Origin of the sequence: Methylibium rhizosphaerae (assembly GCF_006386545.1) — a bacterium.
Classification (GTDB): Bacteria; Pseudomonadota; Gammaproteobacteria; order Burkholderiales; family Burkholderiaceae_C; genus Pseudorivibacter; species Pseudorivibacter rhizosphaerae.
Map to the genome: position 1 here is coordinate 1 of NZ_SWAR01000028.1, position 55,525 is coordinate 55,525.

53 protein-coding genes and 1 riboswitch (1 of these 54 cut by a window edge) are annotated in these 55,525 nt (G+C 69.2%); of the genes, 24 read left to right on the forward strand and 29 right to left on the reverse strand.

The genetic code is table 11. The annotated features are described in order from the left end of the window. The 5 genes from E8D38_RS19085 to pcp all read left to right on the forward strand — a co-directional run. Positions 1-840: TRAP transporter large permease (locus E8D38_RS19085; protein ID WP_140634453.1), on the forward strand; the 840-nt coding region annotated here is incomplete at its 5' end. A 75-nt stretch (positions 841-915) separates the two neighbouring features. Beyond that, positions 916-1,902 carry a TRAP transporter substrate-binding protein gene (locus tag E8D38_RS19090; protein ID WP_140634455.1) on the forward strand — a complete coding sequence of 329 codons (987 nt, stop codon included), beginning with the start codon at positions 916-918 and terminating at the stop codon, positions 1,900-1,902. 61 nt (positions 1,903-1,963) lie between these two features. Next, complete coding sequence (locus E8D38_RS19095) at positions 1,964-5,647, forward strand: hydantoinase B/oxoprolinase family protein (RefSeq protein ID WP_140634457.1); 3,684 nt, start codon at positions 1,964-1,966, stop codon at positions 5,645-5,647. A 1-nt stretch (position 5,648) separates the two neighbouring features. Next, on the forward strand, positions 5,649-6,416 hold the full coding sequence (locus E8D38_RS19100) for a hypothetical protein (protein WP_140634459.1): 768 nt from the start codon (positions 5,649-5,651) through the stop codon (positions 6,414-6,416). Next, positions 6,413-7,066, forward strand: coding sequence for a pyroglutamyl-peptidase I (pcp, locus tag E8D38_RS19105; RefSeq protein ID WP_140634461.1), 654 nt, complete (start codon positions 6,413-6,415; stop codon positions 7,064-7,066). The genes E8D38_RS19100 and pcp overlap by 4 nt, the downstream gene beginning before the upstream one ends. Positions 7,067-7,069: 3 nt before the next feature. Here pcp and E8D38_RS19110 read toward each other — a convergent pair whose 3' ends face one another. Both E8D38_RS19110 and E8D38_RS19115 read right to left on the reverse strand, forming a co-directional pair. Beyond that, positions 7,070-7,270, reverse strand: coding sequence for a zf-HC2 domain-containing protein (locus E8D38_RS19110; RefSeq protein ID WP_140634463.1), 201 nt, complete (start codon positions 7,268-7,270; stop codon positions 7,070-7,072). Beyond that, positions 7,267-7,854, reverse strand: a complete 588-nt coding sequence (locus E8D38_RS19115) for a sigma-70 family RNA polymerase sigma factor (RefSeq protein WP_140634465.1) — start codon at positions 7,852-7,854, stop codon at positions 7,267-7,269. The genes E8D38_RS19110 and E8D38_RS19115 overlap by 4 nt, the downstream gene beginning before the upstream one ends. A 103-nt stretch (positions 7,855-7,957) precedes the next feature. On the opposite strand from E8D38_RS19115, the gene E8D38_RS19120 reads away from it, so the two are divergent. The 5 genes from E8D38_RS19120 to E8D38_RS19140 are packed head-to-tail and all read left to right on the forward strand — an operon-like array spanning position 7,958 to position 10,939. Beyond that, positions 7,958-8,245 carry a BufA1 family periplasmic bufferin-type metallophore gene (locus E8D38_RS19120; protein ID WP_140634467.1) on the forward strand — a complete coding sequence of 96 codons (288 nt, stop codon included), beginning with the start codon at positions 7,958-7,960 and terminating at the stop codon, positions 8,243-8,245. Positions 8,246-8,276: 31 nt separating this feature from the next. Further along, positions 8,277-9,137, forward strand: a complete 861-nt coding sequence (locus E8D38_RS19125) for an MbnB/TglH/ChrH family RiPP precursor modification enzyme (protein ID WP_140634578.1) — start codon at positions 8,277-8,279, stop codon at positions 9,135-9,137. After that, positions 9,134-9,931: an HvfC/BufC N-terminal domain-containing protein gene (locus E8D38_RS19130; RefSeq protein ID WP_140634469.1), complete on the forward strand. Its 798-nt coding sequence runs from the start codon at positions 9,134-9,136 to the stop codon at positions 9,929-9,931. Before E8D38_RS19125 ends, E8D38_RS19130 begins: the two co-directional genes overlap by 4 nt. Positions 9,932-9,933: 2 nt before the next feature. Then, positions 9,934-10,401: a DoxX family protein gene (locus E8D38_RS19135; protein ID WP_140634470.1), complete on the forward strand. Its 468-nt coding sequence runs from the start codon at positions 9,934-9,936 to the stop codon at positions 10,399-10,401. 13 nt (positions 10,402-10,414) lie between these two features. Continuing rightward, complete coding sequence (locus E8D38_RS19140) at positions 10,415-10,939, forward strand: DinB family protein (protein WP_140634473.1); 525 nt, start codon at positions 10,415-10,417, stop codon at positions 10,937-10,939. A 12-nt stretch (positions 10,940-10,951) separates the two neighbouring features. On the opposite strand, the gene tolA is transcribed toward E8D38_RS19140, so the two are convergent. From tolA to ribD, 11 genes are all read right to left on the reverse strand, one after another. Further along, a complete protein-coding gene (gene tolA, locus E8D38_RS19145; RefSeq protein ID WP_140634475.1) occupies positions 10,952-11,788 on the reverse strand; it encodes a cell envelope integrity protein TolA in 837 nt (278 codons plus the stop codon). 34 nt (positions 11,789-11,822) lie between these two features. Next, a complete protein-coding gene (gene tolR / locus E8D38_RS19150) occupies positions 11,823-12,251 on the reverse strand; it encodes a protein TolR (protein ID WP_140634477.1) in 429 nt (142 codons plus the stop codon). A 10-nt stretch (positions 12,252-12,261) separates the two neighbouring features. Then, complete coding sequence (gene tolQ / locus E8D38_RS19155) at positions 12,262-12,960, reverse strand: protein TolQ (RefSeq protein WP_140634479.1); 699 nt, start codon at positions 12,958-12,960, stop codon at positions 12,262-12,264. Further along, on the reverse strand, positions 12,957-13,370 hold the full coding sequence (gene ybgC, locus E8D38_RS19160) for a tol-pal system-associated acyl-CoA thioesterase (RefSeq protein WP_246099565.1): 414 nt from the start codon (positions 13,368-13,370) through the stop codon (positions 12,957-12,959). The genes tolQ and ybgC overlap by 4 nt, the downstream gene beginning before the upstream one ends. Before the next feature lie 33 nt (positions 13,371-13,403). After that, the gene (locus E8D38_RS19165; RefSeq protein ID WP_140634481.1) at positions 13,404-13,799 is read right to left on the reverse strand and encodes a TssQ family T6SS-associated lipoprotein; all 396 of its coding nucleotides are present in this window, start codon (positions 13,797-13,799) and stop codon (positions 13,404-13,406) included. Next, on the reverse strand, positions 13,796-15,442 hold the full coding sequence (locus E8D38_RS19170) for a serine/threonine-protein kinase (RefSeq protein ID WP_246099566.1): 1,647 nt from the start codon (positions 15,440-15,442) through the stop codon (positions 13,796-13,798). Before E8D38_RS19170 ends, E8D38_RS19165 begins: the two co-directional genes overlap by 4 nt. Positions 15,443-15,541: 99 nt before the next feature. Next, positions 15,542-16,723 (reverse strand): pyridoxal phosphate-dependent aminotransferase, encoded by a 1,182-nt coding sequence (locus tag E8D38_RS19175; RefSeq protein ID WP_140634485.1) that lies wholly within the window; start codon positions 16,721-16,723, stop codon positions 15,542-15,544. A 15-nt stretch (positions 16,724-16,738) separates the two neighbouring features. Next, positions 16,739-17,233 (reverse strand): transcription antitermination factor NusB, encoded by a 495-nt coding sequence (gene nusB, locus E8D38_RS19180; protein WP_140634487.1) that lies wholly within the window; start codon positions 17,231-17,233, stop codon positions 16,739-16,741. After that, positions 17,230-17,694, reverse strand: coding sequence for a 6,7-dimethyl-8-ribityllumazine synthase (ribH, locus tag E8D38_RS19185; protein ID WP_140634489.1), 465 nt, complete (start codon positions 17,692-17,694; stop codon positions 17,230-17,232). Before ribH ends, nusB begins: the two co-directional genes overlap by 4 nt. Positions 17,695-17,718: 24 nt before the next feature. Beyond that, complete coding sequence (gene ribBA / locus E8D38_RS19190; RefSeq protein WP_140634491.1) at positions 17,719-18,849, reverse strand: bifunctional 3,4-dihydroxy-2-butanone-4-phosphate synthase/GTP cyclohydrolase II; 1,131 nt, start codon at positions 18,847-18,849, stop codon at positions 17,719-17,721. A 48-nt stretch (positions 18,850-18,897) separates the two neighbouring features. Beyond that, positions 18,898-20,040, reverse strand: coding sequence for a bifunctional diaminohydroxyphosphoribosylaminopyrimidine deaminase/5-amino-6-(5-phosphoribosylamino)uracil reductase RibD (gene ribD / locus E8D38_RS19195; protein ID WP_140634493.1), 1,143 nt, complete (start codon positions 20,038-20,040; stop codon positions 18,898-18,900). 37 nt (positions 20,041-20,077) lie between these two features. Between ribD and E8D38_RS19200 the strand changes: the two genes are divergently transcribed. Further along, positions 20,078-20,623, forward strand: coding sequence for a GspH/FimT family pseudopilin (locus E8D38_RS19200; protein ID WP_181179254.1), 546 nt, complete (start codon positions 20,078-20,080; stop codon positions 20,621-20,623). Between the two features lie 17 nt (positions 20,624-20,640). On the opposite strand, the gene E8D38_RS19205 is transcribed toward E8D38_RS19200, so the two are convergent. The 9 genes from E8D38_RS19205 to E8D38_RS19245 form a co-directional block, all read right to left on the reverse strand. Next, positions 20,641-21,081 carry a type IV pilin protein gene (locus tag E8D38_RS19205; RefSeq protein ID WP_281286137.1) on the reverse strand — a complete coding sequence of 147 codons (441 nt, stop codon included), beginning with the start codon at positions 21,079-21,081 and terminating at the stop codon, positions 20,641-20,643. Between the two features lie 62 nt (positions 21,082-21,143). Beyond that, the gene (locus E8D38_RS19210) at positions 21,144-24,794 is read right to left on the reverse strand and encodes a pilus assembly protein (RefSeq protein ID WP_140634497.1); all 3,651 of its coding nucleotides are present in this window, start codon (positions 24,792-24,794) and stop codon (positions 21,144-21,146) included. Beyond that, positions 24,680-25,183, reverse strand: coding sequence for a pilus assembly PilX family protein (locus E8D38_RS19215; protein ID WP_140634499.1), 504 nt, complete (start codon positions 25,181-25,183; stop codon positions 24,680-24,682). Before E8D38_RS19215 ends, E8D38_RS19210 begins: the two co-directional genes overlap by 115 nt. Next, a complete protein-coding gene (locus tag E8D38_RS19220) occupies positions 25,180-26,151 on the reverse strand; it encodes a PilW family protein (RefSeq protein WP_140634501.1) in 972 nt (323 codons plus the stop codon). The genes E8D38_RS19215 and E8D38_RS19220 overlap by 4 nt, the downstream gene beginning before the upstream one ends. Next, positions 26,148-26,654 carry a type IV pilus modification protein PilV gene (gene pilV, locus E8D38_RS19225; RefSeq protein WP_140634503.1) on the reverse strand — a complete coding sequence of 169 codons (507 nt, stop codon included), beginning with the start codon at positions 26,652-26,654 and terminating at the stop codon, positions 26,148-26,150. Before pilV ends, E8D38_RS19220 begins: the two co-directional genes overlap by 4 nt. Beyond that, positions 26,644-27,114 (reverse strand): GspH/FimT family pseudopilin, encoded by a 471-nt coding sequence (locus tag E8D38_RS19230; RefSeq protein ID WP_181179257.1) that lies wholly within the window; start codon positions 27,112-27,114, stop codon positions 26,644-26,646. The genes pilV and E8D38_RS19230 overlap by 11 nt, the downstream gene beginning before the upstream one ends. Positions 27,115-27,265: 151 nt before the next feature. Next, positions 27,266-27,724 carry a transcriptional regulator NrdR gene (gene nrdR, locus E8D38_RS19235; RefSeq protein ID WP_140634507.1) on the reverse strand — a complete coding sequence of 153 codons (459 nt, stop codon included), beginning with the start codon at positions 27,722-27,724 and terminating at the stop codon, positions 27,266-27,268. Positions 27,725-27,772: 48 nt separating this feature from the next. Then, a complete protein-coding gene (glyA, locus tag E8D38_RS19240; protein WP_140634509.1) occupies positions 27,773-29,020 on the reverse strand; it encodes a serine hydroxymethyltransferase in 1,248 nt (415 codons plus the stop codon). 69 nt (positions 29,021-29,089) lie between these two features. Continuing rightward, a riboswitch (ZMP/ZTP riboswitch) is annotated at positions 29,090-29,198 on the reverse strand. Between the two features lie 45 nt (positions 29,199-29,243). Continuing rightward, the gene (locus tag E8D38_RS19245; RefSeq protein WP_140634511.1) at positions 29,244-30,143 is read right to left on the reverse strand and encodes a lytic transglycosylase domain-containing protein; all 900 of its coding nucleotides are present in this window, start codon (positions 30,141-30,143) and stop codon (positions 29,244-29,246) included. A 233-nt stretch (positions 30,144-30,376) separates the two neighbouring features. Here E8D38_RS19245 and E8D38_RS19250 point away from each other — a divergent pair, with 233 nt between their 5' ends. After that, positions 30,377-31,969 carry a UbiD family decarboxylase domain-containing protein gene (locus E8D38_RS19250; protein WP_140634513.1) on the forward strand — a complete coding sequence of 531 codons (1,593 nt, stop codon included), beginning with the start codon at positions 30,377-30,379 and terminating at the stop codon, positions 31,967-31,969. Positions 31,970-32,198: 229 nt separating this feature from the next. Here the strand turns inward: E8D38_RS19250 and E8D38_RS19255 are convergent, their stop codons facing one another. Further along, positions 32,199-32,999 (reverse strand): YdcF family protein, encoded by an 801-nt coding sequence (locus E8D38_RS19255; protein WP_140634515.1) that lies wholly within the window; start codon positions 32,997-32,999, stop codon positions 32,199-32,201. 92 nt (positions 33,000-33,091) lie between these two features. Here E8D38_RS19255 and E8D38_RS19260 point away from each other — a divergent pair, with 92 nt between their 5' ends. The 7 genes from E8D38_RS19260 to E8D38_RS19290 all read left to right on the forward strand — a co-directional run bounded on the left by E8D38_RS19260 (position 33,092) and on the right by E8D38_RS19290 (position 44,758). Beyond that, positions 33,092-35,314 (forward strand): prolyl oligopeptidase family serine peptidase, encoded by a 2,223-nt coding sequence (locus E8D38_RS19260; RefSeq protein WP_140634517.1) that lies wholly within the window; start codon positions 33,092-33,094, stop codon positions 35,312-35,314. Position 35,315: 1 nt separating this feature from the next. Further along, positions 35,316-35,825 (forward strand): cupin domain-containing protein, encoded by a 510-nt coding sequence (locus E8D38_RS19265; protein WP_140634519.1) that lies wholly within the window; start codon positions 35,316-35,318, stop codon positions 35,823-35,825. Between the two features lie 39 nt (positions 35,826-35,864). Then, the gene (gene msrA / locus E8D38_RS19270; RefSeq protein ID WP_140634521.1) at positions 35,865-36,401 is read left to right on the forward strand and encodes a peptide-methionine (S)-S-oxide reductase MsrA; all 537 of its coding nucleotides are present in this window, start codon (positions 35,865-35,867) and stop codon (positions 36,399-36,401) included. A gap of 37 nt (positions 36,402-36,438) precedes the next feature. Continuing rightward, positions 36,439-36,810, forward strand: a complete 372-nt coding sequence (locus tag E8D38_RS19275) for a hypothetical protein (protein WP_140634523.1) — start codon at positions 36,439-36,441, stop codon at positions 36,808-36,810. A 187-nt stretch (positions 36,811-36,997) separates the two neighbouring features. Then, on the forward strand, positions 36,998-38,974 hold the full coding sequence (locus E8D38_RS29370) for a TonB-dependent receptor (protein ID WP_281286138.1): 1,977 nt from the start codon (positions 36,998-37,000) through the stop codon (positions 38,972-38,974). A gap of 154 nt (positions 38,975-39,128) precedes the next feature. After that, a complete protein-coding gene (locus E8D38_RS19285) occupies positions 39,129-42,074 on the forward strand; it encodes a PAS domain-containing protein (protein WP_181179259.1) in 2,946 nt (981 codons plus the stop codon). Positions 42,075-42,082: 8 nt separating this feature from the next. Beyond that, a complete protein-coding gene (locus tag E8D38_RS19290) occupies positions 42,083-44,758 on the forward strand; it encodes a PAS domain-containing hybrid sensor histidine kinase/response regulator (RefSeq protein WP_140634529.1) in 2,676 nt (891 codons plus the stop codon). Positions 44,759-44,774: 16 nt separating this feature from the next. Here E8D38_RS19290 and pdxH read toward each other — a convergent pair whose 3' ends face one another. Both pdxH and E8D38_RS19300 read right to left on the reverse strand, forming a co-directional pair. Next, a complete protein-coding gene (gene pdxH, locus E8D38_RS19295) occupies positions 44,775-45,413 on the reverse strand; it encodes a pyridoxamine 5'-phosphate oxidase (RefSeq protein ID WP_140634531.1) in 639 nt (212 codons plus the stop codon). Positions 45,414-45,439: 26 nt separating this feature from the next. Further along, a complete protein-coding gene (locus E8D38_RS19300) occupies positions 45,440-46,444 on the reverse strand; it encodes an SDR family oxidoreductase (RefSeq protein ID WP_140634533.1) in 1,005 nt (334 codons plus the stop codon). Between the two features lie 156 nt (positions 46,445-46,600). Between E8D38_RS19300 and E8D38_RS19305 the strand changes: the two genes are divergently transcribed. The 3 genes from E8D38_RS19305 (at position 46,601) to E8D38_RS19315 (ending at position 50,214) form a co-directional block, all read left to right on the forward strand. Further along, the gene (locus E8D38_RS19305; RefSeq protein WP_140634535.1) at positions 46,601-47,062 is read left to right on the forward strand and encodes a (2Fe-2S)-binding protein; all 462 of its coding nucleotides are present in this window, start codon (positions 46,601-46,603) and stop codon (positions 47,060-47,062) included. Positions 47,063-47,079: 17 nt separating this feature from the next. After that, positions 47,080-49,320, forward strand: a complete 2,241-nt coding sequence (locus E8D38_RS19310; protein ID WP_425462795.1) for a xanthine dehydrogenase family protein molybdopterin-binding subunit — start codon at positions 47,080-47,082, stop codon at positions 49,318-49,320. 252 nt (positions 49,321-49,572) lie between these two features. Then, on the forward strand, positions 49,573-50,214 hold the full coding sequence (locus E8D38_RS19315) for a nucleotidyltransferase family protein (RefSeq protein WP_140634537.1): 642 nt from the start codon (positions 49,573-49,575) through the stop codon (positions 50,212-50,214). Positions 50,215-50,217: 3 nt separating this feature from the next. On the opposite strand, the gene E8D38_RS19320 is transcribed toward E8D38_RS19315, so the two are convergent. Then, the gene (locus tag E8D38_RS19320) at positions 50,218-50,850 is read right to left on the reverse strand and encodes a gamma-glutamylcyclotransferase (protein ID WP_140634539.1); all 633 of its coding nucleotides are present in this window, start codon (positions 50,848-50,850) and stop codon (positions 50,218-50,220) included. Positions 50,851-51,010: 160 nt separating this feature from the next. On the opposite strand from E8D38_RS19320, the gene edd reads away from it, so the two are divergent. Continuing rightward, a complete protein-coding gene (gene edd / locus E8D38_RS19325; RefSeq protein ID WP_140634541.1) occupies positions 51,011-52,834 on the forward strand; it encodes a phosphogluconate dehydratase in 1,824 nt (607 codons plus the stop codon). 29 nt (positions 52,835-52,863) lie between these two features. After that, entirely contained in the window at positions 52,864-53,487 is a 624-nt protein-coding gene (gene eda / locus E8D38_RS19330; RefSeq protein ID WP_140634543.1) for a bifunctional 4-hydroxy-2-oxoglutarate aldolase/2-dehydro-3-deoxy-phosphogluconate aldolase, read from the forward strand. Positions 53,488-53,532: 45 nt separating this feature from the next. Here eda and rbsD read toward each other — a convergent pair whose 3' ends face one another. The 3 genes in view from rbsD to E8D38_RS19345 are tightly spaced (each overlapping or abutting the next) and all read right to left on the reverse strand, a layout consistent with a single transcriptional unit that may run on beyond the window. After that, positions 53,533-53,928 (reverse strand): D-ribose pyranase, encoded by a 396-nt coding sequence (gene rbsD, locus E8D38_RS19335; RefSeq protein WP_140634545.1) that lies wholly within the window; start codon positions 53,926-53,928, stop codon positions 53,533-53,535. Next, positions 53,925-54,827 carry a ribokinase gene (rbsK, locus tag E8D38_RS19340; RefSeq protein WP_140634547.1) on the reverse strand — a complete coding sequence of 301 codons (903 nt, stop codon included), beginning with the start codon at positions 54,825-54,827 and terminating at the stop codon, positions 53,925-53,927. The genes rbsD and rbsK overlap by 4 nt, the downstream gene beginning before the upstream one ends. After that, positions 54,824-55,525 carry the 3' portion of a LacI family DNA-binding transcriptional regulator gene (locus E8D38_RS19345; protein ID WP_140634549.1) on the reverse strand. It continues 312 nt past the right edge of the window, so only the last 702 of its 1,014 coding nucleotides appear in the window; the start codon falls outside the window, past its right edge; the stop codon is at positions 54,824-54,826. Before E8D38_RS19345 ends, rbsK begins: the two co-directional genes overlap by 4 nt.

Here is a 55,525-nt window from a genome sequence, read left to right on the forward strand (position 1 = left end):
TCGATCACGATGGTGGTGTATGCGGTGGCGGCCGATGCGTCGATCATCCGCATCTTCCTGGCCGGCTTCCTGCCCGGCCTCCTGCTGATGCTGCTGTTCTCCGGCTACATCGCCTGGTGGAGCGTGCGCAACAAGCCCAAAATGCCGCCGGCCGAACCGGTCATGAGCTTCATGGAGAAGCTGCGCCGTTCGCGCAACCTCATTCCCTGCGGTGCGCTGATCGTCTTCATCGTCTGGGTGCTGATCGCCGGCTGGGCCACGGCCACCGAATGCGCAGCCTACGGCGTGGTGGGCGCGCTGGGCCTGGCCCTGTGGAGCCGGTCGCTCAGCTGGCAGAACCTCAAGGACAGCCTGTTCGGCGCCGCCCGCACCAGCTGCATGATCATGTTCATCCTTGCGGGGGCGGCCTTCCTCACCAAGACCATGGCCTTCACCGGCATCCCGCGCGAGCTGGCCGAGTGGGTGAATTCGATGCACCTGTCGCCCTATGCGCTGATCGCGGTGCTGGTGCTGGTGTACCTCGTGCTCGGCACCGCACTCGACGGCATCAGCATGATCGTGCTCACGGCAGCGGTGGTGCTGCCCATGGTGCAGAAGGCGGGCTTCGACCTGGTGTGGTTCGGCATCTTCGTGGTGCTGCTGGTCGAGATCGCCGAGGTCACGCCGCCGGTGGGCTTCAATCTGTTCGTGCTGCAGAACATGACCGGCAAGGACAGCAACACCATCGCCCGTGCCGCCATCCCGTTCTTCCTGTGCCTGGTGGCCTGCATCGCGCTCATCACGCTGTTCCCGGGCATCGTGACGTCGGTGCCCGACCTGGTGATGGGCAAGGAGCGATGACGCCGGAAACCGCACCGATCTCGCCTTCTGTGTAGCTGTTCGCACAACGAGCCCGAGGGCTCAGGAGGGTTCACCATGAATCGCAGGCAATGTGCCGGGCTCGTCGCCGGCCTGGCTCTCGTTCGCCCCGGCTTTGCGCAGGACAGGGCGGGGGTGCGGTGGAAGCTGGCCACCGGCTACCGGGCCGAGACCTTTCATGGGCGCAACCTGGCGCAGTTCGCCGCCGAGGCCGCGCAGGCCACCCAGGGCGTGCTGGCCATCGAGCTGCATGCGAACGGCGCGTTGTTCAAGCTGGCCGACATCTGGCCGGCCTGCGAGCAGGGCCAGCTCGATGCAGGCGAGACCATCATGACCAGCCTGGTGAAGACGCTGCCCATCGCAGGCGCCGACTCGGTGCCCTTCGCGGTGAGCAGCTACGAGGACGCACGGCGCATGTGGCGGCACCAGCGTCCGCTGATCGAGCGGCAGTTCGCGGCCCGCGGGCTCGAGGTGCTGTACGCCGTGCCGTGGCCGCCGCAGGGACTGTTCTCGACCCGGCCGGTCGCGGTGTCGGCCGACCTCAAGGGCAGCCGCATGCGCACCTACAACCAGACGACGGTGCGCATCGCGCAGCTGCTGGGCGCCGCGCCGGTGGATGTCCCCATGGTCGACGTGGCCCGGGCCTTGGCGGCCGGCCGCATCGACACGATGATCACCTCCGCGGTCACCGGCGTGGAGAACCAGGTCTGGAGCCATGTGAAGCACTACTACGAGATCAATGCCTGGTTCCCCAAGAACATCGTGTTCGTGCGGCAGGCGGCGATGCGATCACTCGACGCCGCGCAGCAGCAGGCGGTGCGACGCGCCGCACTGGCGGCCGAGGCGCGCGGCTGGCAGGCCAGCATGACCGCCGCGCTCGAGTCGGTCGACGAGCTCAGGCGCCGCGGCATGAAGGTCGAGCGGGTGAGCCCCGAGTTCGACAAGGAGATCAAGCGGCTGGGCGAGCGCTTCTCGCTCGAATGGATACGCGACGTCGGCCGAGAGGCCAATGAAATCTTCGTCCCCTACTACACACAACAGTGAATCCTTCGCGCGGGCCACGCCTACAGTCGTGCCGGCGCATCCAACTGAGTCAGATCGCAAGATGAGCAAGCAAGCAACGCACAAGACCCCGCAGCCGGCGCAGCAGCCTTCGCTTTGGCAGTTCTGGATCGACCGCGGCGGCACGTTCACCGACATCGTCGCGAAGAAACCGGACGGCTCGCTGGTCACCCACAAGCTGCTGAGTGAAAACCCCGAGCAGTACCGCGACGCTGCGGTCGCCGGCATCCGCCACCTGCTGGGCCTGGCACCCGGCGAGCCGATCACGCCCGACCGCGTGGCCTGCGTGAAGATGGGCACCACGGTGGCGACCAATGCGCTGCTCGAGCGCAAGGGCGAGCGCACGCTGTTGGTCACCACGCGGGGCTTCCGCGATGCGCTGCGCATCGCCTACCAGGACCGCCCGCGCATCTTCGACCGCAACATCGTGCTGCCCGAGCTGCTGTATTCGCAGGTCATCGAGGCGCGCGAACGGGTGGGTGCGTCGGGTGAGGTCCTCACCGCGCTCGACGAGGCCGACCTGCGCACGCAGATGCAGGCCGCCTACGACGGCGGCCTGCGCAGCGTGGCCATCGTGTTCATGCACGGCTACCGCTTCACCGCGCACGAGGCGGCGGCCGCGCGCATCGCGCGCGCCATCGGCTTCAGCCAGGTGAGCGTGTCGCACGAGGTGAGCCCGCTGATGAAGCTGGTGAGCCGCGGCGACACCACCGTGGTCGATGCCTACCTGTCGCCCATCCTGCGGCGCTACGTCGAGCAGGTGGCCGCAGAGATGCCGGGCGTGAAGCTGTTTTTCATGCAGTCGTCCGGCGGCCTCACCGATGCGCATGCCTTCCAGGGCAAGGACGCCATCCTCTCCGGCCCGGCCGGCGGCATCGTGGGCATGGTGCGCACGGCCGAGCTGGCCGCCTTCGACAAGGTCATCGGCTTCGACATGGGCGGCACCTCCACCGACGTGTCGCACTACGCAGGCGAGTTCGAGCGGGCCTTCGAGACGCAGGTGGCCGGGGTGCGCATGCGCGCGCCGATGATGAGCATCCACACGGTGGCCGCCGGCGGCGGCTCCATCCTGAGCTTCGACGGCGCGCGCTTCCGCGCCGGCCCCGAAAGCGCCGGCGCCAATCCGGGCCCGGCCTGCTACCGCCGCGGCGGCCCGCTGGCGGTGACCGATGCGAACGTGATGCTGGGCAAGATCCAGCCGGCCTACTTCCCGAAGGTGTTCGGGCCGAATGCCGACGATTCGCTCGACCGCGACGTGGTGGTGGCGAAGTTCAGCGCCATTGCCGACGACATCGAGCGGGCCACCGGCCGCAGGCGCAGCCCAGAGGAGGTGGCCGAAGGCTTCATCGACATCGCGGTGGGCAGCATGGCCAATGCGATCAAGAAGATCTCGGTGGCCCGCGGCTACGACGTCACCCGCTACACGCTGCAGTGTTTCGGCGGGGCCGGCGGCCAGCATGCCTGCCTGGTGGCCGACGCGCTGGGCATGAACCAGGTGTTCGTGCACCCGCTGGCCGGCGTGCTGTCGGCCTATGGCATGGGCCTGGCCGACCAGAGCGTGATGCGCGAAACGGCGATCGAGCAGCCGCTGTCCGACGAGGCGCTGCCGGCCGTTGCGGCGCGCCTGCAGGCGCTCGCCGACGAGGCGCTGGCCGAGATCCGCCGCCAGGGCGTGAGCTCGGGCGACACCCGGGTGATCCGCCGCGCGCACCTGCGCTACGAAGGCACCGACTCGGCGCTCGTGGTGCCCTTCGAACAAGGCACCGTGGCCGAGCTGCGCGCCGGCTTCGAGGCCGCCTACCGCCAGCGCTTCGCCTTCCTGATGGAAGGGCGCCGCCTGGTGGTCGAGGCGGTGTCGGTGGAGGCGGTGGTGGCCGGTGACGCGCCGGCCGAGCCGCGCTATACCGCGGTGCCCGACGTGGCCGCGTCCACGGCTGCGATGGTCAAGCTCTTCAGCGGCGGCCGCTGGTGGGACGCCGGGCTCGTGGTGCGCGAGCACACCCGGCCCGGCCACGTGATCGCCGGGCCCGCGATCATTGCCGAGAAGAACGCCACCACGGTGGTCGAACCCGGCTGGCAGGCGCGGGTCACCGACCTCGATCACCTCGTGCTGCAGCGCGTGCAGGCGCGCCCGGCGCGCAAGGCGGTCGGCACCACGGTGGACCCGGTGATGCTCGAGGTCTTCAACAACCTCTTCATGAACATCGCCGAGCAGATGGGGCTGCAACTGCAGAACACCGCCTACTCGGTCAACATCAAGGAGCGGCTCGACTTCTCCTGTGCGCTGTTCGACGCCGACGGCAACCTGATCGCCAACGCGCCGCACATGCCGGTGCACCTGGGCTCGATGAGCGAGTCGATCAAGACGGTGATGCAGCGCAACGCCGGGCAGATGCAGCCGGGCGACGTGTACGTGCTCAACGACCCGTACCACGGCGGCACGCACCTGCCGGATGTGACGGTGGTCACGCCGGTGTTTGCCGAGGACCCTCACCCCAACCCTCTCCCGGGGGGAGAGGGCGCGAAGCAGGGCAGGATTCTCTTCTACGTGGGCTCGCGCGGCCACCATGCCGACATCGGCGGCATCACGCCGGGCTCGATGCCGCCGTTCTCGACCCGCATCGAGGAAGAGGGCGTGCAGATCGACAACGTGAAGCTGGTCGAGCGCGGGCGCCTGCGCGAAGCCGAGATGCTGGCGCTGCTGCGCAGCGGCGACTTCCCCTCGCGCAACCCGGAGCAGAACCTGGCCGACCTGAAGGCCCAGATCGCCGCCAACGAGAAGGGCGTGCAGGAGCTGCGCAAGATGGTCGCGCAGTTCGGGCTCGACGTGGTGCAGGCCTACATGAAGCACGTGCAGGACAACGCCGAGGAATCGGTGCGCCGCGTCATCACGAAGCTCAAGGACGGCACCTACACGATGAAGCTCGACAACGGCGCGCAGATCGCGGTCGACATCAAGGTCAATGCCGCCGACCGCAGCGCCGTGATCGACTTCACCGGCACCTCGGCCCAGCTCACCAACAACTTCAACGCGCCGCGCGCGGTGTGCATGGCCGCGGTGCTGTATGTGTTCCGCACGCTGGTGGACGACGACATCCCGCTCAACGCCGGCTGCCTGAAGCCGCTCAAGGTGATCATTCCCGAAGGCTCGATGCTGAACCCCAACCCGCCGGCCTCGGTGGTGGCCGGCAACGTCGAGACCTCCACCTGCATCACGAACACGCTGTACGGTGCCCTGGGCGTGATGGCCGCCGGCCAGTGCACGATGAACAACTTCACCTTCGGCAACGAGCGGCACCAGTACTACGAGACCATCTCGGGCGGCAGCGGCGCCGGTCCCGGCTTCGACGGCACCAGCGTCGTGCAGACCCACATGACCAACTCGCGCCTCACCGACCCGGAGGTGCTGGAGTTCCGCTTCCCGGTGCGGCTCGAGAGCTACGAGATCCGCAAGGGCTCGGGCGGAGCCGGCCGGCACCGCGGCGGCGACGGCGGCGTGCGGCGCGTGCGCTTCCTCGAAGCGATGACCGCCTCCATCCTGTCCAACGGCCGCCACGTGCCGAGCTTCGGCGTGGCCGGCGGGCAGCCGGGGGCGCTGGGTGTCAACCGCGTCGAACGCGCCGATGGCCGCATCGAGCCGCTCGATCACATCGGCTCCTGCGAGATGGCGCCGGGCGACGTGTTCGTGATCGAGACCCCCGGAGGCGGCGGTTTCGGCACCCCCTGACATGCTCCTGAAGCTGTCGCTGGTCGCGGCGTCGGTGCTGCTGTCGTCGCTGGCGGCGCGGCGGTTCGGGCATGCGGTGGCCGGTGCCCTGGCCGGCATGCCGATGATCGCGGCGCCCATCATGGCGCTGCTGCTGTTCGAGCACCCGGCCGCGCACGTGCGCGACATCGCGCTGGCCACGCTGGCCTGCGCACCGGCGGCGGTGCTGCACATCGTGGTGTTCGCGCGCTGCGGCACACGTTGGCCCTGGGGCGCCTGCCTCGGGTTATCGCTCGGGGCCTTCCTCTCGTTCGGCTTCCTGCTGGCCTGGGCGGACCTTCCGGCCTGGCTCGTGTGCCTGCTCGCCGCCGTGGCCCCGGGGCTGGGCCTGGCGGCCATGCCGGCCACCTGCCGCCGCGCCGGGCCGGTGTCCATCCCGCTTGCGGAACTGGCCTTCCGCGTGATCGCCGCCATGGGCATGGCCACCACCATCCTGGTCGGGGCCGGCATCCTGCCGGCGGCGGCCAGCGGGCTGCTGCTGGCGGTGCCCATCACCGGCAGCGTGCTGCCGGCGTTCACGCTGCCGCGCCACGGGGCCGCGGCCACCGCCTCGCTGCTGGCGGGTTTCGCCCGGGGCCTGCATGGCTTCGCGAGCTTTTTCATCGCGCTGTATGTCGCGCTGCCGCACATGCACCCGGCCGCGGCCTTCGTGCTCGCGCTGGCCGTGGCGCTGGCGGTCGCGCTGTTCATGTACGCTGCGCGCCTTCGCGGCAAGCGGCAACCCACATGACCCTACAGCGGCGCATCCTGCTCACCGGCTTCGAGCCCTTCGGCGGCGAAGCCGTCAACCCGTCGGCCGACGTGGTGCAGGCGCTGCACGGCGGCGACCTCGCGGGCCACGAGGTGGTAGGGCTGGTGCTGCCCTGCGAATTCGACCGGTCGCTGCGGGTGCTCGGCGAGGCCATCGCGGCCCACGAACCGTCGCTGGTGCTGGCGCTCGGGCAGGCGGCCAGCCGTGGCGAGATCAGCATCGAGCGGGTGGCGATCAACCTCGACGACGCCCGCATCGCCGACAACGCGGGGGCCGAGCCGATCGATGCGCCCATCGTCCCGGGCGGTCCGGCGGCCTACTTCTCGACGCTGCCGGTGAAGGCCATGGTGTCGGCACTGCGCGAGGCGGGCCTGCCGGCCGGGCTGTCCTGCAGCGCCGGCACCTATGTGTGCAACCACGTCTTCTACTGGCTGCAGCACCGGCTGGCCGGCACCGGCGTGCGCAGCGGCTTCGTGCACCTGCCGCTGCTGCCGGTCCAGGCGGCGCGGCGGCCGGGGCAACTGCCCAGCATGGGCCTGCAGCTGATGACCAATGGCGTGCGGCTGGCGCTGCAGACCGCGCTCACCGTGGCCACCGACCTGCGCGTATCGGGCGGCAGCCTCGGCTGAGCGTCAGACCTCGCCCGACTCGCTGTAGCGCCGCCAGCGCTTCATCGCGGCTTCCATCGTCTCGACCTGCCGCTCGAAGCGCGGGCAGGCCTTGCAGGCCATGAGGTGCAGGCGCAGCGCGAGGCGTTCGACCCAGGGCAGCGCGCGGTCCTGCCGGCTGAGCAGGAGCGCAGCGGATTCGCGGCATGTACGTCTGAGCCTCATCGCGCGGTTCCCTTTTTCGTGGCGGCCGTGGCGCTTGCCTCTGCGAACCAGTTGAGCTGCAGGCATTCGCGCAGCCGCAGCCGCGCACGGTGCAGCATGACCCACAGGTTGGTCGGCGTCACGCTCAGTTCCTTACAGATCTCGTCGGTGTCGAGTTCCAGCCATTCACGCATGAGGAACACCCGCCCCAGCTGGTTGGGCAGCTTCTCGGTGCAGGCCTCGATGACGGCCATGAACTGGTCCTGCCGCAGCGCCGCCTGCGGGTCGCCCCACTCGGCCGGCAGCTCGCGGAAGTGGCCGTCTTCCTTGAACAGCAGGTCGAACTCGTCGCCTTCGGCGTCTTCGGCGGTGAGGGCGCATTCGCGGGTGTGGCGCCGCAGCTGGTCGACCACCTTGTGCTTGAGGATGCCCACCAGCCAGGTGCGCACCTGCGAGCGCCCGGCAAAGGCCTGCGGCTTCTCGAGCGCGGCCACGAGGGTGTCGGACACCGCGTCTTCGGCCCAGGCGTCGTTGCGCAGCTGCAGCCGGGCATAGCGCAGCAGGTGCACCCGGTGGCTGTCGAGGTCGATGGCGAGATCGTTCATTTGGGCGGCAGTGTAAGTAATCGACGGCATGGCGCGACACACGCTCGTCGCCGCAAGGTCTGCGGCGGCTCTTTTCGACAACGCACCCCCAAAGGAGCTCACCATGAACCAACGCCTCGTCGTCTCTTCCGCCCTCGCTTCCGTGCTCGCCATGGGCCTCATCGGCGCCGCCGGCGCGGCCGACGACGCCAAGTCGGCCGGCAAGGAAAAGTGCTACGGCATCGCCAAGGCCGGCCAGAACGACTGCGCCAACCTTGCCGGCACCCATTCGTGCGCCGGCCAGTCCAAGATGGACAACGACCCGGGCGACTGGAAGTACGTGGCCAAGGGCACCTGCAAGCAGATGAACGGCATGTCGGCCGAAGAAGCCAAGATGAAGGCCAAGAAGTAAGCCGGCGGTGAACGAAGCAGCGGCGGCCGACATGAACGCACCTCTTTGCACCGGCATCGGCTTTCGCCAGCCGCACTACCGCGAGCTGTTGGAGCGCAGGCCGCCGCTGGCTTTCCTCGAAGTGCATTCCGAGAACTTCTTTGCCGAGGGCGGTGCGGCGCTGGCCGTGCTGCACGAGGCCAGGAGCCACTATGACGTGAGCCTGCACGGCGTGGGCCTCGCGCTTGGCTCGGCGGCGGGGCTGGACCGATGGCACCTCGAGCAGCTCGCGCGGCTGGTCGATCGCATCGAGCCGGTGCGGGTGAGCGACCACGCCTGCTTCGCGCGGGCGCCGCTGCGGGCCGGTGCAGCCCCCACCCACGGCAACGACCTGCTGCCGGTCGCCTTCACGCCGGCCTCGCTGGACATCATGGCGGCCAACGTGTCGGCGGTGCAGGACCGGCTCGGGCGGCCCATCCTCGTGGAGAACCTGTCGGCCTACCTGGGCTGGGCCGACGACTCGATGAGCGAACCCGAATTCTTCAACCGCCTGGCGCGGCGCACCGGCTGCGGCCTGCTGCTGGACGTGAACAACATCGTGGTCAACCAGCTCAATGCGGGCGCCGGCGATGCAGTGGCGGCGGCGAAGCGTTTTGTCGATGCCATCGATGCGCAGGCCGTCGGCGAGATCCACCTGGCCGGCTACGACGACAGCGGCGATCTCGTGATCGACGACCACGGCAGCCGGGTGCATGCGCCGGTGTGGCAGGTGTTCGAGCATGCGATGGGCAGGCTGCGCGGCACGCCGGTGCTTGTCGAGTGGGATACGCGCCTGCCGGCGCTGGACGTGCTGCTCGGCGAGGCGGCCGCGGCCGAGGCCCGCTGCGCCGTCCATGAAGAGGTTGCGGCATGAACACCCGCGAGGCCACACGCCAGCAACTGCTGCTGCGCGCCATCGTGTCGCGCGGCGACGGCCTGGCACTCAACGGCTGGGTGCGCGAAAGCGGCGCCCGCATGGGCCGCGGGCTGGCGGCCTACCAGGCCAACCTGGGCGCTGCAGCCGAACGCGCCCTGGCCGGCAGCTTCCCGACCGTGCAGCAGCTCCTGGGCGAGGAGTCGTTCGCTGCCATGGCCCGGGACTTCGTGCGCCGGCGCCCGCCCGCGCGGGGCGACCTCGCCTGGCTGGGCGAGTCGCTGCCGGCCTTCATCGCCGACGCCGAAGGCCTGCGCAGCGAGCCCTACCTCGCCGACGTGGCCCGCCTCGAATGGGCGGTGCAGCGCGCCGAAGCGGCCGCGGATGACGACGGCCCGCTCTGCGGGCTAGAGCAGCTCGCGGCGCATGAGCCGTCGCGGCTCGCCTTGCGGTTCAGGGCCGGCACGGGCATGGTGGCCTCGTCCTGGCCGGTGGCCGGCATCTGGCTGGCCCATCGCAGCGATGCGAGCGATCGCTTCGACGGACTGTGGGAAGCCTTTGCCGCCGGCCGCGGCGAGACGGCGCTGGTGTGGCGCCGGGGGTGGCGCGCACAGGTGTGTGCGCTCGACGCGTCTGATGTGCCGTTCACCCGCGCGGCCATCGAAGGCCGCGACCTGGCTGCCGCGCTCGATGCCGCCGGCAGCTCGTTCGCCTTCGACGCCTGGCTCGCGCGCGCGCTGCGCGAGGGCTGGATCGCGGGCATCGACCTCCTTTCCAACTCACCGGAGACCTGACCATGCAAGCCGCTCATCAACCCGCCTGGCAGCGCCTGGAAGCGCTGTGGCAGCGCGCCGTGTCGGCGCTCGAAGCGCTGCAGCCGGCCGCGCAGCTGGCGGCGCGCCTGTACGTGGCCAAGGTGTTCTTCCTGTCGGGGCTCACCAAGATCCGCGACTGGGAGACCACGCTCGCGCTGTTCACCGACGAGTACCAGGTGCCGCTGCTGCCGCCCGAGCTGGCCGCGCCGCTGGGCACCGCGGGTGAGCTGGTGCTGCCGGTGCTGCTGGTGCTCGGCCTGGGCGGGCGGCTTGCCGCGGCGGGGCTGTTCGTGGTGAACGTGGTCGCCGTGCTGAGCCTGGCCGAGATCGCCGAAGCGGCGCTGCAGCAGCACGTGTTCTGGGGCAGCCTGCTGTTGGGGCTCGTGCTGTGGGGCCCGGGGCGGTGGTCGGTCGACGCCTTCGTCTGGCGCCGCGGCCGCCGGCAGTGACACACTGCGGGCCATGCTGGAACACACACGCTTCATGGCCCGCTACAACCGCTGGATGAACGAGCGGCTGTATGCCTGCGCGGCCGGCCTTCCGGACGAAGAACGCCGCCGCGACCGCGGTGCGTTTTTCGGCTCCATCCATCGCACGCTGGCGCATCTGGTGCTGGCCGACAAGATCTGGCTGGGCCGCTTTGCGGAGCAGGGCGTTCGCTTCGAGGCGCTGTCGGCCTCGGTGCTGGCCCGGCCCGACTTCACCGGCCTCGACCAGGTGCTGTTCGACGATTTCGACGAGATGCGCTCGCACCGTGCCGAACTCGATGCCGCGATCGAGGCCTGGGCCGCCGAGATGACGCCGGCCTACGTCCAGCAGACCATGCGCTATGCGAGCACGAAGGGCGCGCCGCGCGAACACCCGCTGTGGCAGGCGCTCAGCCACTTCTTCAACCACCAGACGCACCACCGGGGCCAGGTGACGACGCTGCTTCTGCAGGCCGGCGTGGACCCGGGCGTGACGGACCTGATCGCCCTGGTGAAGTGAAGCAAGGCCCGCTCAGAAATCGCGGGCGCGGAAGCGGATCTCGATGGTGGGCGGCACGCGCCCGTCCACGTCGCGCGGCAGCACCTCGGTGCGGTCGATGGCGCGCAGCACGGCGTCGTCCCATTCCTTCTGGCCGCTGGCCTTGGTGATGCGGCGGCCGATGATGGTGCCGTCGGGCGCCACCTTCACCTCCACCACGGCCACCGGGTCGCCGGCGATGGGTTCGGTGAACACGATGTTGGGCTTGATGCGCGCCACGATGCGCCCGGCATAACCCGCCGAAGGTCCGGCCGACTGCGCCGCCGTGCCGGTGCTGTTGGGCGCGCCGGTGCCGCCGAGCTGTCCCATCATGCGTTCGAGGTTCTTCTTGCGCTCGGCCTCCAGCCGCTCCTGCTGGGCCTTTTCCTGCTCGGCCTTCTTGCGCGCTTCGTCGGCTTTCTTCTTCTCGAGCTCGCGGCGTTCCTGCGCTTCCTTCTCGCGCTGGGCCTTCTGCTCGCGTTCCTTTTCTTCCTCGCGCTGCTTCTGCTCGCGCTCCTTGCGGGCTTTTTCGGTGGCGATGTCGGCCTCGCGCTGCACCGGCTTGGGCGGCGGTTCCACCACCGGCTTCGGAGGCTCCACCGGCTTGGGCGGCTGCGGCTCGGGTTCCACCGCCTTCGGCGCGGCCACCTGCGGGACCGCCGCCCACAGCTCGGCCTCGACGCCGGCGATGTCGGCCGAGCGCCAGCTCACGCCCAGGCCCAGCGCCACGAGCAGCAGCAGGTGCACGCCGGCGGCCAGCGCGAAACCCGAACCCATGCGGTCGGGCGCGCGCGGACGCAGGCTGTACTGGGGCAGGGCGGTGGCGCTCATCGTCGGCTTGTGATCCGCACAGACACGCTTCGGTTCACGTGCCGGTGGTCTTGACGGCCAGGCCCACGCGCTGCACGCCGGCGCGGTTGAGGGTGTCCATCACCTTCACCACGGCCTCGTACTTCACGTTGCGGTCGGCCGAGATGATGACCGGGGCGTTGGCGCTGCCGCCTTGCGCCTCCTTCACCCGGGCGGCGAGGTTGCGCAAGGTGGCACGCTCGCCGTCCTTGCCGTCGATGCGCAGCTTGACGCTTTCGTCGGTGCCCAGCACCACCTCGATCACCTTGTCGGGCTGGCGCTTGGCCTGGCCCACCGACGGCAGGTCCACCACGCCGGTGGTGATGAGCGGCGCGCTCACCATGAAGATGATCAGCAGCACCAGCATCACGTCGATGAAGGGCACCATGTTGATCTCGCTCATGGTGCGGCGGCGCGTGCCGTGGCGTTGTACGAGCGCAGGCATGGTCGCGGCCTCAGTGGGTGGCGCCCGGCTGGCCGACGTTGCGCGCCAGGATGTTCGAGAACTCCTCGATGAAGGTCTCGAGCTGGATCGCGATGCGGTCGATGTCGCGTGCGAAGCGGTTGTAGGCCACCACCGCCGGGATGGCGGCGAACAGGCCGATGGCGGTGGCCACCAGCGCTTCGGCGATGCCAGGCGCCACGGTGGCCAGGGTCACCTGCTGCAGGTTGGCCAGTCCGGTGAAGGCATGCATGATCCCCCACACCGTGCCGAACAGCCCGACATACGGGCTCACCGAGCCCACTGACGCCAGGAAGCTCAGGTTCGATTCGATGGCATCGAGCTCGCGCTGGAAGCTCGCGCGCATGGCGCGGCGCGAGCCGTCGATCAGCGCCGAGCCGTCGGTCACCCGCTTCTCGCGCAGCTTGAAGAACTCGCGCATGCCCGAGGCGAAGATGCGCTCCATCGGCGCGCCCTGCTGGTCGGTGGGCGCAACCTTGGCCGCATCGGCATACAGCTCCTGCAGCTGGCGGCCCGACCAGAACTCGCGCTCGAATTCCTCGTTGCTGCCGCGCACGCGCTTCAGGCCGAAGAGCTTGCCGAAGATGACCGCCCAGCTGATCAGCGAGGTGATCAGCAGGCCGGCCATGACCACCTGCACCACGAAGCTGGCGTGCAGTACGAGATTGAGGATGTTGAGATCCTGGTTCATCCGATGCGCTCAAGGATTTGGGAAGGAATGCGGCAGGGGCGGAAGCTGGCTGCTTCCACGAAGCCGATGCGGATGCTGCCCTCGGCGAGCACGGCACCGTTGCGCGTGGCCCGCTGAGAAATCAGCAGGCTGGCGCGGCCGCGCTCGACCACCCGCACGCTGACCGCCAGCTCGTCGTCGAGCCGGGCGGGCTGGCGGTAGCGGACCGAAGTATCGGTCACGACGAACATCGCCCCTGTTTCCGTGCGCAACTGCTCCTGGCCGAAGCCGAGCGAGCGCAGCCATTCGGTGCGTGCGCGCTCGAAGAACTTCAGGTAGTTGGCATAGAACACCACGCCGCCGGCGTCGGTGTCTTCCCAGTACACGCGCAGCGTGTGCTGGTAGTCGTCGTCTGGTCTGGTATCGGTCACGCGCGGGATTATCCCTGCGCGCGAGGCCCCGCCTTACTGGCTGGCTCGGCGGTACACCGGACCCCACATCGGGTGGCCGGCTTCCGACTTCGTGAGCGCGAAGGCCGGGTCGGCCGCGCGAGCCGCCTTGAAGGCCGCCTCGCATTGCGAGGTGCGCTCGCTGGTGCAGTAGATGAAGGCGAGGTACTTGTGCGCGGCGGCCTTGTCCTTGGCCGAGGCGAGGCCGGTGCCGAGTGCGCTGTTGAAGAGCCTTTCGGCTTCGCCGTACTGCCCGTCGTCATAGGCGCGCATGCCGGCCAGCAGGGCCTTTTCGGCGGGGCGCTGGGCCAGGTCCATCACGCCGGTCGGGGCGCCGGGTTGCTGGGCACAGCCGGCCAGCAGGGCCAGTGCAAGGGCGCCGGCGGCGCAGGCGAGGAGGGGGCGCTTCATGATCCGAACTTGTGCTTGAGCATGATCGGTTGCCCGGCGCTGACGTTGACAGTCACGGTGTGCGGCGGGAACTCGTCGTTGCGTATGGTGATGGTGTGGCGGCCTTCGCTGAGCGTCAGCTTGTTGAGCGGCGGCGTCGTGCCGGCCGGCGCGCCGTCGACTTCGACATGGCCCCACGGGCTCACCGCAATCTGCAGCGTGCCGGTGGCCAGGGTGGGCGAGGCTGATGCAAGGCGGGTGCGGGCATCGCGGGCCTGGGCTTCACGGGCGCGACGCTCCTTCGGGGTTTCGACGGCCTTCCTGGCTGCTGCCGTCGCGGGCGCCAGTTCGACCACGGCGGTGGGAGGCTCCGCGGCCGGAGCAGCGGCATGCGTGCTGCCGGCCGCAGGTAGCGCCTCGGAGGCTGCGGCTTCGGGTACTGCAGCTTCCGAAGCGACGGGCACAGGGGTGGGTACTGCGGCCTGTGCCACCACGGCCGCGGGCGGGGCCGACGCGGCCTGGGCTGCCACGGGCCGCGAAGTATCGCTGTCGGACAGGCTGTGCCAGAGGCCGAAGCCCACCAGCGCCAGGCCGAACAGGCCGACTGCGCCCAGGGCCAGCCGCTGGCGCTGGCGCTGCGGCGGCTCGTCTTCGCCGCTGGTGGGTTCCTGCGGGTTCTGGTCGATCCAGCCGCGCAGGTCGCGCGCCAGCGCGCGTGCCGAACGGTAGCGGTGGTTCGGGTCCTTTTCCATCGCGCGTGCCGCGATGTCCGACAGTGCCATCGGCACGGTCGTGTCGGCTTCATGGGCCGGCAGCGGCATGCGGTTCTGCACCGCGTTGGAGATCTCGACCAGCGAGTTGCCGACGAAGGGACGGGTGCCGGTGAGCAGCTCGTAGAGCACCACGCCGAGCGAGAACACGTCGGTGCGGCGGTCGGTGGGCTCCTCGCGCAGCTGCTCGGGCGCCATGTAGTAGGGCGAGCCGGCCACCAGGTCGATGCTGTCGCGCTGGTGGGCCACGCGGGCGATGCCGAAGTCGAGCACGCGCGGCTGCGTGCGGCCGACCATGAAGATATTGGCGGGCTTGATGTCGCGGTGCACCACGCCCTTGGTGTGGGCGTAGGCCAGTGCATCGGCCACGCGCCGCACGATGAGGGCGGCTTGTGCCGGCGTGGGACGCCAGCCTTCCTTCAGGAGCTGGCGCAGGTCCTTGCCCTTGAGCAGCTCCATCGCGATGTAGGCGCCCTGCGGGCTGACGCCGGCGTCGAACACGGTGACGATGTGCGGATGCGAAAGGCCGCCCGCGGCGCGCGCCTCGTTCAGGAACAGCGCATTGAACTGCTCGCGCTCCTCGTTCGAGAGCTGCACGTTCAGCGTCTTGATGGCGATGAGCCGCGACAGCAGCGGGTCGTGGGCCGCGTACACGGTACCCAGGCCGCCCTCGCCGATGCGGTACTTCAGCGCATAGCGGCCGATGTGGCCGATGGTGGGCAGGGATTCCGTGGGCGTGCCGGGCGGGACGTTGCTGGCCTCCTCCGGAAGCTCCGGCTCGAGCAGCACGGTGTCGGCCTCGTCCCAAGGATCGGCGGGCAGGGTGGCCGGCGGTATGGATTCGCTGGCCGGCAGCGACAGCATGTCGCTCGGGGGTTGACTGGGACGTTCCACGGCGACGAGCTTAAGCGAACCCCAGGGGGGTCACAACCTCACAAAAGCGGCAATATGTCGCACCTTCGTAACAGAAACTCACGTCAAGGCGCAGGAGCGTTATTTCAGCACGCGCCGCAGTCTGGCGACCGCTTCTTCCAGCTCGTGCATCGCGTTGGCGAACGAGAGACGCAGGTAGCGCTCGCTGCCGTGACGGCCGAAGTCGCGGCCGGGCGTGAGCGCGATCTGCGCCGTGCGCATCAGCTCGAAGCAGAAGTCCCAGCTGCTGGCCGAAAACCGCGAGCAGTCGGCCCAGGCGTAGAAGGCGCCGTCGGGCATCACCGGCACGTCGAGGCCGAGCTCGCGCAGGGCCGGCACGATGAAGTCGCGCCGCTCGCGAAATGCGGCGCGGCGGCGTTCGTATTCGTCCAGCGACGCGGGCTCGAAACACGCGAGCGCCGCATGCTGAGCGACGGCCGACGGGCAGATGTAGAGGTTCTGCGCCAGCTTCTCCACCGGCTCCACGAGGCCGGGCGGCAGCACCAGCCAGCCCAGGCGCCAGCCTGTCATGCTGAAGTACTTGGAGAAGCTGTTGATCGAGACCACGTCGTCGCCGAGCGCCAGCGCGCTGTGGCCGTAGCGCTCGTCGTAGCTGAGGCCGAGGTAGATCTCGTCCACCAGGGTGACGCCGTGGCGCGCGCGCACGACGTCCACGATGCGGGCCATCTCCTGAGGGTCGATCGAGGTGCCGGTCGGATTGGACGGCGATGCCAGCAGCACGCCGTGCGTGCTGCCGCGCCACTCGCGCTCGACCATGGCGGCGCTGAGCTGGAAGCGTTCTGCCGGGCCCGCCGGCAGCCCGCGCGGCACGCCGTCGGCGGCGGCCACGAAATGGCGGTTGCACGGATAGCTCGGGTCCGGCATCAGGATTTCGTCGCCGGGGTTCACCAGCGCCAGGCAGGCCAGCTGCAGGGCGGCCGAGGCGCCTGCGGTGATGACGATGCGTTGTGCCGGAACGTCAAGTCCGAAACGCTGCGCATACCAGCGGCTCAGGGCCTGCCGCAGCGCCGGCAGGCCGGTGGCCGGCGTGTACTGCGTGCGCCCGGCCTGCAGGCAGCGCTGCGCGGCTTCGAGCACCGCGGGCGGCGCGGTGAAGTCCGGTTCGCCGATGTTCAGGAAGATCATCGGCGAGCCGCCCCGGGCCGGGTCGCACAGCGGGCCGGCGGCGATCTCGGCCGCGGCCTTGGCGCACTCCATCACATAGAACGGTTCGATGTGATCGAGCCGCGAGGCAAGCTTCATGACGGCCCCCAGGGCTCAGCGGGGCGCGCCGCGTGCCGCACCCACCTCGACCGGGCGCATGTCGGCCGCAGCCTTGTCGAGCACGCCGTTGACGTACTTGTGCCCGTCGGTGCCGCCGAAGGCCTTGGCCAGCTCCACCGCTTCGTTGATGGCGACCTTGTAGGGGATGTCGATGCAGTGCTTGAGCTCGTAGGAGCCGATGAGCAGCACGCCATGCTCGATGGGCGACAGCTCGGTGGTCTTGCGGTCCACATGGCGCGCCAGCACGGCGTCGAGGGCGGCCGCCTCGTCGATGCAGCCGTGCAGCAGCGCATCGAAGTGCGCGCTGTCGCACTTGTCGAAGCCCTCCTGCTCGCGCATATGGGCATCGATGACGCCGGCATCACTGCCGCTGATCAGCCATTCGTACAGGCCCTGCAGCGCGAACTCGCGCGAACGGCGGCGTGCCGACTTGGGGCGGGCGCCGCCCTGGCCCGGCCGGCCGGCCGGCTTCTTCTTGGCTTCGGTCACGTCAGGTCTTCCAGCAGGTTGGCCATCTCGACCGCCACGCGTGCGGCATCGCGGCCCTTTTCTTCTGCGCGAGCCCAGGCCTGGGCTTCGTTCTCGACGGTGAGGATGGCATTGGCGATCGGTAGCTCGCTGTCGAGCGCCACGCGGGTCACGCCGGCGCCGCTTTCGTTGGCCACCAGCTCGAAGTGGTAGGTCTCGCCGCGGATGATGCAGCCCAGCGCAATGAGGGCGTCGTAGCGCTCGCTCTCGGCCATGGCCTGCAGCGCGCTGGGCACCTCGAGCGCGCCCGGCACCGTCACGTGCCGGATGTGCTTGGGCGACACGCCCAGCACTTCGAGTTCGGCGAGGCAGGCCCGGGCCAGCGCCGCCGTGATATCGGCATTGAAGCGGGCCTGCACGATGCCGATGCGCAAGTCCTCGCCGTCGAGATCGGCCGCCTGGCCTTGGTCTGCACCTTGCATTGGAGTTCTTTCAGGAGGAGAGGATCAAACAGCCGGCCGTGCTTCGGCCTCCGAGGCGTGATGGTCGGCGGCGACGAAGCCGGTTACTTCGAGGCCGTAGCCGGTCATGCTGGGCATGCGGCGGGGGCTGCCGAGCAGGCGCATGCGGGCGACACCCAGCTCGCGCAGGATCTGAGCGCCCACGCCATAGGTGCGCAGGTCCATCTGGGGCCGCGCGCCGGCTGAAGCAAGCTCGACCGGCGCGAAGTGCTGCAGCAGCCCTTCGCGGTCTTCGCCGCAGTTGAGCAGCACGGCCACGCCGCGGCCGGCGTCGCGCAGGGCGGCCAGCGCCCGCGGCAGCGGCCACGAGTGGCCGCATTGCTCGGCATCGAGCAGGTCCATCACCGACAGCGGTTCGTGCACGCGCACCAGCACGTCGTCCTGCGCGGTCCAGCTGCCCAGCGACAGCGCCAGGTGCAGGCCGCCGGTGCGGTCGCGGAAGGCGGTGCAGTCGAACGGGCCCTGTGCGGTGAGCATGCGGCGGTGGCCGATGCGTTCGATGAGCGATTCGTTGCGGCTGCGGTACTCGATGAGGTCGGCGATCGTGCCGATCTTCAGACCGTGCTCGCGAGCGAATTCCTCGAGATCGGGCAGGCGGGCCATCGTGCCGTCGTCCTTCATGATCTCGCAGATGACCGCCGCCGGCGTGAGGCCGGCCATGCCGGCGAGGTCGCAGCCCGCTTCGGTGTGCCCGGCTCGCATGAGCACGCCGCCGTCTTGCGCCTGCAGCGGGAAGATGTGCCCCGGCTGCACCAGGTCACGGGTGCGCGCGTCCTTGGCGACCGCGGTCCGGATGGTGTGGGCGCGGTCGGCCGCCGAAATGCCGGTGGTCACGCCTTCGGCAGCCTCGATGGAGACGGTGAACGCCGTGCCGTGCTTGGTGCCGTTGCGCTGGGCCATGGGCGGCAGCTGCAGCCTTTCGCAGCGCTCGCGCGTCAGCGTGAGGCAGATGAGGCCGCGACCGAACTTCGCCATGAAGTTGATCGCCTCGGGCGTGACGTGGTCGGCCGCCAGCACCAGATCGCCTTCGTTCTCGCGGTCTTCCTCGTCCACGAGGATGACCATGCGGCCCGCGGCAAGCTCGGTGATGAGCTCGGGAATGGGGGAAATCGCCATCCGCGGATTGTAGGCGGCGCCGTGCGCCGGCCCGGGCGACCGGGGCCTCTAGAAGCGTTCGCGGCCCGGCGGGCGCGCAATGATGCGCAGGTCGTCGCCGCACATCGACACCTCGGTGTAGCGCAGCCCTACGGCCTGGTCGAGTGACTCGAGCGGGCCGGCGCGCAGCATGCCGCGGCCCTGGCCAACCAGCTTGGGCGCCAGGTATACGAGGAACTCGTCGACCAGGCCGGCCTGCAGCAGCGAGCCGTTGAGCTTGTGGCCGGCCTCGACATGCAGTTCGTTGACGCCGCGGCGGGCCAGGTCCTTCAGCACCGCGTGCAGGTCCACCTTGCCGCCCGGGCCGGGCAGCAATGCCAGCTCGGCCCCGGCGGCTTCGAGCACCGCGCGTCGCCGCGCCTCCTCGCGCGCCGCATACACCAGCACCGTGCCGGGCGGCTGCAGGATGCGGGCATCGCCCGGCATCTGGAGTCCGGAGTCGAGCACCACACGCAGCGGCTGCCGTGCGGTCGGCACTTCGCGCACGTCGAGGCGGGGGTCGTCTTCCAGCACGGTGCCGATCCCGGTCAGCACGGCGCCGGCGCGCGCGCGCCAGGCATGCCCGTCGGCCCGGGCCGAGGGCCCGGTGATCCACTGGCTGCGCCCGTTCTCCAGCGCCGTCTGGCCGTCGAGCGAGGCGGCGATCTTCATGCGCACCCAGGGCACGCCGCGCACCATGCGCGAAAAGAAGCCGAGGTTGACCTCGCGGGCCTCGTCGGCCAGCAGCCCCACGTCGACGCGGATGCCCGCAGCCCTCAGGCGCTCGATGCCCTTGCCGGCCACCAGCGGGTTGGGGTCGACCACCGCGACCACCACCCGGCCGACCCCGGCCGCCACCAGTGCGTCGGCGCACGGAGGCGTGCGGCCGAAGTGGGCGCAGGGCTCCAGCGTCACGTACACCGTGGCACCGGCGGTCGATGCCCCGTGGGCGCGCAGCGCAGCCAGCGCCTGGACCTCGGCATGGCCCTGGCCCGGCGGCTGGGTGTGGCCGCCGAACGATTCGCCGCGGGTCGTGACCACCATGCAGCCGACGGCCGGGTTGGGCGGGCTGTGGCGCATGGCGCGACCTGCTTCCGCCAGGGCTGCCCGCATCCATTGCAGGTCCTGCCCGGCGTCCGGCTGCGAATCTGGGGATGGAGACGCTGAAGTCATGGCCATAGAGTCTGCGGCGGTCCCGAGGGGAGGGTTCATGGCACAGGCACGAATGGTGCGGCGTCGGGCTTCGACGCCGACCACCGGCTGGACGCTGGTGGAAATGCTGGTGGCATTGTCGGTCTTCGCCACGCTGCTGGCGCTGGCGGTGCCGGCCTGGCAGGCGCTGAACGCGCGGCAGCGGCAGCAGTCCGCGGCGTCTCGCATCGAGAGCCATGTGGCGATGGCGCGCAGCACGGCCATCTCGCGCAACGCGCGGGTCACGATGTCGCCGCTGCAGCCGGGCGACTGGGCCGGCGGCTGGCGGCTGCATGTGGATGACAACACGAGCGGCACCTGGGACGACGGCGAGGCGCTGCTGGCGCATGCAGAGCCTCTGTCGGGCGTTGCGGCGAGTGCTGAAGGTCCGCTGGGCCGGTATCTGTCGTTCGACGCTTCAGGCGCGCCTGTCCAGATGAACGGTGCCTTCCTGGCCGGCACGTGGGTGCTTTGCAGCGCTCGCGATCAACCGGCCGTCAGGCTCGTTCTTTCCGCGTCGGGGCGGGTGCGGCGTGAGCAGGAGCCGCTTGCTGTGTGCCCCTAGCCTTGATCAGCCGCTGGCTATTTCCAGCAACCGGCGGCAGGTGTCTTCTGGCCGGCGTTGTTGATCGTGAGCACGGTGCAGCCAGAGTCTTTCACCTGCGTACCCATCGCATTGGCGGCCAGCGCATAGGTGGTGGCAGTGGGGGGGGCGCTGAACGCGAAGCTGTATTGGGTGGCAAGTTCAGCCGCACACGACGTTGCCGGAAGCGCCACGGCCACGCCGGCAGCGGTCTGGTCGTAGCGCATGTTGGTGGTGTAGAAGCGCTCCATGAACTGCACCAGCTCGTTCAGGCACACCTGCGCCTTGGCGCGGCGCGACTGCATGATCTGCTGCTGGTAGGCGGGGTAGGCGATCGCCGCGAGGACAGCCACCACCGCCATGGCGATCAAGAGCTCGATGAGTGTGAAGCCGCGTGCTCGGCCGGGCCGGGTGTTTTTCATGCTGGAAGGTCTTGTCATGTGTGCTGCTCCTGGGCGGGGCTGGCCATTGGCCGGCCGCCGCCCGTCGTCCGCCCTGGGGTTTAGCGCCCGAAAAGTTCGCGCCAGTGCCGCGCGCCGCTGAACGGGGCGCTTTCGCCCTCCATGGTGAGGCTGCCCGAGGAAGTGCTGACCACCTTGCCCTCGGTGCCGTCGGGCTTGCGAATCACCGATTCCTTGTCGATGTAGTAAACGCCGCCGTTCTTGATGCGGATGGCGCTACCTGGCACATGCTTGCCACCCATGACAGGGAAGTCCGACGAATTCAGCGAGTTGTCGCGGTTGTAGTCGAACGGGCTGACGATCAGGCGCGAGCCTGAGTTGGCGTTGAGCTCGTAGATCCAGCTGTCGCCCCCCGCCGAACAGGGATCGGTCGACGGCGTCACCGTTGCGAAGATGATCCGGTCGCCGCGCACGAAAGGTGGCTGGTGCACGCGTTCACCCGACTCGGTGGAGAAGTCGAGATACCAGCCCATGTGGCTGTCGGATCCCGGCAGTCCCGCGGTGTTGCTCCACTTGATGGGAAAGTCGGTGGTCACGCGAGCGTCGCGTGCGCTGAAGCTCGAGGTGTCATCCACCAGGATCTTCTGCTGCAGCAGGTGGCTGCGCGTCAGGTTGGTGCTGTGCGTGGTGATCGTACGGTTCCAGATGGCGTAGAAGGTCTGGACCTGGGTGTTCGAGATGTCAGCCGCACCCAGGTACTTGCCGGTGCCGAAGTACACGATGAACCCGTTGCCGCTGGGATGGGCACCCAAGGCAGGCTCAGTCGTGATGGGCTGCCGCGCTCCGTTGCTCGCCTTGGCCACGTACATCGGCAGCTTGCCGCTGCCACCGCTGTAGGCGACGTCCCAGCTGGCCGAAGACTTGGCAGACAGGTCGAACTTCCAGAGATTGCCGTACAGGTCGCCCGCGAACACGGCGTCCGTCGTGCCGTTGCCGTCCTGGTCAGCCAGGGTGACGCCGGTCAGGCCGTTGTCGGTGAAGGTGATGGAGCCGTCAGTGGTGGGCACCGGGATGCGGCGGATCAGCGAGCCGTCCTTCACGCTGACGATGTAGATCGAAGGTGCGTTCGCGCCGTCCATGTAGCCGCTGCCGAAGACCACGCCGGTCACTCCGGAGTTCAGCCGCGCCACCTTGGGCTTCCCATTGGATATGCCCATGTTCGCATCGGAGAACTCCCACTTGAAGACCGATCCCGGCGTCGTTTCCGAGTAGGAGCTGGGGTTGGTGATGTCCAGGGCATAGACGGCCTTGCCGCCCAGCCCCAACCCGCCGAAGAGGTAGGTACTCCAGCTGCCGTCGACCGAAACGTCGTAGGCGATCATGCCGCCGTCGACATAGGCCTGGTGCTTGTAGTCGACGTTGGACAGCTTGCTGAGGTTCGGATAGACGGCGTTCGGCACGAACGCAAGTCGTTCCTCACCGGTGTTGGCGTCGAAGCCGTGCAGCATGCCGTCGTTGGCGCCGACGTAAACCATGGGCAGCCGGTTCTTGTGCTTTTCCTTGAACTCGGCATAGCCCGCCTGATCGGGCAGGAAGAAGTCAGGCGCGCCGACGTACAGCGGGGCGGGCGAGGAGTTGATGATGTCGCCCAGCACGCTGCCGCGTTCACGGAAGGTCGTGCCCTCGAGTGCGCGGCTGCCGCGCAGGAATTCGAGCCGGCGCTCACCCAGCGAGTCGGACTGGTTCAGCGCCGTCTGGTGTACAGGGCTCAGTGAGCTCCAGCGGAAAGCCTTGGCGCCGTCGCTGTTGGTGATGATGGTGCGGCTACCCCAGTTCTTGTTGTTGATGAGCGCCTCCGCTGACCATTTCGGCGTCTCGCAGATGGTGCCGGCGACGCCGGAACAGCCCGCTCCATCGCCGTCGGCAATCGGGTAGGCCCTGAGCTTGCCGGACCAGTCACCAGTGTTGAAGCCGGCCGCGTACACCGCGGAGCCGGCTGCGATGCGGCTGCTGTTGAGAGAGGCCGCCACGGCCGAGCCCTGCCGTTCGCTGATGCTGGAGACGATGTCCTGGAAGGCCTTCACAACATCGTTGGGCGACTCGGCGCTGTAGAAGCCGCCGCGGCCGTTGATGGCTGCGTGCCAGAGGTCGTAGACGTTGCCCGGAATGCTGTCAAAGCCAGTGGCGGGCCATGCTTTCGTTCCGTTGACCAGGTCGCCGTAGGCGCCCTTGTACATGTTGCCTTGCCAGTCCGCCCCGAGGTTGCCGGTCAGGCCCAAGCCGATGGTGTACGTCACCATGTGCTGCCAGGTGGCCGGATCGTTCTTCGGATTCCAGTACGACGACAACGTGGTCGTGGAGGACGTTCCCTTGACGGTCTCGTCACCCTTGACGGGGGTGTACTTGAGTGCGTCGGAGGAATTCAAGTCGGTGCGCAGATCCTGGGACCAATAGTGGAATGCGATGTCCGCCAGGCTATGAGACGACCCATCGGTCTTCTTGTAGGGAGCTCGCGCCGAGTACCCGGCCCCGTCGGGCAGGGTCTTCGACGTGTTGTCGGCGTCGGTCATGCCGGCGGCCCAGCTGCTGTTCCAGATGCCGTCAGTCATCAGCACCGCGTAGTTGCCGCGGCACACATACTTGCCGGACGCGTTGTCGCCGATCGTGTTCTGCCAGGCCCGGTCTGTCTTGAACATCTCGCCGGTGCGCTGCAAGGCGGGCAGCAAAGGGGTGCCACCGCTCGCCGGTGACCGCTGGAGCCATCGGAAGAAGTTGGTCCGCGCCGTGCCGCTGAAGACGTTGAGCCGGCTGTCATAGTCCGTGCCAGAGCGGTCTTCGCAGCCGTTCGACGTGTTCATGAATCCGTCGCACGTGTGGAGGTTCTGGAAGCCGATGCGGAACGTGCTGTCCAGCTTGCTGAACGCCAGCGTGGCGGCAGAGACGGTGGCCAGGTTGCGCGTCCGGTAGAACGAGTACCAGTTGGCGAAGTTCTGGCGCTCGTCCTTGTCGGTCGCGTTGACCACCCCATCGCCGTTGATGTCGACGGTGGCCGGCCCGGAGGTCGCGCTGACGATGACCCGCGTATAGCAGTCGTTGTCCAGGTAGGCGCCGAAGGTGTCTCTGGATGTCTTGTCGCAGTTGGCGTTGCTCAGGTTGAGCACGCCGTAGTCGGCCAACGAGTCCGTGGGCGCGTTCTGCAGCGTCTGCGTTGTGTTGTTCGGGTTGTAGTCGCGCGTCGCCTTGTAGTTGTTCGACAGGTTCACGGAGCCGCGGGTCGTATCGAACCCGTTGATCCATGCCGCGGTAAACGAAGTGGTCCGTGCCGTGCCGTTTTCATCCGGCGGCGCCACATACCGCACGCCGGGGTTGTAGTACAGGGCGTTGTAGGCCGTCGAGCGCCAGCGCAGGCCCGTGTCGCTCACAACCTTGCTGTCGGGCACGGCCGCCCACGCCATACTCCCCGAATCGTCGATGGTGAGCGCAACGTTGGGCGGGACTCCCTGCAATGCGTACAGCGGCAAGTCGCTCAGGCTTGTAAGTGCCAGCGCCTGCTGACTCAGCAAGGTGCTGCAGCAGAAGGCGACCGCCAGCAGCGAAGCAGGGCGGCGGGAAAGGGATGCGGTCGACATGAAAACCCTCACTTGAAGACGACGGGCTTGATTTCTTGCAGCGTGACGCCGGCTTGCCCGGATCCGCCCTGGCCGTTGGCCGTGATTCGGTAGTAGAAGGTGCCCATGCCCTTGTCCGCGCATTCGACACAGGGCTCGTTGCGTTTCCAGAACTCGATGAAGTACCTCGGGCTGGAGGGCAGTCCGGCGACCTCGGCTTGCTCGGCCTTCTCATTCCAGTCGGCGGCTGACCACTTGGTGTAGTCGGTGTCGCCGAAGTTGAGCGACGAGTCGGTGTCGCGCGGACCCTGGCGGGCTGTCAGCGACTGTTCGCCTGCGCGCAAGCCCACCTCGGCGGTCTGCAGGCCGATGGCACGGTCCTTCAAGTTGGCGCTCATGCGCTCTTCCAGCGTGGTCTGTCGCAGCGACGCCAGCCCCAGCAGGGTCAAGATCACGAGCAGCACCAGCGTGATGATGAGCGCGGCGCCTTGCTGGCGGCCCGCGGTCGCAAGTGGGTAGGGCGTGGTCTTCATGGAATGAGGTTGCGCAGGGCAACCGTGTGGGTGAACGTACGGGTGATGCGGTCATCAACGCTGGAGCCGGCGGCGTTGGTCGCCACATTGGCCTGCGGACCTTGCAGCGTCAGCGTGATTCGAACTGCCGAAATCTGGCCCCAGCTCGTCGCAGGCACGAGGCTCGCGTCGACGTACTGTCCGGACTCGGCCACCATGTAGGCGACCTGCATGTCCTGCACGCCGTCGATGACTTCCTGGGTGCCGGTCGGCGTGGCCCGGAACAGCGCGCGCCCGCCGGTGGCGGCGCGGCCCGTCTGCCCGACGTACCAGGCCGTGGCATGCAACCGGGCCACGACGGAGCCGGGTTTCATGCTGCCCTGTCCGAGGCTGCCCATCTTTATGTTGAGGCCGCTGGCATCGGTCACTTCGAAGACGTGGCCGTTGTCGACGTCGCAGGCGACCGCGATGTCGCCGGCCTTGAGGTCGTCGGCCTTGGCTGTGGCCTTCAGAATCAGGTCCCCGCCGGCAGCGGCTTCAGCTACCGACTCGCCGCCACCCATGGACGAACGGGTCTCGATGGCGTCGGTGCCAGGCACCCGTGCACCGATGGCCGCGCCGAACGGCATGCCGGTGAATTCGGTACTGCCGCCATAGCCCCACACAGGGTTCCATAGCGCCCACCATTTGGTTTCGGGTGCCGGAATGATCGACGACACCTTGACCCAGCCGGGGGCGTCAGGAGCGTTGGTGTACTCACCCTTGGACGCACCGCAGGGGGTGCTGCCCGATTCGCGCAGTTCGCGGGACATCAGCTCGAAGGCGAAACGTCCGCCCTCCTGGATTCGCGACAGGTCATCGGTCGAACGAGACACCTGGCGCGAGCCGAGGAAGATGGCGATGGCGCCGCCGACGATCAACAGCCCCAGCGCAAGGGCCACCATCATTTCGACGAGGCCGAAGCCTCGGGCGCGTCGACGTGCGTTCATAGCTGGGTCACGAAGGAGAGTTGTTCGATCTGCTGCGTGCCGGACTTGTCCGGGTTGCCGCGGGTGTCGTCCCACTGCACGGTCACGATGCAGATGCCGGTGGTGCCGTTGCAATTGATGCCACCGCAGACATTCGCAGCCGCGCCGCTCAGGCTGGTCTGCATCTGGCCGATCCAGGCGGCGAGGTCACGGTCGGCCTGCGATTCGGAGGCCGCTCTCGTGTCGCACTTCCGCGGGATGTTGTACGCGTTCGACTTGGCTGCCAGCGAGTTCGCACGCATGCTGTCGACGATGGACTGGGCCTGGATGACCGCCACGCTGCGTTCATAGCTGCTCTGGCTGAACTTGAGGGCACGCGCCTGCAGGCCGGCGATACCCAGCATGCCGATGGACATGACCAGCACGGCCACCAGCACTTCGACAAGCGTGACGCCGCGGCTGGCGCGAGCTCTTGCGGAACTGGATCCGGGCCCGCGACGAAGGATGGATGTTTTATTGCACATTGGCCGATCCCAATCTGACGACAAGCGACTTCGAGTGCGGACCAACGGTCACCGGCAGGTTGCCGTTGGTCATGAGAGTTCCGTCGGTGGCATAGGACAACCCGTCGCCGCGGAAGTCGGCGCAGAAGGCGCCCACGGTCGACTGCGACGAGATATCGCCTTGCCGCAAGACGGTGCCGTCGGACTGGCGCGTCATCTGCCAATTGGCGGCGGTTGTGCAGAACCGCACGGTCTGGTTCGATCGAAGCGCCTCACTGCGGGCGGCCTGGATGCCCGCCAGCAGCTCGTTGGCGGTAGTGGCGAGCCGGTTACGCTGCATCGTGGCCTGGAAGCTCGGTATCGCGATCGACGCCAGGATCGCGAACACGGCGACCGTGACGATCAGTTCGACCAGCGTGAACCCGGCCGCTGCGCGCAGGGCGGGTATGGGTCGCTTTGCCGGGGTGTGCTGCGTGTTCACTTTGCTTCTGTTGGGTGGTCGGCAAGCGAGGACTTCCTCCTGTGCTTGCCTGATTCGAGTTGGAGCGGAGGGTAGCAGCCGGCCTCGCCGCGGGGGGCGATGAAACGACGAATGGGCGCGGGCCACCGACGGTCGGCGGCCGGGTGTGGCGTCAGCGCTGGCGGCGAGAGGTTTCGCGCACCGCTTCCATGAACTCGCTCACGTCGTCGAAGCTGCGATACACGGAGGCGAAGCGGATGTAGGCCACCTTGTCCAGCCGCTTGAGCTCGCGCATGACCCATTCACCCAGGCGGGTGCTGCTCACCTCGCGTTCACCGCTGTGCAGCAGCGAGGTCTCGATGCGTGCCAGGGCCTGGTCGAGTGCCTCGGCGCTGACCGGCCGCTTGCGAAGGGCCAGCGTCATTGAAGCGCGCAATTTGCCGGGATCGAACTCGGTGCGCCGGCCGTCCTTCTTGACGATGGCCGGGTACTCGATCTCGGCGCGCTCATAGGTGGTGAAGCGCTTGTCGCAAGACAGGCACCGGCGGCGGCGTCGTATGACGTCGCCTTCATCGGACTCGCGGGTTTCCGAGACCTGGGTTTCGTTGTGGGCGCAGAAGGGGCAGCGCATGGGGCGGGCCGCAGGGCCGGCGGGAACCGGCCCTGCCTCGAGTGCCTGTCAGCGGTACACCGGGAAGTCGCGCGTCAGCGCCGCGACCTTTTCACGCACGGCGGCGACGGTGGCCTCATCGCGCGGGTTGTCCAGCACGTCGGCAATGAGGTGGGCGGTGCGCACTGCCTCGGCTTCCTTGAATCCGCGGGTGGTCATCGCCGGCGAGCCGAGGCGGATGCCGCTGGTGACCATCGGCTTTTCCGGGTCGTTGGGAATCGCGTTCTTGTTGCAGGTCATGTGGGCCTGCCCCAGGACGTTTTCCGCTTCCTTGCCGGTGATGCCCTTGGCCCGCAGGTCCACCAGCATCACGTGGCTTTCGGTGCGGCCGCTCACGATCCGCAGGCCGCGCTGGGTCAGCGTGTCGGCCAGCGCCGCGGCGTTCTTCACGACCTGCTGCTGGTAGACCTTGAACTCGGGGCTGAGCGCTTCCTTGAAGGCCACCGCCTTGCCGGCGATCACGTGCATCAGCGGGCCGCCCTGGATGCCGGGGAAGATGGCGCTGTTGATCGGCTTGGCGACCGCATCCTTCATGAGGATGATGCCGCCGCGCGGGCCACGCAGGCTCTTGTGGGTGGTGGAGGTCACCACGTCGGCGAACGGCACCGGATTGGGGTACACGCCTGCCGCGATGAGGCCTGCGTAGTGCGCCATGTCGACCATGAAATAGGCGCCCACCGCCTTGGCCACCTTGGCGAAGCGCTCGAAGTCGATGCGCAGAGCGAAGGCAGAGGCGCCCGCGATGATCAGCTTCGGCTTGTGCTCATGTGCCAGCCGCTCCATCGCGTCGTAGTCGATGTCTTCCTGCGCGTTGAGGCCGTAGCTCACCACCTTGAACCACTTGCCGCTCATGTTGAGCGGCATGCCGTGGGTGAGGTGGCCGCCTTCGGCCAGGCTCATGCCCATGATGGTGTCGCCGGGCTGCAGCAGGCCGAAGAAGACCGCCTGGTTGGCCTGCGAGCCGGAATTGGGCTGCACGTTCGCGTGCTCCGCGCCGAACAGCTGCTTCAGCCGGTCGATCGCGAGCTGCTCGACAACGTCGACGTTTTCGCAGCCGCCGTAGTAGCGCTTGCCGGGGTAGCCCTCGGCGTACTTGTTGGTGAGCTGGCTGCCCTGGGCGGCCATCACGGCCGGCGAGGCGTAGTTCTCCGAAGCGATCAGCTCGATGTGGTCTTCCTGGCGGCGGTTCTCGGCCTGGATGGCGGCCCAGATCTCAGGATCGACGTTGGCAACGGTGGAAATGGAGCGGTCAAACATGGATGGCAGTCCTCTTCATGACTTGAAGATCCCGAAGACACGCACTTAAGAAGAAGCAGTGTGCGGTCCGAGGGCTGCCCAGGCGAACGGCGGAAACGACGCGGGGAGCGCCGGCTGCGCTCCCCGGTGGTGCACCACCTCGGCCTTGACGGCCTTATCGCCAGTTGCGCAGCTTGCGCAGTGTAGCGGAGGCGATGCGTCGGCCGCGAGATCGCCCTACTACTTATTGGAGGAGTGCGACCTGTTCGGCGGGCCGGGCTTCTTCCTTGGCCGGCGCCGGCGCGGGTGCGGGCTCCGCCGGGGCCGCGCCGGAGGCCGTGGCCGAGTGAGTGGAGACCGCCCGCACAGGGGCGGTGATTGGCACGAGGCGGCCCGCGACCACCTGCCGCAGGTAGGCCTGCTCGGCCAGCACCTTGGCGGCATAGCCGCCGTCATCGTCGAGATTGGCGGCGCCGACGTAGTACTTCAGGCCGCCTTCCAGGCTGCCGGCCCTGGCGATGCACTCCTTCAGCACCTGCACGCCCACGCGCAGGTTGGTCACCGGGTCGAACGCGGCATGGTTGCCGCCGAAGCCTTCGTATTTGTCGTCGTGGACGCGGGTCATCACCTGCATCAGGCCCTGGGCGCCGACGGGGCTCTGGGCAAACGGGTTGAAGCCCGACTCGACCGCCATCACCGCCAGGATCAGGGTCGGCTCGAGGCCGGCGCGTTGCCCGATGCCCCAGGCTTCCTGCACGAGGCGGCCGATGGGTTCGGGAGCCACCTTGTAGCGTCGTGCCAGCCAGTGGGCCACCGATGCCTGCTGGCGGGTGAGCGCCGACGGGTTGAGTGCCGTGGCCCGGGCGATCGCTTCCGGCTCGGCCAATGCGAGCAGCACGTTGGGGTCGCGTTCCAGCCGCGCCTCCTGGCGTGCCAGCAGCCAGCCGAGTGCCTTTTGCTCGGCACCACGGCGCAATTCAGGATGGGAGCCGACGAACACCACCACCGCGGCGACGGCAAAGCCGAGCAGGGCAAGTGAGTTGTGGCTGACTTCGAGCAGGCCGTGGCCTACGTCCTTGAGGAACACGCGTGCGGAATCCGCTGCTGCGGCGCCGGTGCGCGCCCAATGTCGATACGCTGACATGTCTCTTCCTTTCCCTCCCTGCCTCGCCGCGCAGACTCCGGCGACATGAGGCAGTGATAATTCGCCCGTTACAAAGATGCGCCTGCGCAGAGACAGCGAGGACGCCCGGGCCTGGTTGATTTGCGTCGATTGTTCAGGGGACTGAGGGTTCTCCCTAGTGAGTGGCGCGGATTCTAGAAACGCGTTTAATAACGGGTCAAGCCTAAGAAAGCCTTCTCTAATTCTTCATGGTTATGAAATACCGGGATCTTCGGGAGTTTTTGGCCGGTCTGGAAGCGCAGTCTGAGCTCTTGCGGGTCGCAAAGCCAGTGTCTACACGGCTCGAACTCACTGCTTTGGGGGACCATGCCCTCAAGTCGGGGGGGCCGGCGCTGTTGTTCAGCCAGCCGACAAACGGTCAGCAAAGTTACAAATTCCCGGTCCTGGCCAACCTGTTCGGAACGCCCAAGCGGGTCGCCATGGGGATGGGGGCGGCCGATGTGGGCGAGTTGCGCGACATCGGCAGGGTCCTGGCCAGCCTCAAGGAGCCGGAGCCGCCGCGCGGCCTCAAGGACGCCGGCAAGCTGCTGCAGATGGCCAAGGCGCTGTGGGACATGAAGCCGGCGCGCAGCCGGTCCGGACCGTGCCAGGAGGTGGTCGTGGAGGGCGCCGATGTGGATCTGGGCCGCCTGCCGGTGCAGTTCTGCTGGCCGGGCGACGCCGGGCCCCTGATCACCTGGGGCCTGGTGGTGACCCGCGGCCCGCAGGGCGTGCCGCAGCCGCGCCGCAGGCAGAACCTGGGCATCTACCGGCAGCAGGTCATCGGCCGCAGGCAGGTCATCATGCGATGGCTGGCGCATCGGGGAGGGGCCCTCGACTTCCGCGAGTTCGCGCTCGCCAATCCGGGCCAGCCGTTTCCGATCGCCGTGGTGCTGGGCGCCGACCCGGCGACCATGCTGGGGGCGGTCACTCCGGTGCCGGACAGCCTGTCCGAATACCAGTTCGCCGGCCTGCTGCGCGGCAGCCGCACCGAGCTGGTGGACAGCGGCGTCGGTGAAGGCGAGCACAAGCTGCAGGTGCCCGCCCTCGCTGAAATCGTGCTGGAAGGCCACATCCCGACTGCGCCCGCCGGCTACCGGGGCACCAGCGAGCAGGGCGTGCCCCTGCAGGAAAGGGGTGGCTACCTGTTTGCACTCGAAGGTCCGTTCGGCGACCACACCGGCTACTACAACGAGCAGGAGTGGTTCCCGGTGTTCCAGATCGACCGCATCACCCACCGGCAGGGGGCGATCTATCACACCACCTACACCGGCAAGCCGCCCGACGAACCGGCCGTGCTGGGCGTGGCGCTGAACGAGGTGTTCGTGCCCATCCTGCAGAAGCAGTTTCCCGAGATCGTCGACTTCTACCTGCCGCCCGAGGGGTGCAGCTATCGCATGGCGGTGATCAGCATGCGCAAGAGCTACCCGGGACACGCCAAGCGGCTGATGTTCGGGCTGTGGAGCTTCCTGCGGCAGTTCATGTACACCAAGTTCATCGTGGTGACCGACGATGACGTGGACATCCGCGACTGGAAGGACGTGATCTGGGCGATCACCACCCGGGTGGACCCGGTGCGCGACACCACGCTGGCCGGCCAGACGCCGATCGACTACCTCGACTTCGCTTCGCCCGAGAGCGGGCTGGGCGGGAAGATGGGCCTGGATGCCACCAACAAGTGGCCCGGCGAGACGCAGCGCGAATGGGGCAAGGTGATCCGCATGGACGCCGAGGTGGAGGCCCGCATGGCCGAGCTGTATGCGGAAATCACACGCGGGCAATCGCTGTCAAGCAGCGGGGCTCAATGACGGTTCCGGCCGTCATAGAACTGCCGGCGCGCGCCATGCTTGAAGTCCCCGGAGCCCTCTTCTAATGTAGGAAAGCCTGTCAGCAGGCATTCTCAAAGGCGCAGTCTCTGCGCGCCAGGAGCCCCGGACCCATCTTCCTCTGGAGCCCCGGAACGGTGGCGTCAGCCACTCACCCCTCCCGCCCAAGGCTGGGAGGGGTTTCAGTTTTGGGGCTTGGTTTTCGTTGGCCTCAGGCGCGCACGAGCAGCCCGAGCAGTTCGTGCAGGACCAGCGACACCTGCTCATATCCCCGGCTCGAAGGCAGCCAGTCCAGCACCGGGCGGCTGGTGGGCACGAAAGAGCCCATCGGCGCCGGCGTGATGCGGAAGGCCCCGGCCGCGGCCTCCTCGAACACCTTGCGCGCGCGCGGCATGTGGTACGCGTGGGTCACCAGCACGATCTCCTTGACGCCGCTGCCGCGCAGCAGGGCCACTGTGCGGATTGCGTTTTCGCGGGTGTCGCGGGAGTCCGGTTCCATCCAGCGCAGCGGGCGGTTGTACTCCTGCTGGGCGATGCGTCCGGCCGCTTCGGCTTCCGAACGGCCGGACGTTTCGATGTGGGCCCATCCCAGGCCGCCGCTGAAGCCGACCGGCAGCCCGGTCTCGCGCCCCAGCCACAGGCCGTAGCGCAGCCGCACGAGCGACACGGAACTGAGGTCCGAAACGCCGTACTCGGGCGCCCGGGGGATCAGCCCGCCGCCGAGAACGATGATGGCCGTCGTGGGCGCCCGGTTCCTGCCCTCGGCCTTCAGGCGGGTCAGGTCGTCGCTGTAGAGCGCCGCCGGCGGCTTGAGTACGAAGTTCTGCAGCCAGCGCCCGGAGCCCTGGCAGGCACTCAGCCACAGCAATGCAGCACTCAGGAAGACCAGGAAGTAGCCCAGGCCCCGTCGTGGAAGGACCAGCCTCACACCCACCAGCATGAGGAGCAGCAGCGGCACCGGCGGAAGCACCAGCGCCGTGAGGATGGGCTTCCACGATTCAAGGCCTAGCATTCGCTCTCCCTAGTTTGGTATGGGTCTGAAAAGCGCGCCGATTGTGCCGGAAGGGCATCATTCGCACTCCTCATTCCAATCAGGGAACCCCAATGATCTGGATGTTTTCTGCCCGGCGGCTGATCGTCGCCGTCTGCACTGGCTGGCTGCCGCTGATCGCGGCACAGGCCGCCGAAGCTCCTGCCGTGGCGCCGCCGCGGCCGGTGGTCGACAAGTTCTTCGGCACGTCCGTCGCCGATCCGTACCGCTACTTCGAGAACGCCAAGTCGCCGGAAGTGGCGGCCTGGATGAAGGCGCAGAGCGACACGGCCCACTCGACCCTGGCCCACATCGCCGGGCGCGACGCCATGCTGGCCACGCTCGAAAAGCTGGAGAACGCGAGTCCGGCGCGCGTCGTCTACCCGGTGCGTACGACGGGAGGCCGGATGTTCTACGAACGCCGGGGCGCTGACGACAACCAGTTCAAGCTCTACATGCGAGAAGGCGTCGATGGCGCCGAAACGCTGCTGGTCGACCCCGAGGCGCTGTCCGGGCGCACCGGCAAGCCGCATGCGATCAACTACTTCATGCCCTCGCGCGACGGCCGCTACGTGGCCTACGGCATTTCGTCGGGAGGCTCGGAAGCGGCGTCACTGGTCGTGCTCGACGTGAAGACGAAGAGAACCGTGGGCCGGCCTGTCACCCGTGCCGACTTCGGCTGGCCGGAATGGTCGGCCGACGGCCGGCTGCTCACCTTCACCCGCTTGAAGGCGCTGCGCAAGGGCGAGCCGGAGGTCAACAAGTACAAGCGTGCCGAAACCTACGTGATCGACGTGGCGCGCGGCGGCGCGCTGCGGCCCCAGCCGGTGTTCGGGTTCCGGGCCCAGGGTGCGAAGCTGGCCGACGACGAAAGCCCGGCGCTGGACCTCACTGCAGATGGCCGCTGGGCCATCGGGCGCGTCTTCAACGGCGTGCAGCGGGAACTGCGGGTGTACGCAGCGCCGCAGGCCGATGCGCTGGCCGGGCGGGCGCGCTGGCGCGAGGTGGTGAGGACCGCCGATGCGGTGACCGGCATTGCCTACCACGGCGGGACGCTGTACGCGATGTCCCACCTGGAGGCGCCCCGGTTCAAGGTGCAGGCGCGCCCGCTCGACGGCACAAGCGACGCTGCCGCGTGGAAGCTGCTGCTGCCGGCGGGCGAGCGCGTCGTCACCGGCATCGCGGCAGCGTCGGATGCGCTGTACATCGAAGCGCGCGACGGCAATGTCAAGCGCCTGTTCAAGCGCGGCCATGCAGAGGGCGCCCCGGTGCAGGAAGTGGTGCTGCCGCTGCAGGGTTCGTTCAGCCTGAACGGCGACGAATCCAACTACTCGGCCGCAAACGGGCAGCTGCCCGGCCTGCTGATCGACCTGCAGAGCTGGACGCGGGCGCGACAGCTGTACGAAGTGACCGCCGACGGCAAGGTTGCCAACACCGGCCTGCAGCCCCAGGGGCCCGAAGACGCGCCCACCGACGTGGAAGCCGCCGAGGTGCTGGTCAAGAGCCACGACGGCGTGATGGTGCCGATGTCCGTCGTGTATCGCAAAGGCACGCGGCTCGACGGCAGCAACCCGACCATCCTGTACGGCTACGCTTCCTACGGCATCACCGAAGAGCCGTTCTTCAGCACCTCGGTCCTCGCCTGGTTGCGCGCCGGCGGCGTGTACGCCTTTGCCAACCCGCGCGGCAGCGGCGTCTACGGGCAGGAATGGCACAAGGCCGGGAAGCAGGCCACCAAGCCCAACACCTGGAAGGACTTCATCGCCTGCGCCGAATACCTCATCGGGCAGGGCTACACCTCGAGCCGGCGCCTGGGCATCTACGGCGGCAGCGCCGGCGGCATCCTGGTGGGGCGCGCCATGACGGAGCGGCCCGACCTGTTTGCCGCCGTGGTGCCCGCGGTCGGCGCGCTCGATGCGGTGCGCTTCGAGATCGGCCCGAACGGGCCGCCCAACATTCCGGAGTTCGGCACGGTCAAGACCGAGCAAGGCTTCCAGGCGCTGCTCGAGATGAGCACCTACCACCAGATCCGCGACGGCGAGAAGTACCCGGCGGTCATGTTCACCCACGGCGTGAACGACCCGCGTGTGGAGGTGTGGCACAGCACGAAGACGGCGGCGCGGCTTCTGGCGGCCAGCACCAGCGGCAAGCCGGTGCTGCTGCGCCTGGACTACCAGGCCGGCCACGGCATCGGCAACACCAAGCAGCAGCGCCTGGCCGAGCGGGCCGACGTGTACGCGTTCTTCCTGTGGCAGATGGGCGCGCCGGGTTACGAGCTGAAAGGCCTGGGAGGCTGACATGGCCGCATCGCAGGCAGAAGCGCTGCGCATGCAGCTGATCCGCAATTTCGACCGGGTCGACAAGCAGCTGGAGCGCCGCGACCCGCTGTATGAAACGCTGTGCGCGAGGCTGGCGGTGGGCACGGCGGCCACCAAGCTGGGCGCCAGCATCGACATCCTGCCGCCGGGCAAGCGCGGCTGCCCCTACCACTACCACCACGCGCAGGAGGAATTGTTCGTGGTGCTCGAAGGGCAGGGCACGCTGCGCGTGGCCGGCGAGATGCTTGCGATCGCCGCCGGCGACGTGGTGTTCATCCCGCCGGGCCCCCAGTACCCGCACCAGATCATCAACACGTCCGGAGCGCCGATGAAGTACCTGTCGATCAGCACGCGCGAAACCCCGGAGATCTGCGTGTACCCAGACTCGGGCAAGTACTCGGCGTGGAGCGGCGGCGCGGGTGCCGAAGGCCGCTTCGACAGCATCCAGCGCCTGGGCCCCGGGCTCGACTACTGGGAGGGTGAACCTTGACGGCCGCGGTATCGTCGGGCTTTCGACCGGAGACCTGCCATGTCTGAAACCATCACCCTGGGCGGCGGCTGCTTCTGGTGCCTCGAAGCCGTGTTCCTCGACGTGGAGGGCGTGCTGTCCGTCGAGTCGGGCTACAGCAACGGCGCGGTGCACAACCCGACCTATGAACAGGTGTGCACCGGCGACACCGGCCATGCCGAGGTGGTGAAGGTCGAGTTCGATCCGGAGCGCATTTCCCTGCGCGAGATCCTCGAGATCTTTTTCGTGATCCACGACCCGACCACCCTCAACCGCCAGGGCAACGACGTCGGCACCCAGTACCGCTCCGGCATCTACACCCATACCGACGACCAGGCACGCGTCGCGCGCGAGGTGATCGCCGAGCTCGAAGGTTCGCGCATCCACCGCAGCCCGGTGGTCACCGAGGTGGCGCCGGTCGCCAACTACTGGCGCGCCGAGGACTACCACCAGCGGTATTTCGAGAACCACCCCAACCAGGGCTACTGCGCCTTCGTGGTGGCCCCCAAGCTCGAGAAATTCCGCAAGACCTTCGCGGCGCGGCGTCGCCGGGCCTGAGGCTCTACACTCGCGCCTCGCCTCCACTGTTGTCCGCATGACGTCGACGCGCCGCACCGCCTTGCACCGCCGCGCCTGGGTTTCCTCCCTGGCGCTGCTGGCGCTCGTGCTGGCGCAAACGCTGGCGCTTGTGCACGGGGTGGTGCACCTGCCTTCGCACCCGGAGCTGTCGTCGCAGGAGGCCGCCGCTTCAGCCTCGGCCGACCACCTGCTGGGGCATGCGCAAGGCGACCAGCAAGGTCTGAGCTGCCAGCTGTTCGACCAGATCGCGCAGGCGGGCGGCCTGCCGGTCGATGCACCGGCGTTCGTGCCACCGGCCTGCGCCGCCGTGCTCACGGCGCAGGCCGAGCCCGAAGCAGCGTCACAACCGCTCCTCGCCTTCCACGCCCGCGGGCCTCCGCAGGCCTGACGCCCCTTACGCCCCTTACGCACGTTGCCGACCGGTCGCCGCCTGGCTGACCGGTGCCGGCCATTTCGCATCGACGACTTTTCGCTGCGGCCGACGGCCGCAGCCTGCACTCATGAAACGCTTTTCCTCCTCCCCGCGCCGCAGCCGCGTTGCCGCGGCAGTTTCCCTGTCGCTTGCCAGCCTTGCCGTGTCTGCCCAGACCCAGGCACCGACGGCGCTCGATCCGGTCGTCGTGACCGGCAACCCGCTGCGCAGCGAGACGCTGACCACGCCTTCTTCGACGCTGGCCGGCGACGCGCTGGTCCTGCGGCGCGGCAGCAGCCTGGGCGACACGCTGAACGGCCTGCCCGGCGTGTCGTCCAGCTACTTCGGCCCCAACGCCAACCGCCCGGTCATCCGGGGGCAGGACGGCGACCGGGTCCGCATGCTGAGCAACGCCGGCGCCTCGCTCGACGCCTCGGCCCTCAGCTTCGACCATGCGGTGCCGATCGACCCGCTGGTCGTCGAGCGCGTCGAGGTGCTGCGCGGCCCGGCTGCGCTGCTCTATGGCGGCAGCGCCGTGGGCGGCGTGGTCAATGCCATCGACAACCGCATCCCGCGTGACAAGGAAGACATGGTCAACGGCGCGGCCGAACTGCGGCTGGGCGGCGCCGCGAACGAGCGTGGCGCGAGCGCCTTGGTCGAAGGCGGCGGCAGCGGCTTTGCCTGGCATGCCGATGCCTTCGGCCGCGACACCGACGACCTGCACGTGCCCTCGTTCGACCGGCCGGTCGACGGCGGCGGCACCGAGCGCCGCAACCGCATCGTCAACTCGGCCAGCCGCGCCAAGGGCGGGGCGGTGGGCGGCTCCATGGTGTGGGACCACGGCTACCTGGGTGCATCGGTGGACACCTACCGCAACGACTACGGGGTCGTGGCCGAAGAGGACGTCACCATCCGCATGAAGCGCGACAAGCTGGCGCTGGCGGGCGAGGTGCGCGACCTGGGCGGGCCGTTCAAGCTGGTGCGCGGGCAGCTGCAGCACACCGACTACCGGCATGCCGAAGTCGAGGGCACCGGCGAGGTGGGCACCACCTTCAAGAACAAGGGCACCGACGGCCGGCTCGAAGCCGAGCATGTGTCCCTGGCCATGGCCGGCGGCACGCTGCGCGGCGTGCTCGGCGCGCAGGGCGAAAGCATGCGTTTCTCGGCGCTCGGCGAAGAGGCTTTCGTGCCGGGCACCCGCACCGAGCAGGGGGCGCTGTTCGCATTCGAGGAGCTGTCGTTCGAGCGGCTGTCGCTGACCGCCGGCGCACGCGTCGAGCACACGAGCGTGGCCTCCGACGGTGACGCGCCCGATGCGGCCGAGCCGCGTTTCGGCGCTCCGCAGACGCGCCGCTTCACGGCGGGCAGCCTGGCGCTGGGCGCGGCCTGGAAGCTGTCGCCGCAGTGGCAGCTGCTGGGCAACGTGGCGCGCACCGAGCTCGCGCCCACCTACTACGAGCTGTTCGCCAACGGCGTGCATGTGGCGACCGCGGCCTATGAGCGCGGCGACACCGCGCTGGACAAGGAACGCAGCACCAACGTGGACGTCGCGCTGCAATGGAAGGAGGGCGCGCACCAGGCCAAGGTCGGCGCCTGGACCAGCCGCTTTGCCAACTACATCGCGCTGCTGCGTACCGGCGAGCCCGATTTCGTCAACGACGAAGGCGAGGCCTTCCCGGTGTACGGCTTCGCCGGCGTGCCTGCGCGCCTGTACGGCCTGGAGGCCGAAGGCCGCTGGCGTGTGCTCGATGGCGCCCGGCAGGTCGACCTGGACGGCCGGTTCGACCTGGTGCGCGCCGAGAACCGGGAGACCGGCGAGCCGCTGCCGCGCATCGCGCCCGCGCGCCTGACGCTGGGCGCGACCTACACGCAAGCCGGCTGGTCCGCCCGGGCCGAGGTGCAGCGGGTGGCCCGCCAGACGCGCGTGCCGGCCGACGACGTGCCCACCGACGGCTACACGCTGGTCAACCTGTCGGCCAGCTACCGCCTGCGGCTGGCGGCCACCGATGCATTGCTGTTCGCGCGGCTCGACAACGCCGGCAACACGCTGGCCTACAACGCCGGCACCATCGGCACGGTGAGGCCGCTGGCGCCGCTGCCGGGCCGGCGGCTCATGGCAGGCTTGCGTGTGGCTTTCTAGGCAAGCCGGCGTTGCGCCAGGCCGTCAGTGCTAGCGCGGGGTACCTTTTGCGCGGGGCCGGTCGTTACACTGGCCGCCACCCCGTGCAGTAAGCCTTTGCCGCATGTCGAGCCGACTCCCTCCGCTATGCCAGTGCGCGCCGGCTCCAGCGTTGATGGTGAACGCAGCAGGCGCCGGCTGCACATGGGAGCTCAACGACGCTGCCCGCCGCTGGGCGCCCGCACGCCATTGGCATGAGGCCGAATGGGCCGCGCTGGCGCGGGCGGTGGCCGGCCAGGCGCAGCGCGGTGTCTTCGAGTCCGGCGACCCGGACCTGCGGCTGCGCTGGCACGCGGTGCCGCACGACGGCGGCTGGCTCGCCTGGCTGTCGCCGCACGAGGAAACGGCGGCTCCCGATGTCGAGGCGATGCGCGAGCAGGTCGAGCTGCTGCAAGAGCAGCTGCACATCGCCCAGGAGTTCGGACGCCTGGCCGTGTGGGCGCGTGACCTGCGAAGCGGCCGCGGCCATTGGGACGACCGCATGTTCGAGCTGTTCGGTTTCGACCCGGCACTCGGCACGCCGGAGCTCGAAGAGGCGCTGCAGCGCCTCCACCCCGACGACCGCGATCGCGCACGCGAAGACTGTGTCAGCTCGATGGTGCGGCCCGGCCGCCATGACGCGCACTACCGGCTGATGCTCGCGAAGGGCGGCGTCGCGCAGCTGCACAGCCTGTGGGAAGTGAAGAGCGACGCCGAGGGCCAGCCCGAGCGCATGGTCGGCGTGATGATCGACGACACCGAAAGCGTGCGGCTCGCGCAATGGCACCAGGCCGCCAGCACGCAGCTGGCGCTGGCGGTGGGGCTGGTGGGCATTTCGCTGTGGCGCATCGACCTTGCCACCCGGCGCATCCAGCTCAACGACTGGGGCTACCAGCTGATCGGGCGGACCCCCATGCCTGACGGCATGCCGCTCGACGAGATGCGCGCCTGCATCCATCCGGACGACCAGGCGGCCATCGTGCGCGCGACCGAAGAAGCGGTGGCGGGCATCGGCATCATCGACGCGGAGGCCCGCTATCGCCGTCCGGACGGCAGCTATCGCACGCTGCTCACCCGCCGGGTGGCAGTGCGCGACGACGGCGGCCGGGCGGTGGCGCTGATCGGCGTGTCGCTCGACATGACGGAGCAGGTGCACGTTCGCGAGCGGGCCCTCGAGGCCACCCAGGGCATCGAGCTGATCGCCGACGCCACCGGCGTGGGCGTGTGGAGCGTCGACCTCGACACCGGCGCCAGCGTATGGAACCGCCAGATGCGCCGCATCTGCGGTCTGCCCGACGACGCACCGGCCCTGCAGGCCCAGCGCGGCCTGGAGCTGGTGCATCCGGAAGACCGCGACCGGGTGGCGCAGGGCCTTGCCGGGCTCGTGAGCGGCGACCCGGTGGCCGACGATGCCGAGTTCCGCGTCTGCCGGCCCGATGGAGAGGTGCGCTGGGTGGTCGCACGTGCCCGGCGTGCGCAGCATGGCGAGCGTCACGTGGCCTTCGGCGTGCTGATCGACGTGACCGAGCAGCGCAGGACCCAGCAGCGCCTGCGCCTGGCCGAGCAGCGCACGCTGCTGGCGGCGCAGACGGTCGGGCTGGCCCACTGGGAGCGCGACCTCGAGACCGGCGATTCCTGGTGGGACGCACAGATGTACCGCCTGCGCGGGCTGGCTGCCGACGACCCGCGTTCGCCCAACGAGCTGCGGCACCAGTGCATCCATCCCGACGACGTGGCGCTGGTGGAGCAGCGCACCGCGCAGATCGTGCAGCGCGAGGGCGACTACTACTTCGAATTCCGCGTGGTGTGGCCCGACGGCACGGTGCGCTGGCTGGCGGCCCGCGGCTCGGTGCTGCGCGATGCCAGCGGCCGCGCGCAGCGCATGACCGGCTTCAACTGGGACGTGACCGACCACAAGGTCAATGAAGACATGCGCCGCGAGAAGGCCGCGGCCGAGGAGTCCAGCCGCGCCAAGAGCGAGTTCCTGGCACGCATGAGCCACGAGCTGCGCACGCCGCTCAATGCGGTGCTCGGCTTCGCGCAGCTGATGCTCGAAGACGCCGGCGAACCGCTCACCACCGGCCAGCGCCAGCGCGCCGAGCGCGTGCGCAACGCCGGCAAGCACCTGCTGGCGCTGATCGACGACGTACTCGACCTCACCAGCATCGAGGCCGGCACCCTGCCGCTGCAGCAGGGGCTGGTGCCGCTCGCGCCGGTGGTGGGAGAAACACTGCAGTGGCTGGCGCCGGCGGCCGAGCGGGCCGGCGTGTCGCTGGATGCCGTGCCGGTGCGTGGTGCGGTGATGGGCGATCCGCGCCGGCTGCGCCAGGTGCTGGCCAACCTGCTGTCGAACGCGGTCAAGTACAACCGGCCCGGCGGCCGGGTCGAGCTGCGGGTGATCGAGGAGCCGAGCGACCGCTGGCTGGGCCTGCGGGTGCGCGACACCGGCCGCGGGCTCACAAGGGCGCAGCTGCAGCGCCTGTTCGAGCCGTTCAACCGGCTGGGTGCCGAGCGCGAGGGCATCGAGGGCACCGGCATCGGCCTCACCATCGTGCGCCACCTCGTCGAGCGCATGGGCGGCCGCATCGACGTGGACAGCACGCCCGGCGAAGGCACGACCTTCCTCGTGTGGCTGCTGCGGGCCCACGCCGACGTGGTCGAGGAGCCCACCGCGCCCATGGTGCTGGAGCTGCACGCGCCCGCTGCTGGCGAGTCGATCGACCTGCTGTACATCGAGGACAACCCGGTGAACGTGCTGCTGGTCGAGCAGCTGGTGGCCTTGCGGCCGGGGGTGCGGCTGCACAGCGCCGAAGACGGCAGCACCGGTATCGCCAAGGCCCGGGCCTTGCGTCCGCATGCGGTGCTCATCGACCTGCAGCTGCCCGACATCGACGGCTTCGAGGTGCTGCGTGCGCTGCGCGCCGAACCTTCGACGCGTGACCTGATCTGCATCGCGCTGTCGGCCAACGCCATGCCCGAAGACGTGCAGCGCGCGCTGCGCGACGGCTTCAACGACTACTGGACCAAGCCGATCGACTTCCCGCAGTTCCTGGCCGGGCTCGACGCCCTGTGCGGCGTGTGAGCGGCCCCATGCACGACCTCTGGCAGACCCTTCCCGTGCCGGCGATACGCCTGCTGCCCGCCGCCGCGCAGGCAGGGCCGGGCTGGCAGCTGAACCCGGCGGCGCACCGGCTGGGTCACGCGGCCGTGCTGTGGCGGCAGTGGGCCGAGGCGATCCTGCAATCGGTCCATGGCGGAACGAGCACCGGAACACTGGCCGATGGGGCCGGCAGCACCTGCCTGCGATGGACCGCCGGCGTGCTGGAGCCCGGCTGGCTGGCCTGGCTGGAACCGGCGGAAGCCGCGACACCGGCCGCGGCGGCGGCCACCACCGACGAGGTGGTGCGCCAGCTGCGCCAGCGGCTGGACATCACCCAGCGTTTCGGCCGCCTGGGCATCTGGGAGCGCGACGTGCGCACCGGCCAGGGCCAGTGGGACCGCTACATCTACGGCCTCTATGGCCTCGACCCCGACGCCGGCACGCCGACCATGGAACAGGCGGCGCAGCTGCACTTCCACCCGGACGACGCGCAGCGTGCGATGGACACCTGGCACCAGTCGATCCGGCAGCCGGGGCAGTACGAGCTGCACTTCCGGCTCTATACCCGCGAAGGCCGTCTCAAGTCGCTGCATTCGATGTGGGAGGTCATCAACGGCGCCGACGGCCAGCCGGAGCGTGCCATCGGCGTGCTGCTGGACGACACCGAAAGCATCGAGCTGGCCCAGCTGCACCAGGCCTCCAGCCTGCAGCTCGACCTGGCGGTGCGGCTGGGCGGCATCGTCGTGTGGCGGCGCGACCTCGACAGCGACGTCGTGCACCTGAGCGAATGGGGCTACCGCCTGCTCGGCCTGCCTTACAGCGAAGAAGGCATGAGTGCCGAGGAACTGGCGAACCTCGTCCATCCCGACGACAAGCCGGCGGTGAAGCAGGCGACGCAGCGGGCGCTCGAATATCCGGAGGCGGTGGACGTGGAGGCGCGCTACCGCCGTGCCGACGGCGTGTACCTCACCGCGCTGTCGCGCCGCGTCGCCGTGCGCGACGCCAACGGCAAGCCGGTGGCTCTGCTGGGCGTGAACCTCGATCTCACCGAACGCCGCGCCGCAGAAGAGCAGCTGCGCAGCATCGAGCAGCGCGCGCGGCTGGCCACGTTGGCGGTGGGCATGGGCACCTGGGAGCACCGCCCGGGCTCGGGCGGCATCTACTGGGACGACCAGATGTACCGCCTGCGCGGCCTCGAACCGGGCGGCCCGCAACCGCCGGCCGAGCTGCATGCGGCCTCGCTGCACCCCGCCGATCGCGAACGCGCGCTCGAGCGGCTGGAAGCCGCGCTGCACGGCAGCGGCGAGGCCTATGAAGACGAGTACCGCGTGGTGTGGCCCGACGGGCGCGTGCGCTGGCTGGCGGCGCGCGGCATGCCGCAGGCGGGCCTGCAGGGCCGCATCGCCGGCATGCTGGGCGTGAACTGGGACATCACCGACTACAAGCAGGCCGAGCAGGCGCTGCGCGACAAGGCGGCCGCCGAACAGGCCAGCCGCGCGAAAAGCGAATTCCTGGCGCGCGTGAGCCACGAGCTGCGCACACCGCTCAATGCGGTGCTGGGTTTCACCCGCCTGCTCGCCACTGATGCCGAGCACCCGCTGCGCGAGACTCAGCAGCAGCGCATTGCCATCGTCGAGACGGCCGGCGCGCACCTGCTCGCGCTGATCAACGACACGCTCGACCTCGCCAGCATCGAAGCGGGCACGCTGCCGCTGGACAACGAGCCGGTGCGGCTGGCGCCGGTGCTCGCCCAGGCGCTGCAATGGGCGCAGCCGGCCGCCGCGCGCGCCGGCGTCGACCTCGAGGTGCTGGACTGCGAGGCGGTGGCGCAAGGCGATGCACGGCGGCTGCGCCAGGTGTTCATCAACCTGCTCACCAACGCCATCAAGTACAACCGCCCCGGCGGCAGCGTGGCGGTGCGGCTGCTGCCGGTCAGCGACCCGGCCTGGCTGGCGGTGGAGGTGCGCGACACCGGCCGCGGCCTCACGCCGGCCCAGATGAACCAGCTGTTCGAGCCCTTCAACCGGCTGGGCGCCGAGCTGGAGGACATCGAAGGCACCGGCATCGGGCTCACCATCGTGCACCACCTGGTCGAACGCATGGGCGGTGCCATCGTGGTGGACAGCGAGCCCGGCGTCGGTTCATGCTTCACGGTGTGGTTGCCGGCGGCGACTGCCGGAGCCGGGGCTGACGAAGGCTCCCACCACGACCAACCGCATCGGCAACCCGCGCCTGGCGCCACACTTGGCGTCGCGGCCGACGGCAGCGCGGCCCACGCGAACATGGGGAAGACATTGGACGTGCTCTACATCGAAGACAACGCCGTGAACGTGCTGCTCGTCCAGGAGCTGGTGGCGCTGCGCCCGGGCTGGACCCTGCATGTGGCCGACACCGGCGAGGCCGGCGTGCGCAAGGCGCTCGACCTGCATCCGACCGTGGTGCTGGTGGACATGCAGCTGCCGGACTTCGACGGCTTCGAGGTGCTGCGCCGCCTGCGCGGCCAGGCCGGGCTCGAGTCCAGCAGGTTCATCGCGCTGTCGGCCAACGCGATGCCCGAGGACATTGCCGTGGCCCGCGAAGCGGGCTTCCACGACTACTGGACCAAACCGATCGACTTCGGCCAGTTCCTGGGCGGGCTCGACGCCCTGGCGGCCGCGCAGGCTTGAGGCGGCGCGGCCGGCCTCAGGGCGCCAGCCGCTCCCGCAGCCACTGCCCGTCGGGCTGCAGCCGGTAGCTCAGCCGGTCGTGCAGCCGGCTGCGGCGGCCCTGCCAGAACTCGAAGCGGTCGGGCACCAGGCGGTAGCCGCCCCAGTGGGGCGGTCGCGGCGGGTTGAGCCCGTGCTGCAGGCTGGCCTTGGCGGCATTGGCCACCAGCACGGCGCGCGAGGCGATCACCTGGCTCTGCGGCGAGGCCCAGGCTCCCAGCCGCGAGTCGAGAGGGCGCGAGGCGTAGTAGGCATCCGACTCCTCGGCGGTGGCCTTCTCCACCTTGCCCTCGATGCGCACCACCCGTTCGAGGTCGACCCAGTGGAACTGCAGCGCGGCGAACGGGTGGGCGGCCAGCTCGCGACCCTTGCGGCTGTCGTAGTTGGTGTACCAGACGAAACCGCGCTCGTCGAAGCCCTTGATCAGCACGATGCGGGTGGACGGCCGGCCATCGGCACCCACCGTGGCCAGCGTCATCGCATTGGGTTCGGGCACGCCGGCGTCGATCGCGGCTTGCAGCCAGTTTCGAAACTGCTCGAAGGGCGCGGCATGCGCGTGGTCTTCATCGAGTTCGTCGAGCTCGTAGCTCTTGCGCAGGTCGGCGAGTCTGGTCATGCCCCGCAGTATAGGAATCCGGGCCTCTAGATCGCGCCCACGCTGCCCGTCACCGGCAGCACGATGCCGGTGATGTAGCCCGAGCACACCGGCGCGGCCAGGAACACATAGGCCGGCGACAGCTCCTCCGGCTGGGCTGCGCGCTTCATGTCGGTCGACTTGCCGAACTCCTTGACCTTCTCGGGCGGCGAGTCGGCCGGGTTCAGCGGTGTCCACACCGGGCCGGGGGCCACCGCGTTGACCCGGATGCCCTTGTCGACCAGGTTGCTGGCCAGCGACTTGGTGAACGCATGGATGGCGCCCTTGGTGGTGGCGTAGTCGAGCAGGTGGGCGCTGCCGCGCAGGCCTACCACCGAGCCGGTGTTGATGATCGAGCTGCCCGGCTTCAGATGCGGCAGGGCCGCGCGGGCCATATGGAAGTAGCCGTAGACGTTGGTGCGCAGGGTTTCGTCGAAGCGCTCGTCGCTCAGGTCCTCGAGCGACTCGGCATGTTCCTGGAAGGCGGCGTTGTTGACCAGCACATCGAGCCGGCCGAAGGCCTCGAGCGTCTTGTCGACCGCCTTCTTGCAGAAGGCCGGGTCCTTCACGTCGCCGGGCAGCAGGATGCCGCGGGCGCCTTCGGCCTCGACGCAACGCAACGTTTCCTCGGCGTCGGCGTGTTCGCTCAGGTAGGCGATGGCCACGTCGGCGCCTTCGCGGGCATACAGCACCGCGACCGCCCGGCCGATGCCGGAATCGGCGCCGGTCACCAGCGCGACCATGCCGCGCAGCTTGTTGCTGCCTTCATAGCCGGGCGCCATGAAACGCGGCGGCAGCTGCAGCTCGCTTTCATGGCCGGGCTTGTCGATGTGCTGTGCCGGCAGGTCGGCAGGCTGTTCCCGCGCGCCGGCCTGCACCGGCTGCTTCGGCTTCTGCCCGTTGCCGGCCCTGGACTTGCCGCTGTCACGCTGGTCCTGCTCGCGCTGGATGTCGCGCTGCTTCGAGGCCACGGCTGTCGTGCCGTCGCCGTTACCTTGCTTGCTCTTGACCATGGCTACCTCACTTGGATGGAGTTGTGCACAGCCGGCACCGGCAGGCGGCATGCCCGCTCGGGCAATCGCGGGTCCTCATGCACTCTTAACGAATTCGACGTATACCGGCGCCTCCCATCAGTCGCCCCCGAGCGATACACACAAGGAGGTTCCCCCATGACGACGAATCTCACCGTGAACGGCAAGCCGGTCACCGTGGATGCCGATCCATCCACTCCGGTGCTGTGGGCGCTGCGCGACCACCTCGGCCTCACCGGCACCAAGTTCGGCTGCGGCGCCGCCCTGTGCGGCGCCTGCACCGTGCACCTCAACGGTCAGGCCACGCGTTCGTGCGTGACGCCGATCTCGGCAGTGGCCGGGCAGAAGATCACCACCATCGAAGCCGTGGGCACCGACCGCGTGGGCAAGGCGGTGCAGGCCGCCTGGCAGAAACACGACGTGGCGCAATGCGGCTATTGCCAGAGCGGCCAGATCATGAGCGCGACGGCCCTGCTGCGTACCAACAAGAAGCCGACCGATGCCGACATCGACGGCGCGATGGCCGGCAACGTGTGCCGCTGCGGCACCTATGCCCGCATTCGTGCGGCCATCCACGACGCTGCCCGTTCGCTGGCCTGAGCAAGAAGGGAGACACGATGAACTACCTCGCCTTGATGGAACGCGTGGGCCGCGCGCAGCAGCGCGCGGCCGGCGCCGCCGAACCGGCCGACGGCATGAGCCGCCGCGGCTTCCTGAAGTTCGGCACGGCCGGCGGCTTTGCGCTCGGCATGTTTGCCGTCGGCAGCGACACGCTGGCGCAGCAGGTTGCGGCGCCCGCCGGTGGCCTGAAGCCCTTCGAGCAGCCCGGCGCCTTCGTGCGGGTGGAGCCCGACAACACGCTGGTGGTGCAGGTGAACCGGCTCGAATTCGGCCAGGGCGTGCACACCGGTTTGCCCATGCTGGTGGCCGAAGAGCTCGATGCAGACTGGAGCAAGGTGCGCGCCGAACTGGCACCCGCGGGCGACGCCTACAAGGATCCGGGCTTCGGCATCCAGATGACCGGCGGCTCCACCGCCCTCAACCATTCGTGGCAGCCCTATCGCGAACTCGGCGCGCGGGCGCGCGCGATGTTCGTGGCCGCGGCGGCGCAGCGTTTCGGCGTCGCGCCCGAGCAGGTCAAGATCGCCAACGGCGTGGCCAGCGCCGGCGGGCAGAAGGCCACGCTCGGCGAGCTGGCGGCCGACGCGATGAAGCAGCCGGTGCCCCAGAAGGTGGCGCTGAAGGACCCGAAGGACTTCCGCCTGCTGGGCAAGCGCACGGTGCGCCTCGACCAGGCCGCCAAGAGCAGCGGCCGGCAGGACTTCGGCATCGACACCAGGCTGCCCGGACTCAAGGTGGCGCTGATCGCTCGGCCGCCGGTGTTCGGCGCCCGGCTGGCCGGCTACGACGCGGCCAAGGCGAAGGCGGTCAAGGGCGTGGTCGAGGTGCTCGAGATCCCGCTCGATCGCGGCGCCACCGGCGTGGCGGTGGTGGCCGACGGCTACTGGCCGGCCAAGCAGGCGCGCGACCTGCTCGAGCCGCGCTGGAACACCGACGGCGTCGAGAAGGCCGACAGCGACAAGCTGCTTGCCCAATACCTGGAGCTGGCGAAGCAGCCGGGCCTGAAGGCCCGAGAGGCCGACCAGTCGGCGCTGGCCGCGGCACCGCGCAAGCTCACCGCCGAATACAGCTTCCCCTTCCTCGCACATGCGCCGATGGAGCCGCTGAACTGCACCGTGCAGTACAGCGGCGACCGTTGCCGCGTGTGGGTCGGCTCGCAGTTCCAGACCATGGACCAGATGGCGGTGGCCGGCGTGCTGGGCCTCAAGCCCGAGCAGGTGGAGCTCAACACCATGATGGCCGGCGGCGGTTTCGGCCGCCGCGCGGTGCCGGGCTCCGAATACGTGGCCGAAGCGGCGCAGGTGGCGAAGGCCTGGCGTGCCAAGGGCCGCAACGAGCCGGTGAAGGTGATGTGGAGCCGCGAGGACGACATCCGCGGCGGCTACTACCGCCCGCTGCACGTGCACCGTGCCGAGATCGGCTATGACGCGCAGGGCAAGGTGCTGGCCTGGAAGCACACCATCGTCGGCCAGTCCATCCTGATGGGCACGCCGTTCGAGGACTTCCTCGTGAAGAACGGCATCGACGGCACCACCACCGAAGGCGTGGTCGATACGCCCTACGACCTGCCGCTGTCCCTCGACGTGCACCACACGAAGGTGAACGTGCCGGTGCTGTGGTGGCGTTCGGTGGGCAACACCCATACCGCCTACGTGATGGAAACGCTGATCGACGAGATCGCGCGCAGCGTGGGCAAGGACCCGGTGGCCTACCGCAAGTCGCTGCTCGGCGAAAAGCACAAGCGCCATGTCGCCGCGCTCGATCTCGCGGTGGAGAAGTCCGGTTACGGCAAGAAGCAGTTGCCCAAGGGGCGTGCCTGGGGCGTGGCGGTACACGAGTCGTTCGGCTCGGTGGTGGCCTATGTGGTGCAGGCCTCGCTGAAGGACGGGCAGCCGGTGCTGCACGAGGTGACGGCCGGCGTGCATTGCAACTTCTGCGTCAACCCGCTCGCGGTGGAGGCACAGGTGCAGGGCGCGGCGCTCATGGGCCTGGGCACCACCTTGCCCGGCGCCGCCGTCACGCTGAAGGAAGGCGTCGTGCAGCAGAGCAACTTCGGTGACTACACGGTGGCTCGCATCAACCAGATGCCGAAGATCAGCGTGCACATCGTGCCGAGTGCCGATGCACCCACCGGCATGGGCGAGCCAGGCCTGCCGCCGCTGGCGCCCGCCTTTGCCAATGCGCTGGCGCAACTGAGCAAGAAGCCGCTGCGCGAACTGCCGTTCAAATTGGCGTAATCGCGCGCAATCTCGCGCTCCCTCGTGGTGCGTGTCCAAGGCCTGCAGCGCCCGCGTTGCAGGCCTTTCGTTTTGATCAAGCGATTTCTTCACGGGGTATCGCCTTAGGGAGAGTGCCTTAGGGATATCGCCTTAAGTGAAGTCCCCATTTCGCCCGGTGCGCGAAAGCTGTCCCATAGGAACGGGGAGCAGACTTGTCATGTGTGCATGGGGCAGTCGCAGTAGCAATTGCAGTTGCAGTGGAGGTGCCGCGTGAAGACGGCAGAACCTGTCATCGTCGTATTGGCCGCTGGTAGCGGTTCCAGATTCCAGGGGCAGCATCACAAGCTGATGCAGCCGCTCGGGTCGCTCAGCGTGCTGGCCACCACCTTGCAGCATGCGGTTGCGACCAGCCTGCCGGTGGTCGTGGTCACGACCGAGTCGCTTGCCGAGCAGGCGCGTCACGTGGTGGCCGCCAAGGACGTGGTGCTGTTGCCCATGGTGGGCTCGGCCAGCATGGAGCCGCTGGGCATGGGCTATTCCATTGCCGCGGGCGTGACCGCGCGGCCGCATGCCTGCGGCTGGCTGGTGCTGCCCGGCGACATGCCGATGGTGCAGCCGGCTTCGCTGCAGGCGGTGGCCCGGGCGCTGGTGAACCACCCGGTGGCCTATGCGCAACACCAGGGCCGGCGCGGGCACCCCGTCGGATTCGCCGCCGAGCTGTATTCGGAGCTCGCCACCCTGAGCGGTGACGAAGGCGCCCGGCGCCTGCTGGGGCGCTATCCGTCCCACGGCGTCGAGGTCGACGACCCCGGCGTGCTGCTCGACGTCGACACCGAGGACGACCTGCATGCGCTGCGCCTCGTGCAGGGCGGCGGCGGTGCGCTGCACAACACCGCGCTGATGTTCAAGTGAGCGTCAGCTGAGCCCGTGGCGGCACGCCAGCGCCGCCAGCCGCTCGATCTCGGCATCGCGGATGCCCAGCTTGCGCAGGCCGTCGGCCGTGGCCAGCAGGTAGTCCAGCGTGGTGCCGAAGCGCCCGCGCGCGTCGCGCAGGATGCGCACCATCTGGTCATCGTCGATGGGTCCGGTGTAGCTCGGGCTGCTGCGGCTCAGGGTGAAGGCCAGCGCCTTGACCGGCCCCTGCGCGGTGCGGCAGGCGAGCCAGCGCGGGTCGTACACGCCGGTGGGCATCTCGCGCAGCCACAGCCTCTGCAGCTCTTCATGGCCGCGCTCGCGCGGCACCCGGTACACCATGCCCACGCAGGAGCCGCCGGCCAGCAGCGTGAACACGAGGCCGGGCACCTCGGGCGTGCCTCGGTTGATGCGCGAGCGCATGCGCAGCGAGCGGTGGTAGCCGTGCACGCGCGCCAGGCGCTCTTCGTGCGCCTCGAACTCGGGCCGCCAGATCAGCGACGCATAACCGAACACCCAGAGGTCCTGTTGCGGATCCCAACCGCGCAGCGTGTGTTCGAACAGGTGCTGCGGATCGCGCAGCGGCGTCGGGAACGCTGCTTCTGGCGCGGTCCCGGCAGTCAGGTCTTCAAGCATGGGGCGAGGTTGCGATGCCGTGCCCCGAGGTGTCAAGCGCACGGAATTTGCCGGCCTGGAAAAAACATCCGCCACGTGCGGTTCGATTTGACGATGTAACCGAGTTACCTAATAATCAGCCCATCAGTTACAAGCCGATTTCCCCCCGGCGAATCTCCCGATGAAACCAGCCATCCTCGAAGTCACGCAGCGCATCCAGGAGCGCAGCCGCGACTTGCGCGCCGACTACCTGCGCCGCACCGCGGCGGCCGGGCAACGCGCCCGCGGCAGCGACCGCATGGGTTGCGCCAACGTGGCGCATGCCTTCGCCGGCATGCCTGCCGGCGACAAGTTCAAGGTCGTGGCCGAACGCGCGCCGCACATCGGTGTCGTCACCGCCTACAACGACATGCTCTCGGCCCACCAGCCCTACGAGGGCTACCCCGAGATCATTCGCGACGAGGCGCGCAGGCATGGCGCCACCGTGCAGGTGGCCGGCGGGGTGCCGGCCATGTGCGACGGCGTGACGCAGGGCCTGCCCGGCATGGAGCTCAGTCTGTTCTCGCGCGACACCATCGCCATGGGCACGGCGGTCGCGCTCACGCACGACGTGTTCGATGCCGCGCTGTTGCTGGGCATCTGCGACAAGATCGTGCCCGGCCTGCTGATCGGCGCGCTGCACTTCGGCCACCTGCCTTGTGTCTTCGTGCCCGGCGGGCCGATGAGCACCGGCCTGTCCAACAGCGAGAAGGCCAAGGTGCGCGAGCTCAACGCGCAGGGCCTCGTGGGCCGCGAAGCGCTGCTCGAAGCCGAGAGCAAGGCCTATCACGGCCCCGGCACCTGCACCTTCTACGGCACCGCCAACAGCAACCAGATGCTGCTCGAGGCCATGGGCCTGCACGTGCCGGGCGCGGCCTTCATCCACCCTCACAGCGGCCTGCGCGAGGCGCTCACGCGCGAGGCGGTGCGCACCGTGCTGGCCAACGTCAAGGCGAAGCGCTACACGCCGATCGGCGAACTGGTGGACGAGCGCTGCATCGTCAATGCGATGGTCGCGCTGCTGGCCACCGGCGGCTCCACCAACCACCTGATCCACTGGGTGGCGGTGGCGCGTTCGGCCGGCATCCTGATCGACTGGACCGACTTCTCCGATCTTTCGGCCTCGGTGCCGCTGCTGGCGCGGGTGTACCCCAACGGCTCGGCCGACGTGAACCAGTTCCAGGCCGCAGGCGGCCCGGGCTTCGTGGTGCGCGAGCTGCTCGACGGCGGCTGGCTGCATGGCGACGTCATGACCGTCTCCAGGAACGGCCTGCGCGACTACACGCAGCTGCCGGTGGCGGTGCAGGGCGATGCGCAGGCGGTGCAGTGGCAGGCGCTGGCCACCGAGCCGGGCGATGCGGCCATCGTGCGCCAGGCCGCATCGCCGTTCAGTCCCACCGGCGGCCTCAAGCTGCTCACCGGCAACCTGGGCCGCTCGGTCATCAAGGTCTCGGCGGTGCCCGAAGACCGCCACGTGATCGAAGCGCCCGCGCGCGTGTTCGACGAGCAGGAGCAGCTGCTCGCCGCCTTCAAGGCCGGCGAGCTCGAGCGCGACTTCGTGGCGGTGGTGCGGTTCCAGGGCCCGCAGGCCAACGGCATGCCCGAGCTGCACAAGCTCACGCCGCCGCTGGCGGTGCTGCAGGGCAAGGGCTTCCGTGTCGCACTGGTGACCGACGGCCGCATGAGCGGTGCATCGGGCAAGGTGCCGGCGGCCATCCATGTGAGCCCCGAGGCGCAGGCCGGCGGCCCGCTGGCCAAGGTGCGCGACGGCGACCTGATCCGGCTCGACGCCATCACCGGCACCTTGCAGGCCCTGGTGCCCGCCGACGAATGGGAGCAGCGCGAAACCGCCGTGCCCGGCGACGCTCACCGCGAAACCCATGCCCACGGCCTGGGCCGCGAGCTGTTCGCCGGGCTGCGCCGCAACGTCGTCGCAGCCGAACAAGGCGCCTGCACCTGGCTGTGACCTCCTTCCAGAACGAAAGAACCCGTCCGATGAACACGCTCGAACTTGCAAGCCATGGCCCGGTGATTCCGGTGATCGTGATCAAGCGCCTCGAAGACGCCGTGCCGATGGCAGAGGCCCTGGTGGCCGGCGGCGTGCGCGTGCTCGAGGTCACGCTGCGCACGCCGGTGGCGCTGAAGGCGATGGAGGCCATCGCCAAGGCGGTGCCCGATGCCATCGTCGGCGCCGGCACGGTGCGCTCGGTGTCCGACGCGCAGGCCGCCAAGGATGCCGGCTGCCGCTTCGCGGTGAGCCCCGGCTACACCACCGAAGTGGGTCGCGCCGCGCGCGAGATCGATCTGCCGCTGCTGCCCGGTGTCGCCACCGGCAGCGAGGTGATGACGGCCAATGCCGATGGCTACTACTTCCTGAAGCTCTTTCCGGCCACCGCCGTGGGCGGCGTGCCGCTGCTCAAGGCGCTGGCCGGGCCGTTTCCCGACGTGGTGTTCTGCCCGACCGGCGGCATCACGGCCGAGACGGCGCCGCAGTTCCTGGCGCTGCCCAACGTGAAGGTCTGCGGCGGCTCGTGGCTCACGCCCGACGACGCGGTGCAGGCCGGCGACTGGGCTCGCATCACGCGGCTCGCCAAGGCGGCGGGCGCGCTGCGCGGCTGAGCGCGGTGTGCTCCCTCTCCCGCTGGCGGGAGAGGGAGCCCCTCTTCAGAACACCACGCCCGCGAACAGCATCACGTTCGCATACGGTGTGAACTCGCCGGTGCGCACGATGGCGCGGGCGCGCCTGCTGCGGCGCTTGAAGCTTTCGTGGCTCACCGTCTGCAGCGGCACGCCGCCCAGCCATGCCGGCAGGCGCGCCGCCAGCTCCGGGCTGCGCGCGGCCAGCTCCTCGGCACACAGCGCGTGTTCCACCTGCATCTCGCAGAGCACTGCGGCCAGCACGTCCGAAAACGCGGGGACGCCGCGGGTCACCGCAAGGTCGATGCAGCGCACGCCCGGCGGCACCGGCAGGCCGGCATCGGCGATCACGAGCGCGTCGCCGTGACCCAGCATGGCCACCAGCTGAGACAGCTCGCCATGCAGCAGCGCGGCCTTCTTCATTCCACGAGCTCCTCGCGGTGCGGCATGGCGGACATCGCGCCCCGGCGTGACACGCTGAAGGCGGCGGCGCGCTGGGCGAAGGCCACCGCGTCGTGCAGCGACAGGCCGTCGCGGCAGCGGGCCGCGGCCAGCGCGCCGATGAAGGTGTCGCCGGCGCCGGTGGTGTCCACCACCCGGGCCACCGGCTGCGCCTCGTGGCGCATCGCGCCGCCGGTCGTCGAGACGTACACGCCGCGTTCGCCCAATGTGACGATCACCGTGCCGGCGCCGAGCTGGCGCAGCCGTTCGGCAACGAGCACCTCGTCGACCGGCTCGCCCGGCGCCTGGCCCGCGAGCGCCGCGGCCTCGCTTTCGTTGGGCACCAGCAGGCTCACCTGCTGCAGCAGCTCGGGCGAAAGCGGCTGCACCGGCGCCGGGTTCAGCAGCACCGGCACGCCGGCCGCATGGGCGATGCCGATGGCCCGCTGCACCGCGGCCAGCGGGCTTTCGAGCTGGCACACCAGCATCGACGCCGCAGCGATCGTGTCGGCCGCGGCATCGACATGCGAAGTGGTCAACGCCGCGTTGGCGCCGGCTTCGATGGCAATGCTGTTCTGGCCGCTTGCGTCGTCGACCAGCACGATGGCGATACCGCTCGGGCCGCTCACCGTGACGAGGTGGTCCACGGTCACGCCTTCGGCCTGCAGCGTGGCCCGCATCTGCGTGCCGAAGACGTCGCTGCCCACGCAGCCCACGAAATGCACCTCGGCGCCGAGCCGCGCCGCAGCCACCGCCTGGTTCGCTCCCTTGCCGCCGGGCAGCGTCTCGAAGCCGCGGCCGCAGACCGTTTCGCCGGGACGGGGCAGTTGCTGCACGCGCAGCACCATGTCCATGTTGGCGCTGCCCACGACGACGATCATGCGGGCTCCTTGCGGGCGGCGGTGGACCGCCGCAGGCACAGCGCCGGCTGCAGGATCTCGCGGCGCAGCGGCTTGTCGCGCTGGGCGATGCGCTCGAGCAGCAGGCGGGCCGCCAGCGCGCCGGTCTGGTGCTTGGGCTGCACGATGGTGGTGAGCGGCGGGTTGCTGTAGGCGGCCAGGGCGATGTCGTCGAAGCCGATCACCGACAGGTCCTCCGGGATGCGCAGCCCGGCCTCGGCGGCCGCGCACACGGCGCCGATGGCCATGAGGTCGTTCGACGCGAACACGGCGCTGGGCCGCCGCTGCCGCATCCTGAGCAGCGAGGTCATCGCCTCATGGCCGCCGGCGCTGGTGAAGTCGGCACTGCGCAGCAGCTTGTCGTCCACCTGCAGGCCGGCTTCGGTCAGCGCGCGGTGATAGCCCTGCACCCGCTGGCGGGCCGGCGACAGCGGCTGCGGCCCTGCGATGCAGGCGATGCGCCGGTGGCCGAGCTCGAGCAGGTGGCGGGTCGCGAGGTAGCCGCCGAGTTCATGGTTCACCTCCACCAGGTCGGCGGCCAGGTCGTCGATCTCGCGGTCGACCACCACCTGCGGCATGCCGGCCGAGCGCAGCGTGGCGATCAGCTCCGGGTCGCCGCCGGAGGACAGCACGATGAGGCCGTCGACCTGCTTTTCGCTCAGCACGCGCACGTACTGGGC

What these genes read in the sequence shown, in the direction of transcription:
- pilV (WP_140634503.1), bottom strand. Translation starts at nt 26,654, where the DNA reads ATGTGCAATAAAACATCCATCCTTCGTCGCGGGCCCGGATCCAGTTCC.
- E8D38_RS19320 (WP_140634539.1), bottom strand. Translation starts at nt 50,850, where the DNA reads ATGCTTGAAGACCTGACTGCCGGGACCGCGCCAGAAGCAGCGTTCCCG.
- E8D38_RS19260 (WP_140634517.1), top strand. Translation starts at nt 33,092, where the DNA reads ATGATCTGGATGTTTTCTGCCCGGCGGCTGATCGTCGCCGTCTGCACT.
- E8D38_RS19215 (WP_140634499.1), bottom strand. Translation starts at nt 25,183, where the DNA reads ATGAAGACCACGCCCTACCCACTTGCGACCGCGGGCCGCCAGCAAGGC.
- nrdR (WP_140634507.1), bottom strand. Translation starts at nt 27,724, where the DNA reads ATGCGCTGCCCCTTCTGCGCCCACAACGAAACCCAGGTCTCGGAAACC.
- tolR (WP_140634477.1), bottom strand. Translation starts at nt 12,251, where the DNA reads ATGCCTGCGCTCGTACAACGCCACGGCACGCGCCGCCGCACCATGAGC.
- E8D38_RS19110 (WP_140634463.1), bottom strand. Translation starts at nt 7,270, where the DNA reads ATGAGGCTCAGACGTACATGCCGCGAATCCGCTGCGCTCCTGCTCAGC.
- E8D38_RS19285 (WP_181179259.1), top strand. Translation starts at nt 39,129, where the DNA reads ATGGTGAACGCAGCAGGCGCCGGCTGCACATGGGAGCTCAACGACGCT.
- tolQ (WP_140634479.1), bottom strand. Translation starts at nt 12,960, where the DNA reads ATGAACCAGGATCTCAACATCCTCAATCTCGTACTGCACGCCAGCTTC.
- glyA (WP_140634509.1), bottom strand. Translation starts at nt 29,020, where the DNA reads ATGTTTGACCGCTCCATTTCCACCGTTGCCAACGTCGATCCTGAGATC.
- E8D38_RS19300 (WP_140634533.1), bottom strand. Translation starts at nt 46,444, where the DNA reads ATGGTCAAGAGCAAGCAAGGTAACGGCGACGGCACGACAGCCGTGGCC.
- ribBA (WP_140634491.1), bottom strand. Translation starts at nt 18,849, where the DNA reads ATGGCGATTTCCCCCATTCCCGAGCTCATCACCGAGCTTGCCGCGGGC.
- E8D38_RS19130 (WP_140634469.1), top strand. Translation starts at nt 9,134, where the DNA reads ATGAACACCCGCGAGGCCACACGCCAGCAACTGCTGCTGCGCGCCATC.
- E8D38_RS19200 (WP_181179254.1), top strand. Translation starts at nt 20,078, where the DNA reads ATGGCACAGGCACGAATGGTGCGGCGTCGGGCTTCGACGCCGACCACC.
- ribD (WP_140634493.1), bottom strand. Translation starts at nt 20,040, where the DNA reads ATGACTTCAGCGTCTCCATCCCCAGATTCGCAGCCGGACGCCGGGCAG.
- pdxH (WP_140634531.1), bottom strand. Translation starts at nt 45,413, where the DNA reads ATGACCAGACTCGCCGACCTGCGCAAGAGCTACGAGCTCGACGAACTC.
- E8D38_RS19265 (WP_140634519.1), top strand. Translation starts at nt 35,316, where the DNA reads ATGGCCGCATCGCAGGCAGAAGCGCTGCGCATGCAGCTGATCCGCAAT.
- pcp (WP_140634461.1), top strand. Translation starts at nt 6,413, where the DNA reads ATGACCCTACAGCGGCGCATCCTGCTCACCGGCTTCGAGCCCTTCGGC.
- E8D38_RS19220 (WP_140634501.1), bottom strand. Translation starts at nt 26,151, where the DNA reads ATGAACGCACGTCGACGCGCCCGAGGCTTCGGCCTCGTCGAAATGATG.
- edd (WP_140634541.1), top strand. Translation starts at nt 51,011, where the DNA reads ATGAAACCAGCCATCCTCGAAGTCACGCAGCGCATCCAGGAGCGCAGC.
- E8D38_RS19135 (WP_140634470.1), top strand. Translation starts at nt 9,934, where the DNA reads ATGCAAGCCGCTCATCAACCCGCCTGGCAGCGCCTGGAAGCGCTGTGG.
- E8D38_RS19275 (WP_140634523.1), top strand. Translation starts at nt 36,439, where the DNA reads ATGACGTCGACGCGCCGCACCGCCTTGCACCGCCGCGCCTGGGTTTCC.
- E8D38_RS19210 (WP_140634497.1), bottom strand. Translation starts at nt 24,794, where the DNA reads ATGCGCGGACAAGGGCATGGGCACCTTCTACTACCGAATCACGGCCAA.
- rbsD (WP_140634545.1), bottom strand. Translation starts at nt 53,928, where the DNA reads ATGAAGAAGGCCGCGCTGCTGCATGGCGAGCTGTCTCAGCTGGTGGCC.
- E8D38_RS19090 (WP_140634455.1), top strand. Translation starts at nt 916, where the DNA reads ATGAATCGCAGGCAATGTGCCGGGCTCGTCGCCGGCCTGGCTCTCGTT.
- E8D38_RS19245 (WP_140634511.1), bottom strand. Translation starts at nt 30,143, where the DNA reads ATGTCAGCGTATCGACATTGGGCGCGCACCGGCGCCGCAGCAGCGGAT.
- E8D38_RS19095 (WP_140634457.1), top strand. Translation starts at nt 1,964, where the DNA reads ATGAGCAAGCAAGCAACGCACAAGACCCCGCAGCCGGCGCAGCAGCCT.
- E8D38_RS19250 (WP_140634513.1), top strand. Translation starts at nt 30,377, where the DNA reads ATGAAATACCGGGATCTTCGGGAGTTTTTGGCCGGTCTGGAAGCGCAG.
- E8D38_RS19100 (WP_140634459.1), top strand. Translation starts at nt 5,649, where the DNA reads ATGCTCCTGAAGCTGTCGCTGGTCGCGGCGTCGGTGCTGCTGTCGTCG.
- E8D38_RS19205 (WP_281286137.1), bottom strand. Translation starts at nt 21,081, where the DNA reads ATGACAAGACCTTCCAGCATGAAAAACACCCGGCCCGGCCGAGCACGC.
- ribH (WP_140634489.1), bottom strand. Translation starts at nt 17,694, where the DNA reads ATGCAAGGTGCAGACCAAGGCCAGGCGGCCGATCTCGACGGCGAGGAC.
- E8D38_RS19310 (WP_425462795.1), top strand. Translation starts at nt 47,080, where the DNA reads ATGAACTACCTCGCCTTGATGGAACGCGTGGGCCGCGCGCAGCAGCGC.
- tolA (WP_140634475.1), bottom strand. Translation starts at nt 11,788, where the DNA reads ATGAGCGCCACCGCCCTGCCCCAGTACAGCCTGCGTCCGCGCGCGCCC.
- E8D38_RS19255 (WP_140634515.1), bottom strand. Translation starts at nt 32,999, where the DNA reads ATGCTAGGCCTTGAATCGTGGAAGCCCATCCTCACGGCGCTGGTGCTT.
- msrA (WP_140634521.1), top strand. Translation starts at nt 35,865, where the DNA reads ATGTCTGAAACCATCACCCTGGGCGGCGGCTGCTTCTGGTGCCTCGAA.
- E8D38_RS19115 (WP_140634465.1), bottom strand. Translation starts at nt 7,854, where the DNA reads ATGAACGATCTCGCCATCGACCTCGACAGCCACCGGGTGCACCTGCTG.
- E8D38_RS19125 (WP_140634578.1), top strand. Translation starts at nt 8,277, where the DNA reads ATGAACGCACCTCTTTGCACCGGCATCGGCTTTCGCCAGCCGCACTAC.
- E8D38_RS19175 (WP_140634485.1), bottom strand. Translation starts at nt 16,723, where the DNA reads ATGAAGCTTGCCTCGCGGCTCGATCACATCGAACCGTTCTATGTGATG.
- E8D38_RS19120 (WP_140634467.1), top strand. Translation starts at nt 7,958, where the DNA reads ATGAACCAACGCCTCGTCGTCTCTTCCGCCCTCGCTTCCGTGCTCGCC.
- E8D38_RS19305 (WP_140634535.1), top strand. Translation starts at nt 46,601, where the DNA reads ATGACGACGAATCTCACCGTGAACGGCAAGCCGGTCACCGTGGATGCC.
- eda (WP_140634543.1), top strand. Translation starts at nt 52,864, where the DNA reads ATGAACACGCTCGAACTTGCAAGCCATGGCCCGGTGATTCCGGTGATC.
- E8D38_RS19290 (WP_140634529.1), top strand. Translation starts at nt 42,083, where the DNA reads ATGCACGACCTCTGGCAGACCCTTCCCGTGCCGGCGATACGCCTGCTG.
- E8D38_RS19165 (WP_140634481.1), bottom strand. Translation starts at nt 13,799, where the DNA reads ATGAAGCGCCCCCTCCTCGCCTGCGCCGCCGGCGCCCTTGCACTGGCC.
- E8D38_RS19140 (WP_140634473.1), top strand. Translation starts at nt 10,415, where the DNA reads ATGCTGGAACACACACGCTTCATGGCCCGCTACAACCGCTGGATGAAC.
- rbsK (WP_140634547.1), bottom strand. Translation starts at nt 54,827, where the DNA reads ATGATCGTCGTCGTGGGCAGCGCCAACATGGACATGGTGCTGCGCGTG.